Below are 57671 nucleotides of genomic sequence, written 5' to 3'. Positions count from 1 at the left end.
AGAAGGGCCCGGCCCCGGCCGGCGCCAAGAAGGACGCTCCGGCGGCCGAGTAAGCGCTTTGTCACGCAGCCGCGCGAGACTGCGCGGCTGCGTCTCTCACGCATCCGACCCAGTAGGAGCGGCGTACGCGGCGATCGCCGCCGCGCGTTCCTATTCGGCTACACGAATCACCTGAGGTAACCCCATGGCAGAAATCACCGCTTCCCTGGTCAAGGAACTCCGCGAGCGCACCGGCGCCGGCATGATGGAGTGCAAGAAGGCCCTGACCGAAAACAACGGCGACATCGACGCCGCCGCCGAGTGGCTGCGCAAGTCCGGTCTGGCCAAGGCCGACAAGAAGGCCGGCCGCATCGCCGCCGAAGGCCGCATCGCGGTCGCCCAGGACGGCGGCAAAGCCGTGCTGGTCGAGATCAACTCCGAGACCGACTTCGTCGCCAAGGACGCCAACTTCCTCGGCTTCACCGAGACCGTGGCCCAGGTCGCGCTGAGCTCGGGCGCCGCCGACGCGGAAGCGCTGAAGGCCGCCAAGGTCGCCTCGGGCGAGACCATCGAGGAAACCCGCGCCGCCGTCATCGCCAAGGTCGGCGAGAACGTGCAGGTGCGTCGCCTGGTCCGCATCGACAGCCCGAACAACGTCGCCGCCTACGTGCACGGCGGCCGTATCGGCGTGCTGATCGAGGTCAAGGGCGGCGACATGGACCTGGCCCGCGGCCTGGCGATGCATGTCGCGGCGATGAACCCGCCGCACATCAAGGCCAGCGACGTCCCGGCCGAGTTCGTGGCGAAGGAAAAGGAAATCGAACTGGCCAAGATGACCGACAAGGACAAGGCCAAGCCGGCCGACATCCTGGAGAAGATCATCGGCGGCAAGATCGCCAAGATCGTCAACGAAGTCACCCTGTACGGTCAGCCCTACGTGCTGGACACCAACCAGACCGTCGAGCAGGTCCTGAAGGCCGCCGGCGCCGAGGTCGTGACCTCGCAGCGTCTGGCCGTGGGCGAAGGCATCGAGAAGCAGACCGACGACTTCGCCGCCGAAGTGATGAAGCAGGCCGGTCTGGCGTAAGCCGCCGCTGTTTCGAGTCGAAGAAGGCCGCGGACCTCCGCGGCTTTCTTTTGGGCGTGGTGCGAGCAATCAGCGCGGAGTGAAGATGCAAGCGGACATCGAGCGGAAAATCCATCCCGACGACGGCATGTGGCAACCGGCGGAAAGCTGGTACTTCGCGGTCGGGCGCAGCGCCCTGCGCCTGGTCGATCTGGCCGCGCGGGCCTCGTGGCTGCCCAAGATCGGCAGCATTCTCGACCTGCCCTGCGGGCACGGCCGGGTCGCGCGCCACCTGCGCGCGGGTTTTCCCGACGCCGAGCTGTACTTCTGCGATATCGACCATTCCGGCGCCGACTTCTGCGCCGAGACCTTCGCCGGCACCGCCATCCACTCCAAGCCCGAGCTGACCGAGGTCGCCCTGCCCAAGGTGGACCTGATCTGGGTCGGCTCGCTGTTCACGCACGTCGACCTCGACCGCACGCGTCGCTGGCTGCGCTACCTGAGCGAGCACCTCAATCCCGACGGCGTGCTGGTGGCGACGTTCCATGGCGATTGGAGCCTGCGCATGCAGGAGATCTACCAGATGATCGACCCGCCGTCTTGGGAACGCATCGTCGCCGACTACCGGGCGACCGGTTACGGCTATGCGCCTTATCGAGACGTGGACATGGGCGATTACGGCATTTCCCTGTCGCGTCCGGAGGCGATCATCGCCGCGGTGCGCGATATTCCGGGCGTGCGCCTGGCCGGCTACATGGAGCGCGGCTGGGCCGACAATCAGGACGTCGCGATGATCGCGCGCGAGGATCGCGAGATTCCGTGGACGCCCGAGTTCCGGTCGCGGAAGTAAATCGCGCGGAGCAACGCCGCCGTTCGTTCGAAACCAAAAAAGGCCGCGGATTCCGCGGCCTTTTTGTCGCAGCGCCAGCGACGCCCTCATCCTTGCCGATCGCGCAAGCGCGAACGGGGAGACCGGGCCGCCGTGCTCAGCCCTGCTGCTGGAAGTACACCTCTTCATAAGGCTGCACCACCACCCAGCCGTTGCCGGAGAACTTGAGCTGGATGCTCTCGCCCGAACCGCGGCCGAGCAGCGTGCCCAGCGAGATGTCGGTGACGATATCGGGGCTGAGATTGCCGGACCAGGCCACGGTCGCGTTGGGGTCGGTGAAGACCGGCTGGTCCGGGGTCACCGCCAAGGTCAGCGGCTCGTAGTGCGAGGTGATCGCGACCACGCCGCTGCCGGACAGCTTCATGTTGAACAGGCCGCCGGACATCATGCCCGAGACCTTGCGCATCATCTTGATCTCCGAGGCGATGCCGTCCTCGTAGGCGAGGATGTCGTTGCCGTTGACGAAGATCGACTCGCCGGCCAGGCGCAGCAAGGTGATCTTCTTGCCGGCGTCGGCGATGTAGACCCGGCCCTGCCCTTCCATCTTCATCATCTGGGTGCCTTCGCCGCTGATCGCTTTCTTCAGCAGGTTGGTCAGGCCCTGTTCGAGCATGCCCTGGCGGATGAACTTCACGCCGCCGCGGTAGGCCACCATCGAGCCGGACTTGGCCCAGATGCGGCCGTTGAGTTTGACTTCCAGCAGATGCGAGCTCTCGAGTTCGAAGGTCTCCGGGCTGAGATCCTTCTGGCTGCTGGTTTCGACGAAATCCTTGAGGTTCTTGATGCTCATATGCGGTCCTGCGCCAATGGAAGCGGCAGCATAAGCGACCGCGCGCGCGTCGGCATGACAAAAAAAGGCCGCCTGCGAGGCGGCCAGAGGTGTTGGGAGAGATCCCGATCTTGCGGCCACGCGTCGGGCACCCGTGCCGCCCGGCGGTCCGTCGCCGCGGCACGGCGGCCGTGGCCGCCGTGCTCGCCACCGTCGTGCGACGGTCAGAACTGCAGGGAATAGCGCGCGTTGACCGCGTGATCGCGCGCTTCGTCGGCCCACTGGCCGCTGTAGGTGAACTCGAGCAGGCCGTTGGCGCCCAAGCGCGCGGCCAGCCCGGCTTCGAACACGGTCGCGTCCTCGGCCAAGGGCGCGCCGTGCACGTCGAAGGCCGCGCCGTTGCGCCAGGCCACCGTGGCCGACGGGGTTTCGGCGCCGCCGGCATGGCGCCGGCCGATGCCGCCGCGCAGGTTCAGCCAACTGCTGTCCTGCTGCGCGCCCTTGAGGCCGACGTTGAAGCGCAGGCCCAGGGTGGACAGGTCCAGACGCTGGTCGGCGCTGGCACCGCTGAGCGCGGCCACGCCGCCGCTTTCCTGGAAGCCGTCGCTGCCCACGCGCACGTGCGCGTACTGCGCGTAGGGTTCCCATTCCCAGGCGCCGGTGGCGATGCGGTACGCGCCCTCGACGAAGACCTGGCGGGTATCGCCGTCGTAATCGGCGCGGGTGCGGTCGGCGAAGCCCGGGAAGCTCACGTTGCGCTCGATCTCGATGTCGTGGCGCGCGTAGCTGGCGCCGGCGCGCAGGCCGAAACCGCCCCAGTTTTGGCCCAGGTACAGGCCCAGGTGGCGGGAGCGGACTTCGGCGCGCGAACTGCGCGCGTCGAGCTTGGCGTCGCTGCGACCGACGCCACCGAGCACGCCCAGGCGCCAGCCGTTGGCGAAGCGGTAGTCGTAGCCGAGCAGGCTGGCGTCGCCGTTGTAGCCGACTTCGCCGGCGTTGCCGTCGGCGTGCAGGGTGCCGCCGTTCTTGAGCAGCTGGATCCAGGCCGCCGACTCGGACTCGCCTTCGGCGGCCGCGTCGAACGCGCCGCTGCCGGCCTGGGCACGCGCCAAGGCGGCCTCGCGCACATGCCGGCTGCCGTCCACCAGCACCGAGCGCGTGCTCGCGTGCAGTTCGCCGCTGAGATCGTCGAGCGCATCCAAGGCCTGCGCCGGGAACAACTGGGTCAGCGGTTGCGGCAGGCCCTGGCCCATCGCCAGCGCATCGACCGCGCCCGCGGCCGAACGCTGGTTGTAGGTGTTGGCGGCGCTGGCCATGCTGGCGCCGCGCACCACGTCCACGGTCACCTTATTGGCGGCGTAGGCCAGGTCGAACTTGAGGAACGGCGAGAACGCGCTGTGGTCGATGGCGGCGAAACGGCCGTCCACGCCCAAGCTCGCCGAGAGGATGTCGTAGCGCTGGCCGAGCAGATAGGTGCCCGGCCCCTGGAACACGCGCACGGTGCCGCCCAGCAGGGTCGCGCGGCCGTTGACCAGCAGCAGGTCCGACGCCGACGGCGCCGCCAGTTCGACCTGGTAGGTCGATCCCACGGCCTGGGTGTAGTCGCCGTCGATGGTCAGGGTGCCGATCGAATTGCCTGGCGCGATCGTGCCTTCGACCCGGGTCGTGCCCAGGCGACCGGTGCCGCCGAGCATGCCGCCGGCGCCGATCACGGTGCTGCCGCCTTGCTGCGTGCCGTTGAACGCGACCTTGCCGCCGTTGACGGTGAGGTCGACGTTGTCGAGCACGCCGCTGCTGGCCACCAGGCCCCAGCCGCCGTCGAGCTTGAAGGCCAGATCGTGGAGACCGCCTTCGATGCGGGCCACGCCGGAGGCGACGTTCAAGTCGGTGCTATGCAGATCGCCGGTCAGCAGCAGATCGCCACCGGCGACGTCGACCGTGCCGGACAGCTTGTTGCCGCCGGCCAGTTCCAGACGGCCCTGCGCCACGGTGGCACCGGCGAAGCTGTTGTCGCCGCTCAGGCGCAGCCAGCCGGCGCCGGACTTGGTCAGGCGGCCGGGGCCGGAGATGTCGTTGCTCCAGTCGTCCCAGGCATCTCCCTCCCAGACCTTGGCGCCGCCCGCGCGCTGGTCCATGACCACGTCGGTGTCCACGCGCAGCTGGCCCGGGCCGTCGATCGCCTTCTTCAGATCGATCAGGCCCCAGCCGTAGAGCTCATCCACGCCGGCATCGCCCAGGTCGGTGGCGGTGGTCAGCAGCACGTCGCGGATCTGCGGATTGTCGAGGTAGGGATAGCGCTCCATCAGCAGCGCCAGCGCGCCGGTGACGTGCGGCGAGGCCATCGAGGTGCCGGTCTTGTAGCCGTACCCGTAGTCCGGATGGGCCGCGTCGATTTCCAAATTATAGGAACCGTCGGGATTCTGCTCGACGCGACCGTCGATCTGGCCCTCGATCACCGTCGACAGAATGTCGGTACCCGGCGCGGCCACGCACCAGTCCTTGCTCAGGCCGCAGATGCTGGAGCTGCCGTCGAGGTTGAGGTCCTCGCCGAGGTTGACCACGCTGAGCCAGTACTGCTCGATCTCCGGCGCGAAGCGCGGCAGGGTGGCGTAGGCGCCGGCGATGTTGCCGTAGTCGTTGCCCGCGGCCCAGACATTGATCATGCCGGTGCGCAACGCGGCGTCGGCGAACAGGCGGTAGTAGTCGTGGTAGGTGTCGTATTCGAGGTCCATGTCCTCGGGCGTGGTCGGCTCGATGCCGTTGCCCCAGCTGTGGTTGATCGCGCGCACGCCCTGCGCGGCCATCTGGTCGAACATGCTGTTGAGCGCGTCCTCGCCCGGGCCCTGGGTCAGCAACCGGCTCGGGTAACCGTCGCCGTCGGCATAGAACTCGTTGATGCGGTTGAAGAACAGCTTGGAGGTGGTCAGGCTGGCGCCGGTGGCCACGCCGTGGGAGCCGTTGCCGTCGCGGTTGGCGACCATGGTGCCGGCGACGTGGGTGCCGTGGCTGTTGTATTCCATGAACATACGCAAGCCTTCGCCGTCGAAGGAAAGATCCGGCGGGACCGTGTCGTTGATGTAGTAGGCATCGATCTGCGCGATCTCGCCGTCGGACAGGAAGCAGGCGTTGGGGCCGTTGATGGCGCTGCTGGCGACGCAGCCGGGATCGCTGATGCGGATGGCGCGGTGGTCGCGGCCGCCGAATTCGGAATCCGCAAGCGCGGCGCCGCTGTCGAACACGCCCAGACGGATGCCGCGTCCGGTGAGGCCGCGCGCGTACGCGTACTCGGCGCCGATCGCGCCCAGGCCCCAGTCGGCCTTGAACTCGTCGCTGCGCCAGCTGTCGGCGTCGCCGATGACGCCGCTTTCCTGATACGCGTCCTGCGCGAACGCGGGCGCGGCCGCGCCCAGCAGCAAGCCGCAAAGGATCGCCGCCGACAACGCCGAACGGGCGTGGCTGCGAGGGTGACGACGAGGTGTGCCTGTTGCGCTTGCACTGCTTTGCATGCTGCCGGTGCTCCTGTGGCGGCGCGATCGAATCGCGTGGGGGATGGGGAGGGGTGCGCTGCGACGCGAGCCGCTCCCCTGATCGACGGTGGATGCGGACCGTCGCCAACGCGACCCCTGATAGGAAATAACGCAAGCGCGCCGGGTCCCCCTACCCTGGCGCATCGCCGGCCCCGCGCCGTCTTCGCTGTATTCAACGCGAAATGCGCTAAAAAGATGCCAACACGCGTAGACGAAACACCTACCGTACGTCAGAAGCGGTAAGCCGCGCTCAGCAGGAAGTAGCGACCGCGCGGATCGTCGTAGGCGATGTCGTAACCGCCCTTGCTGACGTCGTAGTTGACCGGCGTGCGATCGCCGAGGTCGTGCACGTTGAGCGAGAAGCGCCAACGTTCGACGTTGTAGTCGAGGTTGAGATCGAGCGTGGTCGAGCCGGGATTGCGGCAGCGGCCGGCCAGCACGTAGAGCTTGTCGCAGTCCTGGCCGGGCTGCCCGATCCGCGACGAGCCCAGCGCGCGCGCGTTCACGGTAGTGCTCCAGTTGCCGTAGGCCCATTGCAGCCCGGCCAAGGCGGTGCGATCGGGCGCGCCGTAGCCGGCGTAGTCCAACACCGGATTCTCGGTATCCACGCGCCGCGACAGCTGATCGAGATAGTTGCCGGCCAAGCGCAGCGTAAAGCGTCCCCAGCGCTGGGTTTGCACGCGGTACTCGGCATCGAACTCCCATCCGCGCACGTGGGTTTCGCCGATGTTGTCGTAATAGTCCTGCACGCCGATCAGATCGCCTTCGTCGTCGCGCTTGGCCGCGCGCGTCGACATGAGGTCGCCGGCCAGGCCGTTCACCACCGTGATCTCGTTGCGGCGGCGGATGTCGAAATGATCCAGGGCCAGACTGAAGCGGGAATTCGGCGCCCACACCAGGCCCAAGGTGTAGCTGCGCGAGGTTTCCGGCTTGAGGTCGGTGTTCTCGAACGCGCTGCGCGAGACCACACATTGGGTTTCGCCGTTCGGGCCGACGATGGGGTTGTCGCAGGGTCCGAATCCCTGCGTGTTCTGCACCACCGCGGACTGATCCGCCACGTTGGGACGCCGCAGTTCGTACAACGAGGGCGCGCGATAACCGGTCGCCCAGGTGCCGCGGAAGGTCAGAGTATCCAGCGCGTTCCACTTCAGGCCCAGCTTGGGCGAAAGCTTGTGGCGGTAGCCCTCGCGGTAATCGGCGCGCAGTGCGAATTCGCCCTGCAGGTGCGAGGCCAGAGGCGCGCTGAGTTCGGCGTAGAGCGAGGCGGTGCCCTGGTTCTCGTCGACGCGCACCTTGGGCGGACTGAGCGCGACGTCGTGTTCGACCATGCGCGGGTCGGGCCGGTTGTCCAGCGAATCGCGGCCCAGCTCCAGGCCGGCGGCCACGCGCGTGGGACCGGCCGGCAGCGAGAACCAGGGGCCGTTGACGCCCACGGTGACCTGGTCGAGCTCTGCCTTGCCGCGCGCGATCAAGCGGGGCGAGAACGCGGCCATGGTCTCGGGACTGTTACGAGTGTTGAAGCGATAGCTGAGGTTGCCGACCAGCTCATAGAACGCGCTCAAGCTGACCAAGCCGTCGATGCGGTTGACCACCGAGTTCTCGTGGTGGGCGTAGGCCGCGCTCCACTCCCAATCGCCGCGGTAGCTCTTGATGCCCACGCTCAGGTCGACGGTTTGGGCCACGCTGCGGGTGCGGATCTGTCCGGCGTCGTAGAAGGCGTAGTACAGCGAGGTCATCTCGCCCGGATAGAACGCGTCCGGATGCTCCTCCGGCAAGCTCACGTTGGCGTAAAACGGCGCACCCAGCAGTTGCTGCGACACCTCGCCCACACGCAGATCGGCGTAGGCCTCGGTGTCGGCGCCGAAGGGCTGGCGCCAGTGGGCGTAGAACGAAGTGCGCTCGGACTCCGGCTGCAGGCTGATCTGCTTGGCGGTGTCGAGAATGCAGCGGCCCTGGCGGTCGCGGTACTGGCGCGGACAGGCCCACCAGAAATTATTGGTTTCGTAACCGATATAGCCCAGCGGTATTCGCCAATCGCCAAGGCCGTCGGCGCTGCGATCCATGGTCCGCCACGAGCGCTGCGCGCCGGACAGGCCGTCCTGCTGGAAGTAGTCGGCGCTGAGGAACAGGTTGCCGCCGCGCTTGAGGTCCACGCCGGAGCTGACCGAGATGCGCCGCTGCTTGGCGTCGTTGCGGTCGGACACGCCCAGGCGCGCGATCACTTCCGAGCCCTGCTGGTCCTTCTTCAGGATGATGTTGACCACGCCGGCCATGGCGTCGGCGCCGTAGATCGCCGAGGCGCCGCCGCGGATGATCTCGATGCGCTCGACGATGCTCAGCGGGATCCCGTCCAGATCGGTCAGGCCGCCCAGATCGGCCGAGATCAGGCCGTAGTTGGCGATGCGCTGGCCGTCGACCAGGAACAAGGTGGCGCGCGGGCCCAGGGCGTTGAGGCTGGTGGTGGCCGCGGCCGCGAACGGCTGCTGATAGGGTTGCCCGCCCTCGGCCGCCACCGCGACCGGGTGATGGCCGACCATGCCGGGCTGGAAGCGCAGCAGTTCGAACAGGGTCTGGTGGCCGCTGGCCTCGATTTCCTCGCGGCCGATCAGGGTCATCGGCGAGACCGGCACCGATTCCAGGTCGCTGCGCGGGATGTGACTGCCGGTGACGTGGACCGGGCCCAGGTTGGTGGGCTCTTCTATCCGCGGCGGCGGTGGCGGCAGCGGGCGCGGCGGCTTGGGTTTGGCCACGGCCGCCGGCGGCGGCGCCAACTGCAACAGGAAGGTGTCGTCGTTGACCCGGACCGCGCGCAGGCCGCTGCCCTGCAACAGGCGCTCCAGCGCCTGCGCCGGCGGCAGTTCGCCGCGCAGGCCGGCGCTGCGCTTGCGCGCGACCAGGGCCGGGGCGTACAGGATCTGGACCCGGCTCTGAGTGGCCAGGGACTGCAGGGCGTCGTCCAGCGCGCCGGGCTGGATCGCGAAACGAGTCGGCGCCGAAGGCGCGGCCGCAGCGGTCTGCGTGCCCTGCGCAGCGAGGCACAACAAGAACGCACTCGAGATGGCTAACGTGTGCCTAACTTTGGCCATTCATCCGGTGCGTCTATCCCCCTAACCGGCCACCATACGGAAGCCTGAGTAGGCCTGCAACGCGACGCCACTATTGGTTGCGAAAGCTCGGGGCCGATCCGATCCGGGCGTCACTGGCGCGCGGTCTGGAGCACGATCTCGTGCTCGCCCACGCGCCGCGCCTGCAGCGCCCAGCCGCGTTCCAGGGCCGCCAGCAGCGCCTCCTGGTCGTCGATGTGGAACACGCCGCTGACCTTGAGCGCGCCCAGCGCCGGCTGCTCCAGCCGCAGTTGGGTCTTGGAATAGCGGTTCATCTCGTCCAGCAGCTGGTCGAGACGGCGGTTCTTGAACACCAGGTCGCCGCGCGGCCAGGCCTGGGCCACGGCCAGGTCCAGCGGCCGCTTGGGCGCCAGCGTGCCGCCGCTCTCGATGCGGACCTGCTCGCCCGGGGCCAGGGTACTGGTGACGCGGGTGGCGCCGGCGCCGCCGACCGCCACTTCGACCTCGCCCTCGATCAGGCCGACGTCGACCGCGCCGCCGTCGCGACTGACCTGGAAGGTGGTGCCGATATCGCGGATGGTGCCGCCGCCGGCCTTGACCAGGAATGGACGCGGGCCGCGCCGGTTGCCGCTGTCGCGGCCGACCGCGAACTGGACCCGGCCTTGGGCGACCTCGACGGTGCGGCTGTCGCGGTCGAAACGCGTGGTTACCGCGCTGTGGGTGTCCAGCAGCAGGGTGGTGCCGTCGCTGAGGGCGATGGTGCGCTGCTCGCCGATCGCGGTGACGTAGCGGTCGGTCTGCACCGGCGGCGCGCGCTGGATCCACGCCGCCACGCCGATCGCCACCGCCAGGGTCGCGGCGATCGCCGCGCCCGGGGCCAGCCAGGGATGGAAGCGGCGGCGGGTCGCCGCGCTGTCGCGCCGCGCCGCGCGGGCGGCCGCGCGCAACAGGTCGTCGTCGCCCAACTGGGCCGACAGCAGATGGATCTGCTCGACCTCGCGGTAGTCGCGGGCGTTGGCCGGCGACTGCGCCAGCCAGCGCTCGAACGCTTCGCGGTCGTGGGTGTCGCTGTCGGGCGCGTTCAGGCGCGCCACCCAGGCCTCGGCCTGGTCCTGATCGTCGTATCGGTTGGAATTCGCGCTAGCCGTATTCATGCGCCACCTGTCGTGTCTGACAGATTTTCCCGCAGACGCAAGCGCAACAGCACCAGCGCACGGCCGATATGTTTCTCCACAGCCTTGACGGAGATCCCACAATGGCGCGCGATCTCGGTATAGCTCATGCCTTCGATGCGGTTGAGCAGGTAGACCTGCCGGCACTTGGTCGGCAGCCGCAGGATCGCCTCACGCACGCGCGCCAGCTCCTGTTGGTTGGCCACGCGCTGGTCGTGGGCGAGATCCGCCGACGGCAGGCCGTGGAAATGCTGGTCGAAACTCACGTGCGCGGACGCGTGCTGGCTCTGCTGGCGGCGGCCGCGGTCGTTGAGCTCGTTCATCGCGATCCGGTACATCAGCAGCTTGAGCTGCTCGGCCGGCTGGCCGCGGTAGCGCATCAGCCGGACCAGGCTTTCCTGGGCGATGTCCTTGGCGTCTTCCTCGCCGGTGCGCTTGCACAGGAAACGGATCAGCGCATCGCGGTGCTCGAGCACGAAACGCTCGAAGCCGTCGTCGGCGCGCGGGTAGGTCTCCGGACGGCCGGGCGCGGGGCGGTCCGGCGCGGGCGGATCCGGGAAGACGTCCATCTGGGCCTGGTGCACGGGGCGGGCCAAGGCCTAAACCACCGCCGTGGCGCGCCGGGGGCGCGGCCGACCGCGGCCTGTGGCGCCGGTCGCTGTGCTGGAAACCTGATCGTTCATCTGCACCTGGCCCCTGTTGCGGGTTGCTTGGTAGCGCCGGAGCGGCCGCGCGGGGCGGCGAACCGGCATGCGCTAGCTTTGTAACATGGAATCCGCTATGTCAAAGGCTGGCGCCAGGCTATGCGCAAGCCGGCGTAGCGCGACGCCGATCGCAATCCCGCAAGCTGGCCCGGCTCGTGGAACCCGCCCCACTCGGCTAGAATCGCTGGGTTTGCTCACCCGGAGGTCCCTATGTCCCAGCTCGCCTGTCGCCGTGTCCTGCTCAAGTTGTCCGGCGAGGCGCTGATGGGGGACGAGGACTACGGCATCGACCCCAAGGTGATCGGCCGGCTCGCGCGCGAGGTGGTCGAGGCCCAGCACGCCGGTGCCGAGGTCGCCCTGGTGATCGGCGGCGGCAACATCTTCCGCGGCGCCGGCCTGGCCGCCGGCGGCATGGACCGGGTCACCGGCGACCAGATGGGCATGCTGGCCACCGTCATCAACGCCCTGGCCATGCAGGACGCGCTGGAGAAGTTGGGCGCCAAGGCGCGGGTGATGAGCGCGATCAAGATCAACGACGTCTGCGAGGACTACATCCGCCGGCGCGCGATCCGCCACCTGGAAAAGGGCCGTCTGGTGATCTTCGCCGCCGGCACCGGCAACCCCTTCTTCACCACCGACTCGGGCGCCGCGCTGCGCGCGATCGAGATCGGCGCCGACCTGTTGCTGAAGGCGACCAAGGTCGACGGCGTGTACGACAAGGACCCCAAGAAGCACAGCGACGCGGTTCGCTACGACAAGCTCAGCTACGACCAGGTGATCGCGCGCGATCTGCAGGTGATGGACACCGCCGCGTTCGCCCTGTGCCGCGACAGCGACCTGCCGCTGCGCATCTTCGACATGAGCCAGCCGGGCGTGCTGCTGCGGATTTTGCGCGGCGAGAATATCGGTACGTTGGTGCAGGGGCGCGGGTAAAAGCAAATCCCCCTAACCCCCCTTTTGCAAAGGGGGGAACCTGCGACGAAGGGGGATATGAAGCTCCCCTCATCGGATGAGGAAGCGGGCTCACATGGCGCCGTCGGCGCTGCTGTAATAGTGTCCCCGCGCGCCGCGTGACACGATCGCGGCATGCACTCGCACAGCCACGATCACGCCGCGAACGGCACCCGCGCGTTCGCCTTCATCACCCTGATCAACCTCGCCTACACGGCGATCGAGGCCGGCTACGGCTTCGCCACCAATTCGCTGGCGCTGCTGTCCGACGCCCTGCACAACCTCGGCGACGTGCTCGGCCTGGGCCTGGCCTGGGGCGCGGCGGTGCTGGCCAAGCGCGCGCCCACCGACCGTCACACCTACGGCTGGCGCCGCGCCACCCTGCTCTCGCCGCTGGCCAACGCGCTGCTGCTGGTTGCGTTCTCCGGCGCCCTGGCCTGGGAAGCGATCCGCCGCTTCAGCGCGCCGCCCGAGATTCCGGCCCTGCCGGTGATGGTGGTGGCCGCGCTGGGCATCGCGGTCAACCTGGGCGCGGCCTGGTTCGTGCGCGACGGCCACGCCCAGGACCTCAACCGCCGCGGCGCCTTCCTGCATCTGGTCGCCGACGCCGCGGTGTCGCTGGCCGCGGTGCTGGCCGGCGCCGGCATGTGGTGGCTGGGCTGGGCCTGGCTGGATCCGGTGATCGCGCTGCTGATCGGCGTGGTGGTCGCGGCGGGCGCGTTCGGGCTGCTGCGCGAAAGCTTCAACGCGGCCATGGACGCGGTGCCGCGCGGCATCGACCAGGCCCAGGTCGCGGCGTTCCTGGCGCAGCAACCGGGGGTGACCGCGGTGCACCATCTGCATATCTGGTCGCTGGGCGCGGGCGAGATCGCGATGACCGCGCACCTGGTGCGCCCCGACGACGCCGACCACGACGCCTTCATCGACCGCCTCAACCACGAACTCGACCGGCGCTACGGCATCAACCACCCGACCCTGCAGGTCGAACACGGGCGCGCCTGCGAGCACGATCGCCACGACCGCGCGCCGCACGGCGAGCACTCGCACGAGCATTGAGGCCGGGCCCGCGCCGGGGCCCCTGGACCGCTGCGGGCCGCAAATGCGGCCCGGGCCTATATAATCCCGCGATTACCGTTCATAAGGACCGGAGCCGGCGATGCTCAACGACATCAAGAAAGACGCCCAGACCCGCATGGCCAAAAGCGTCGAAGCGTTTCGCCACGACCTGACCCGGGTCCGCACCGGCCGCGCCTCGACCGCGCTGGTGGACCATCTGAAGGTCAATTACTACGGCTCCGACATGCCGCTGTCGCAGGTCGCCAGCGTCGCCATCTCGGATGCGCGCACGCTGATGATCACGCCCTGGGAAAAGCAGATGGTCGGCCCGGTCGAGAAAGCGATCCTGGCCTCGGACCTGGGCCTGACCCCGAACACCGCCGGCACCGTGATCCGGATCAACCTGCCCGCCCTCACCGAGGAGCGCCGCAAGGAACTGAGCAAGCACGTGCACAGCGAAGGCGAGACCGCCAAGGTCGCGATCCGCAACATCCGCCGCGACGCCAACCACCAGGTCAAGGAGCTGCTGAAGGACAAGCAGATCACCGAGGACGAGGCCGGCCGCAGCGAAACCGATATCCAGAAGATCACCGACAGCGCGATCAAGGACGTCGACGAGGTGATCAAGGCCAAGGAACAGGAACTGATGGCGGTCTGAGCCCGTGCCGGCCGCGCAAGCCCGCCTGCGCGCGGCCGCGCCCCGGCCGGTATCGAACTTTCGCCGGCGCCGCCGGTCCGCTACTGACCTGCTCGGGCAGGCCCGGCACGCCGGGCCCGCGACGGCGCACCGCGCCACCGCCCCGAACCCGTTTACTTGAACCCGCTTCCAGGTCCCGCCGCCGGCTCCATGCCTTCCGATCCCGCCCACGCCGCGCCGCGCGTCCCGCGCCACCTCGCCGTCATCATGGACGGCAACGGCCGTTGGGCCGAGCGCCGCCGCCGTCCGCGCATCATCGGCCACCGCGCCGGCGCGCGCGCGGTCGACGTCTGCATCGATTTCTGCATCGCGCGCGGGATCCACGCCCTGACCCTGTTCGCCTTCTCCAGCGAAAACTGGGGCCGGCCCGAGGACGAGGTCGGGGCGCTGATGAAGCTGTTCCTCAACGCCCTGGAACGCGAGGTCGACGAGCTCGACCGGCGCGGCGTGCGGGTGCGCTTCATCGGCGAACGCGAGCGCTTCGCCGCGCCGATCCGCGAGCGCATGGCCGCGGCCGAGCGCCAGACGCTGAACAACGACGTCCTGCACCTGACCGTGGCCGCCAGCTACGGCGGACGCTGGGACATCGCCCAGGCCGCGCGTTCGCTGGCCCAGGACGTGGCCGCCGGCCGGCTGGCGCCGGAGGCCATCGACGAGGCCGCCCTGGGCGCGCGCATGGCCCTGGCCGACCTGCCGGCGCCGGACCTGTTCATCCGCACCGGCGGCGACACCCGGATCAGCAATTTCCTGCTCTGGCAGCTGGCTTACACCGAGTTGTGGTTCACCGATGCGTTGTGGCCGGAACTGGATGCGGCCACACTCCAGCGCGCCCTGGACGACTTCGCCGGCCGGGAACGCCGTTACGGCCTGACCGGCGCGCAGATCGCCGCGCGCACCCACGACACCGACGAGACCGCTGAATGACCCGAACCCGCCTGCTCGCCGCGTTGGTGATGGCCCCGATCGCGATCGCGGCGATCCTGCTGCTGCACACCCCCTGGGTGATGGCGCTGGCCGCGGTGCTGTTCCTGATCGGGTTGTGGGAATGGTTCGACCTGGCCGAAATCGAGGACACCCTGTCGCGCACCGTGCTGCTGGCGGCCAACCTGGCGCTGATGGTGGCGATCGTCTGGGCCTCGCGCTCGGGCGCGCCCGAAATCGCCGGCGTGCCCTCGATGGTGCTGTTCAAGATCGCCTCGCTGGTCGGCGTGATCTGGTGGCTGCTGGCCCTGCTTTGGCTGCAGCGTTATCAATTCGCGAGCAATCACGAGTCCTACGCGCGCGCGTTCAAGCTCGCCGCCGGCACCCTCAGCGTGATTCCGGCCTGGTGCGCGCTGGCCTGGATCCATGCCGGCCAGCCCAATGGCCACCGCTGGCTGCTGACCGCGCTGGCGATCGTGTGGGCCGCCGACAGCGGCGCCTATTTCGCCGGGCGCAAGTTCGGTCGCCTCAAACTGGCGCCGCGGGTCAGCCCCAACAAGACCATCGAAGGCGTGGTCGGCGGCGTGCTCGCCGGCGTCGCGGTCGGTATCGCCTTCGCCAGCTTCGCCGGCGCCCAGCCCTATCAGCTGCCGGCGGTGGCCCTGGTCGCGTTCGTGGCGGTGCTGTTCTCGGTGGTCGGCGACCTGTTCGAGAGCCTGCTCAAGCGCCATGCCGGGGTCAAGGATTCCGGTCATCTCATTCCCGGCCACGGCGGCATCCTCGACCGCGTCGACGGCGTGCTCGCGGCGCTGCCGGTCTTCGCGCTCGGCAAGGCCGTGCTGGACTTCTGAACATGCAGCACATCGCCGTACTCGGCGCGACCGGCTCCATCGGCACTTCGGCCCTGGACGTGATCGCGCGCCATCCCGAGCGCCTGCGCACCAGCGTGCTCGCCGCCGGCGCGCGCGTCGACGACTTACTGGCGCTGTGCGAGCGCCACCGACCCGCGCATGCGGTGATCGCCGACGCCGCGTGCTACGCCGCGCTGCGCGACGGCCTGCGCGCGCGCGGCCTGGACACCCAGGCGCATTGCGGCGACGAGGCCCTGGTCGCGCTGGTCTCCGGCGACGCCTGCGACACCGTGGTCGCGGCCATCGTCGGCGCGGCCGGCCTGGATTCCACCCTGGCCGCGGCGCGCGCCGGCAAGCGCCTGCTGCTGGCCAACAAGGAATCGCTGGTGCTGGCCGGCGAGCTGCTGATGCGCGCCGCGCACGAAGCCGGCGCCACCATCGTGCCGATCGACAGCGAGCACAACGCGATCTTCCAATGCCTGCCCGATGCGCACGCGCATGCGGGATTGGCGCGGATCCTGCTCACCGCCTCGGGCGGGCCGTTCCGCGGCCGCGACCGCGCATCCCTGGCCCAGGTCACCCCGGAACAGGCGGTCGCGCATCCGAAGTGGTCGATGGGCCCGAAGATCTCGGTCGACTCGGCCACGCTGATGAACAAGGGCCTGGAAGTGATCGAGGCCCACCACCTGTTCGGCGTGTCCGGCGAGCGCATCCAGGTGCTGGTGCATCCGCAAAGCCTGGTCCATTCGCTGGTCGAATTCGTCGACGGCTCGACCCTGGCCCAGCTCGGGCTGCCCGACATGCGCACCGCGCTGGCGGTGGGCTTCGGCTGGCCGGAGCGGATCGCCTCGGGCGTGTCCGGACTGGACCTGCTGGCACACGGGCGACTGGACTTCGAACCGCCGGACCTGGACGCCTTTCCCTGCCTGGGCCTGGCTTTCGCGGCCCTGAGCGCGGGCGGCACCGCCCCGGCAGTGTTGAACGCCGCCAACGAAGTGGCGGTTTCAGCGTTTCTTCAGCGGCGTATCGGTTTCCTAGCGATACCGGCGCTGGTCGAGGACACCCTCGCCGCGCTCCCCTCCACCCCGGCGACCTCGCTGGCGGCCCTGCGCGATGCCGATGCGCAGGCGCGCCGGTACGCCGCGCAAGCCATCGATGACAAGGCGTAGCGCATGGGCCTGACCCCAATAGTGGAACTCCCATGAGCGAATTCATCGGCTCGGTCTGGTGGCTGCTGGTCAGCCTGGGCGTGCTCGTGACCTTCCACGAGTTCGGCCATTACTGGGTCGCGCGCCGCAGCGGGGTCAAAGTGCTGCGCTTCTCGGTCGGCTTCGGCAAGCCGCTGTGGATGCGCCGCAACCGCCACGGCACCGAGTTCGCGATCGCCGCGATTCCGCTGGGCGGCTACGTCAAGATGCTCGACGAGCGCGAGGGCGACGTCGATCCGGCCGAGGTCGCGCAGGCCTTCAATCGGCAGAGCGTGTTCAAGCGCATCGCGATCGTGGCCGCCGGCCCGATCGCCAACCTGATCCTGTGCGTGGCGCTGTTCTGGCTGATGTTCGTGATCGGCCGCCCGGACTTCGCGCCCGCGGTCGGCAAGGTCGAGGGCCTGGCCGCGCAGTCGGGCCTGAGCCGCGGCGACATCATCGTCGCGGTCGGCGACCGCGCCACCCCCACCACCAGCGAAGCCGCGCTGGCCCTGCTGTCGGCGGCGCTGGACCGCAGCGACGTGCCGGTGCAGGTGCGCGGCGAGGACGGCCGCGAGGCCACCCGCACCCTGCGCCTGTCCAAGCTGCCGGCCGATATCGACGAACGCCAGTTGCTCAACCACACCGGCCTGATCTGGCGCCATCAGCTGACGCCGGCGGTGATCGGCCGCGTGCTGCCCGACCGCCCGGCCTGGGGCGTGCTCGCCGAAGGCGACCGCGTGACCGCGATCGACGGCGAGCCGGTCGCGTCCTGGGGCGACATCGGCGGCCTGGTCGATGCGCTGGGCAAGCGCGGCGGCGAGGCCATGGTCGAAGTGCAGCGCGGCGGCGACCGCCTGGCGTTCCCGCTGACCCCGTTGAAGGCCAAGAATCCCGAAACCGGCAAGCAGCAATGGCTGCTGGGCCTGGAAGTGGCCAAGGGCGAGCCCCAGCCCGATGCGGTGCTGCGCTACGGCCCGATCGACGCGATCCCCGCCGCGTTCCGCGAAATGGGCCGTCAGACCCAGGACATGGTGGCGATGATCGGACGTGCGTTCAGCGGCCGTCTATCGGTGCAGAACACCGTCGCCGGCCCGATCACCATCGCCCGAGCCGCCAACGACCATGCCCAGCACGGTCCGGCGTGGTACCTGCAGATGCTGGCCCTGCTGTCGCTGAGCCTGGGAATCCTGAACCTGCTGCCGATCCCGATCTTGGACGGCGGTCACCTGCTGTATTACCTTATCGAGCTGGTCAAGGGCAGCCCGGTCAGCGAGCGCGTTATGGCCGCCGGCCAGTATGTCGGCCTGGCGCTGATCGTCAGCCTGATGGGTTTGGCGTTCTACAACGACATCGTGAACAACCTGGTGCGCTGATGCCGGCCCTGCCTATCGACCCGATGCCTCGATCGCTCGAAGCCTCGAACCGGCGCCCCGTTACGGGCGTCAACGAACCCCAACCGGACGTAATGATGACGCGAACCCCTCCTCGCCGCATGCTCGCCCTCGCCCTCGCCTCGGCGCTGACCTCGGCCGCGGCAGCTCCAGCGTTGGCGCAGTCGGCCGACCCGTTCGCGCTACCCGGCGCGCCGGCCCCGGCCCCGGCACCGGCAGCGGGTTCGTTCACCGTCAGCGACATCCGTGTCGACGGCCTGCAACGCATCTCCGCCGGTACGGTGTTCACCTACCTGCCGATCGAGCGCGGCGACACCATGGACGGCGCCAAGGCCGGCGACGCGATCCGCGCGCTGTACAAGACCGGCTTCTTCGAGGACGTGCAGGTCGGCCGTCAGGGCACCATCGTCGTGGTCACCGTGACCGAGCGTCCGGCGATCAACAAGCTGACCCTGACCGGCAACAAGGACATCAAGAGCGAAGACCTGCTGCGCGGCCTGAAGGAAGCCGGCCTGGCCGAAGGCGACACCTTCGACCGCCTGGCGCTGGACAAGGTCACCCAGGAGCTCACCAAGCAGTACAACAACCGCGGCAAGTACAACGTCGAGATCACCCCGACGGTGGCGCGCCTGGACCGCAACCGCGTCGACCTGACCATCACGGTCAAGGAAGGCAAGGCCGCCAAGATCCGCCACATCAACCTGGTCGGCAACGAGAAGTTCGCCCAGGAAGACATCGTCGGCGGCTGGGAATCGCGCGAGCACAACTGGCTCAGCTGGTACCGCCGCGACGACCAGTACTCGCGCGAGAAGCTCTCGGGCGACCTCGAGAAGCTCAACAACTACTACCTCGATCGCGGCTACGTCGACTTCAACATCGAGTCGACCCAGGTCGCGATCAGCCCCGACCGCCAGGACATGTTCATCACCGCCGGCGTCAACGAGGGCGAGCAGTACAAGGTCACCAAGGTCGAGGTCACCGGCGATACCGTGCTGCCGAAGGACCAGATCGAGCGCCTGGTGATCGTCAAGCCCGATCAGATCTTCTCGCGCCGCCTGCTCGAGATCAGCTCCGACGCGATCGTCGCCACCCTGGGCAACGTCGGCTACGCGTTCGCGCAGGTCAACCCGATCCCGGACGTGGACCGCGAAGGCAAGACCGTCGCCATCAACATGCAGGTCGTGCCGGGCCCGCGCGTCAACGTGCGCCGGGTCGTGTTCAAGGGCAACACCCGCACCGCCGACGAAGTGATGCGCCGCGAAATGCGCCAGTTCGAAGGCAGCTGGTACTCGCAGGCCGCGATCGACCGCTCCAAGATCCGTCTGCAGGGCCTGGGCTACTTCGAGACCGTCGACGTCGAAACCCAGCCGGTGCAAGGCAGCAACGATCAGGTCGACGTGGTCTACAACGTCAAGGAAACCACCTCGGGCAGCTTCGTGTTCGGCCTGGGCTTCTCCCAGCTGACCGGCCTGACCACGCAGATCCAGCTGTCGCAGGCCAACTTCCTGGGCAGCGGCAACCGCGTGTCCGTGCAGGCCAGCCGCAACGACTACCTGCAGCGTTACGACTTCTCGTACACCAACCCGTACTTCACCGACGACGGCATGTCGCTGGGCTACAACCTGTGGTGGCGCGAGTTCGACAACTCCGACTACAACACCGCCCAGTACTCCACCACCAGCGGCGCGGCGCAGGTCGTGCTGGGGCTGCCGATCACCGAGACCGACACCGTCTCGGCGATGTTCGGCATCGACAGCAACGAGATCCTGACCAGCCGCGGCGGCACCGCCTTCAGTCTGGTCGACTACATCGACGCCCTCGGCACGCGCACCTTCCACGCCTGGCGCGCGGAGTTCGGCTGGTCGCGCAACTCGCTGGACAACCTGCTGACCCCGACCCGCGGCCTGCAGCAGCGCGTCTGGCTGGAAATGACCCTGCCCGGCTCGACCGTCGAGTACTACAAGCTCAACTACAACATCTCCAAGTTCTGGCCGATCTCGCGCCACTTCGTGCTCAACACCCGCGCCGAACTCGGCTACGGCGACAGCTACGGCGACGCGGTCACGCGCGTGATTCCGGACCCGGACGGCGCCGGTCCGCTGACCGGCCGCACGGTCACCGCCGACGGCCTGCCGTTCTTCGAGAACTTCTACGCCGGCGGCGTGCGCTCGGTGCGCGGCTTCACCGACAACACCCTGGGTCCGCGCGAAGGCCCGTCGCCGGGCAGCACCTTCACCCAGCCGATCGGCGGCTCGTTCAAGACCGTCGGCTCGCTGGAAATGTACTTCCCGACCCTGCTGGACACCCCGCAGGCGCGCGTGTCGGCCTTCATCGACGTCGGCAACGTCTACAAGAATTACGACGAATTCGACGCCGGCGACCTGCGCGCGTCCACCGGCATCTCGCTGATGTGGCGTTCGCCGATGGGCCCGATCTCGATCAGCTACGCCTTCCCGCTGCGCAAGGAGGACGCCGTGTTCAACGCCTCCGGACAGAAGATCAAGGAAGGCGACGAGCTCGAGCGCCTGCAGTTCACCTTCGGCGGCACGTTCTGACGGCGGCGGTCGCGCCGGGCGCTCCGTGTTGACGCCTGATTACACCGCCCGCGAATTGGCCGAGCGTTTCGCGCTCGGCCTGCGCGGCGACGGCGAGGCGCGCGTGCGCGGCGTCGGCACGCTGGCGCGCGCGCATGCCGATCAGCTCGCGTTCCTGGCCAATCCCAAGTACCGCGGCCAACTGGCCGACAGCGGCGCCGGCGTGGTGGTGATGCGCGAGGACGACGCCGACGGCTATGCCGGCACCGCCCTGATCGCGCGCGATCCCTACGTCGCCTTCGCCCATCTGGCCGCGCTGTTCGAACCGCGCCCGCTGCGCGAGGCCGGCATCCACCCTTCCGCCGCGATCGACCCCAGCGCGCAGATCGCCGACGACGCCCACATCGGCGCCTTCGTCAGCATCGGCGCGCGCAGCCGGGTCGAATCCGGCGCCAGCGTCGGTCCCGGCTGCGTGATCGGCGACGACTGCGTGGTCGGCGCCTACAGCGAACTGGTCGCGCGCGTCACCCTGGTCACCCGCGTGCGCCTGGGCCGGCGCGTGCTGGTGCATCCCGGCGCGGTGCTCGGCGCCGACGGCTTCGGCCTGGCCTTCGAGCGCCTGCCCGACAGCGAGCCGCACTGGATCAAGGTGCCGCAGCTGGGCGGCGTGTCGGTCGGCGACGACTGCGAGATCGGCGCCAACACCACCATCGACCGCGGCGCGATCGAGGACACCGTGCTCGAGGACGACGTCCGCCTCGACAACCAGATCCAGATCGGCCACAACGTCCATATCGGCGCCCACAGCGCCATGGCCGGCTGTTCGGCCGTGGCCGGCAGCGCCCGCATCGGCCGCTACTGCATGATCGGCGGCGCCGCCGGCGTGCTCGGCCACCTGGAGATCTGCGACCGGGTCACGGTCACCGCCATGAGCCTGGTGACCAGCTCGATTCGCGAGCCCGGCGAGTATTCCTCGGGCACCCCGTTGATGGACAATCGCAGCTGGCGTAAGAACGCCGCCCGCTTCAAGCAGCTCGACGCGCTCGCACGGCGGGTGGCGGCTGCCGACAAGGAACCGAAATGAGCCAACCCGTGCAACTCCCGATCGACGTGCCCGCGATCCAGCATTTGCTGCCGCACCGCTATCCCTTCCTGCTGGTCGACCGCGTGGTCGAGTTCGAGCCGCACAAGCGCGTGCTCGCCTACAAGAACGTGACCGCGAACGAGCCCTTCTTCAACGGCCACTTCCCCGGCCACCCGGTGATGCCGGGCGTGCTGGTGGTCGAAGCCCTGGCCCAGGCCGGCGGCATCCTGACCCAGCTGTCGACCCAATCCAGCGCCGATGGACGCCTGTTCTACCTGGTCAAGATCGACGGCGCCAAGTTCGTCAAGATGGTCGTCCCCGGCGACCGCCTGGAACTGGACGTGACCGTCAAGCGCATGATCCGCAACGTCGCCATCTACACCGGCATCGCCCGCGTCGACGGCGAGCAGGTGGCCTGCGCCGAGATCGTCTGCGCCGAGTCCAAGGCCTGAGCGTACGCATGAGCGATCTGATCCACTCCAGCGCGGTGATCGAGCCGGGCGCCAAGCTCGGCGCCGGCGTGCGCGTGGGCGCCTTCAGCTACATCGGCGACGAGGTCGAGATCGGCGACGGCACCGAAATCGGCCCGCATTGCGTGATCCGCGGCCCGACCCGGATCGGCCGCGACAACCGTTTCATCGGCCAGTGCGCGATCGGCGGCGAGCCGCAGGACAAGAAGTTCGCCGGCGAACGCACCGAGCTGGTGATCGGCGACCGCAACACCTTCCGCGAGTTCGTCACCGTCAACCGCGGCACCGGCAACGGCGGCGGCGCGACCCGCATCGGCGACGACAACTGGCTGCTGGCCTACGTCCACGTCGCCCACGACTGCGCGGTCGGCAATCAGTGCGTGTTCTCCAACAACGCGACCCTGGCCGGCCACGTCGAGGTCGGCGATCACGTGATCCTCAGCGGCTTCGCCGGCATCCATCAGTTCTGCCGCATCGGCGCGCACGCCTTCATCGGCATGGGCGCGTTCGTCAACGGCGACGTGCCGCCGTTCGTGATGGTCGCCCAGGACGGTTACGGCCGTCCGCGCGGCATCAACAGCGAAGGGCTCAAGCGTCGCGGTTTCGACGCCGAGCGCATCGCCGCGATCAAGCGCGCCTACCGCGCCCTCTACATGTCCGGCACCTCCCTGGAAGAAGCGCGCGGCAAGCTGATCGCGCTGGCCGGCGACAGCGACGACGTGCGCGCGCTGCTGGCCTTCATCGACGCCGGCGAGCGCCCGCTGCTGCGCTGAGCCGAGCGCGGTCCGGCGCGGTTGCCGGGTGGCGCCGGCCCGTGCAGCCCACCCTTCTCCGGTCCGGCACCGCTGCCATCGCGGTCGCGACCAACGCGGCGTGACCGCCTGCCGCTCGGAAGCGGACCGCCATCACCTGCTTTGGCGGGATGTGACCCACTAGGACGACGATGGCCGCCCGGCAGGGCACAATGCCGCCGACAGCTCAGCCCCCGAGCTGACGCCCGTGGCGCGCTGTGTGTTCGAGCGCGCGCCTTACGAGCACGTACTGGAGCGCCACTCGCCCGATGAACGCCACCGCCCCCGCCGCCGCCATCGACGACATCTTCCCGGCCCCGCCGCCGCCCCCGCTGCGCATCGCCCTGGTCGCGGGCGAGGCTTCGGGCGATCTGCTCGGCGCCGGCCTGATCGCCGAGCTCAAGCGCCGCCACCCGGGCGCGCTGTTCGTCGGCATCGGCGGCGAGCAGATGCAGGAAGCCGGCCTGGACGCGTGGTACGACGCCTCCGAACTGGCGGTGATGGGCCTGGTCGAAGTGCTCAAGCATCTGCCGCGCCTGCTGCGCCTGCGCGGCGAGTTGCGCAAGCGCGTGCTCGACTGGAAGCCGGACGTGTTCATCGGCATCGACGCGCCCGACTTCAATCTCGGCGTGGAGCGTTGGCTCAAGCAGCGCGGGGTGAAGACGGTGCACTACGTGAGCCCCTCGGTCTGGGCCTGGCGCGAGAAGCGCGCCGAGAAGATCGGGCAATCGGCCGATCGCGTGCTGTGCCTGTTTCCGATGGAGCCGGCGATCTACGCGCGCCACGGCGTCGACGCGCGTTTCGTGGGCCACCCGCTGGCCGACGAAATGCCGCTGCATCCCGATCGCGATGAGGCGCGCATGTGCCTGGGCCTGGACGACGAGGCGCCGGTGCTGGCCCTGCTGCCCGGCTCGCGGGTCGGCGAAGTCGAACGCCTGAGCGGCGATTTCCTCGCCGCCGCCGCGCGCCTGCGTGCGGCCGAACCGCGCCTGAGCATCGTCGCGCCGATGGCCAACGCGCAGGCGCGTGCCGCGTTCGAGCGCGTGCTGGCCGCGCATCCGGATGCGGCCGCGTTGCGCCCGGCGCTGCACGTCACCGACGGCGGCGCGCGCACGGTGATGACGGCCTGCGACGTGGTCCTGCTGGCGTCCGGCACCGCCACCCTGGAAGCGATGCTGGCCAAGCGCCCGATGGTGGTCGCCTACAAGATCGCGCCGCTGACCTACACCCTGGTCAAGACCTTCGGCCTGCTCAAGACCGACACCTATTCGCTGCCCAACGTGCTGGCCGGCGAACGCGTGGTGCCGGAGCTGATGCAGGCCGACTGCACGCCCGAGAAACTGGCCGCAGCCACGCTCGCGCTGCTGCGCGACGCCGGCCGCGCCAGCACGCTGCCGGCGCGCTTCGAACAGATCCACCTCAGCCTGCGCCGCGACGCCTCCGCGCGCGCCGCCGACGCGGTCGCCGACCTGCTGCCCAGCGGCCATGGCTAAGGCGAGCGGCCAACTCGCGCTGGACCTGAGCCTGGCCCGCGGCGCCCAACGCATCGCCGGCGTCGACGAGGCCGGGCGCGGCCCGCTCGCCGGCCCGGTGGTGGTGGCCGCGGTGGTGCTGGGCCCGGGCCGCACGCCGGTCAACGGACTGGACGATTCCAAGCAGCTCAGCGCCGAGCGCCGCGAAGCGCTGTACGCGCGCATCGTCGAACGCGCCGTGGCCTGGAGCGTGGTCTACGTCGAGGTCGAGGAAATCGACCGCATCAACATCTTCCAGGCCACCCTGGCCGGCATGCGGCGCGCGGTCGAGGCGGTCGCGCATGCGGCCGAACTGGCGCGCATCGACGGCAACGCCCTACCGCGCGGCCTGCCCTGCCCGGCGGAGGCCCTGATCGGCGGCGACGCGCGCGACCGCGCGATCATGGCCGCCTCGATCCTGGCCAAGGTCACGCGCGACCGCCACATGCGCGAGCTGCACGCGCAATGGCCGCAATACGGTTTCGACGAACACAAGGGCTACGGCACGCCCGCGCACCTGGCCGCATTGGCCGCGCACGGCCCCTGCCCGCAGCACCGCCGCAGCTTCGCGCCGGTGCGCGCGGCGCTGGCGTTACAGCCGTTGGCCGAAACGGTCGCGGCTGGCTGACGGAACGGCTGAGTCCGCCGAACCGCTGGCGACTGCCCGCGCGAGCTGAAAGCAAATCCCCCTCGATCCCCCTTTTCAAAGGGGGAAGACCGGCGCCGCGATTTCCAGCATCTGCGGGTGGCGCGCCGACCGCTCGTCGGCTGAACAGCCCATACCTGCCCTAGGTCACGGCGACTTTCCGCAGGCGCGATCACCCTAGGCAACCACGCATGCTGCCGCGGCATCCCTAAGGATGAGGGTCGACGCACTCCGGCCGTGCCCGACGCCCGCCCCCATGGCCGGAACCGGAGGTGCTCCATGCGCATGCCCCATCCGACCCCGACTTCGCAGCCCCTGCCGTTCGAGTCCGACCGCGCCCCGGTGCCGTCGCTGGAACCGGCCATGGCGGTCACGCCCGCGGCGATCGCCGCCTTCGACGCCCTGGTGCACGAACTCCACCCCGATGCCGCGCGCGTCGACGCCACCCGTCTGCAACGCCTGGCCGCCTGGTTGAGCGCGATGCCCAAGGAGGATGCGCGCGCCGTGGTCGATCAACGTCTGCAACGCCTGCAGGAATTGCGCGCGATGCTGGCCGACCCCGACTGGGACTGCGAGCCCGGCGTGCGTGCGCGCCTGGACAAATTGCTGGCCTATGTCGACGACGGCGACGACCTGATCCCGGACCGGATTCCGCTGCTGGGCCTGCTCGACGACGTGCTGCTGATCGAACTGGCCTGGCCCGCCTTCGCCGAGGAGGCCGAGGACTACCGCGACTTCTGCGCCTACCGCGAACTCCGCCATCCGCACGCCAACGGCGCCGAGCTGCGCGCGTCCTGGGTGCGCGAGCGCCTGGACGAGATCGCCCTGCTGCAACAGCGCGTGCGCGTCCACGAACACCACTACGCACCGGCCTTCCATGCCGCGCAGTCGCCGTTCCGGGTTACCTGAAGCGGGCGCGTTCGAGCCGGCCCGGGGCGCTCGAACGCACACGAAAGCGCGGCGATCGGCGCGCAACGGCGCCGATTCGCGCGCTCCCGCGCGGGCCAGGCGCGGTCGCCGCGATGTCAAGCCTTGTACGCGGCGGCCGGGCTGCTAACCTGCTGGCTGTCACGCCGGTTGTCGCATGTCCGCACGCTTCGTTCATCTCCACCTGCACAGCGAGTATTCGCTGGCCGACTCGACGATCCGCATCGACGAGTTGGTCAAACGCTGCGCGAGCCTGGGTCAGCCCGCGGTCGCCCTGACCGACCTCGACAACCTGTTCGCGACGGTCAAGTTCTACAAGGCCGCCGAGAGCGCGGGCCTGAAGCCCATCATCGGCGCCGACGTCGGCCTGGCCGACGGCAACGAAACGCCCTCGCGCATGACCCTGCTGTGCCGCGACCGCGGCGGCTACCTGACCCTGTCGCGCCTGCTCAGCCGCGCCTGGTTGGAAGGCCACCGCGTGGACGGCGTGGTGCTGCGCCCGGAATGGCTGCGCGAGGACAACGGCGGCCTGTTCGCTTTGGCCGGCCGCCACAGCCTGGGCGGGCGCCTGGCGATCGGCGGCCGCCACGAGTTGGCCGAAGCCTGGATCGCCGACTGGCAGAGCGTGCTCGACGACCGCCTGCACCTGGAGCTCACGCGCAGCCGCCGCGACGGCGAGGACGCGTTCAACGCCTTCGCCCTGCACGCCTCCAGCAAGCGCGGTCTGGCCGTGGTCGCCAGCAACGACGCGCGCTTCCTCGACCGCGACGGTTTCGAAGCCCACGAGGCGCGCGTGTGCATCGCCTCGGGCCGCGTGCTCGACGATCCCAAGCGCCCGCGCGACTACAGCGAAGAGCAGTACCTGAAATCGTCGGAGGAGATGGCCGAGCTGTTCGCCGACATCCCCGATGCGATCGACAACGCGGTGGCATTGGCGACGCGCTGCAACGTCGAACTCAAGCTGGGCGAGTACGCCCTGCCGGCGTTCCCGGTGCCCAGCGAGCACACCATCGAGAGCTGGCTGCGCAACTCCGCGCGCGAGGGCCTGGAAAAGCGCCTGGAGAAGGCCCCGCTGGCGGACGGCAAGAGCCGCCAGGATTACGACGACCGGCTCGAGATCGAGCTCGACGTCATCATCAAGATGGGCTTCCCCGGCTACTTCCTGATCGTCGCGGACTTCATCAACTGGGCCAAGGACCACGGCATCCCGGTCGGTCCGGGCCGCGGTTCGGGCGCCGGCTCGCTGGTGGCCTGGGCGCTGGGCATCACCGATCTGGACCCGCTGCCCTACGACCTGCTGTTCGAGCGATTCCTCAATCCCGAACGCGTGTCGATGCCCGACTTCGACATCGACTTCTGCATGGATCGGCGCGACGAGGTGATCGACTACGTCGCCGCCAAGTACGGCCGCGACCGCGTCAGCCAGATCATCACCTACGGCACCATGGCCGCCAAGGCGGTGGTGCGCGACTCCGGACGCGTGCTCGGCCATCCCTACGGCTTCGTCGACGGCATCGCCAAGCTGATCCCGAACACCCTGGGCATCAGCCTGGACGACGCGCTGGGCAACACCGACGCGGCCAAGCAGAACCCGATGCTGGCCTCGGCCGACCTGATCGACCGCTACCGCACCGAGGATGACGTACGCGACTTGCTCGACCTGGCGTTGAGCCTGGAAGACCTGACCCGCAACGCCGGCAAGCACGCCGGCGGCGTGGTGATCGCGCCCTCGCCGCTGAGCGACTTCTGCCCGCTGTTCGCCGAACACGACGGCGAAGGCCGCGGCCGCAACCCGGTCACCCAGTTCGACAAGGACGACGTCGAAGCCGTCGGCCTGGTCAAGTTCGACTTCCTCGGCCTGCGCACGCTCACGATCATCGATTGGGCGGTGAAGGCGATCAACCTGCGCCGCGCCGCGGCCGGCGAAGCGCCGTTGGACATCACGGCGCTGGAGCTGGACGACAAGCTCAGCTACGAGCTGTTCGCGCGCGGCGATACGGTCGCGGTGTTCCAGTTCGAATCGCGCGGCATGCGCGAGCTGCTCAAGCGCGCCAAGCCCGACACCTTCGAAGACATCATCGCGCTCGCCGCGCTGTTCCGTCCCGGCCCGCTAGGCTCGGGGATGGATCGCGAATGGGTCGATCGTAAGCACGGCAACACCGAAGTCAGTTATCCGCACGCCTCGCTGGAACCCGTGCTGTCGCCGACCTACGGCGTCATCGTGTACCAGGAACAGGTGATGCAGATCGCCCAGGTGCTGGCGGGCTACACGCTCGGTGGCGCCGACATGCTGCGCCGCGCGATGGGCAAGAAGAAGCCCGAGGAAATGGCGAAGGAGCGCGCCAAGTTCGAGGCCGGTTGCGCCGAACGCGGCATCCCGGCCAAGCAGGCCAGCCCGATCTTCGACTTGATGGAGAAGTTCGCCGAGTACGGCTTCAACAAGTCGCACTCGGCCGCCTACGCCCTGGTCGCGTATCAGACCGCCTGGCTGAAGGTGCACTACCCGGCCGAATTCATGGCCGCGGTGCTGTCCTCGGACATGGACAACACCGACAAGATCGTCGGCTTCCTCGACGAAGCGCGCACCATGGGCCTGGACGTGCTGCCGCCGGACGTGGACGCCTCGGCCTACATGTTCGAAGCCAAGGACGCGCGCACCATCCGCTACGGCCTGGGCGCGGTGAAGGGCGTCGGCCGCGGCGCCTGCGAGGCCATCGTCGATGCGCGCCGCGCCGGGCCCTTCGACGATCTGCTGGATTTCTGCAAACGCGTCGACAGCGGCAAGCTCAACCGGCGCGCGCTGGAGGCGATGACCCAGGCCGGCGCCCTGGATCGGCTGGGCAAGAACCGCGCGAGCCTGATGCTGCAGCTGCCGGAGGTGCTCAAGGCCACCGACCAGCTCGCGCGCGAGCGCGACGCCGGCCAGGTCTCGCTGTTCGGCGGCTTCGAGGCCGCCGCGCCGGCGCTGCACCTGGACCTGTCGGAAGCCGACGAGTGGCCGCTGGCGCAGTTGCTGGCCGGCGAACGCGAAACCCTGGGCCACTACCTCAGCGGCCATCCCTTCGACCCCTATCGCGACGAATTGCGCGGCCTGGTCGGCAACGATCTGGGCGAGCTCGACCGGATATGGGAGAACCGCCCCGAGAGCGCGCGCAGCGGCTGGCGCCCGGAACTGGAAGTGGTGGTGGCCGGCCAGGTCGTCGGCCTGCGCAAGAAGGGCGACAGCCAGATGTTCGTGCAGATCGAGGACGGCCGCGGCCGGCTCGAATGCGCCTTCTTCGCCGAGACCTACGGCGAGTTCGCCTCCCTGCTCGCGCGCGACCGCCTGCTGATCGTGCAGGGCGGCCTGCGCGAGGACGCCTTCAGCGGCGGCTTCGCCTTGCGCGCGCAGCGCTGCTGGGAGTACTCGCAGGTCTGCGCCAAGCACGCGCAGCGCCTGTCGATGCGCCTGGACCTGCGCGTGCCCGGCACCTGGCAACGCGTGGACGCGCTGCTGGCCAAGAACCGCCCCGGGCAGACGCCGATCCGCCTGGACCTGCTGCGCGCCGGCGCGGCCGGCATGCTCGATCTCAACGGCGGCCAGTCGGTGCGCGTGGACGCCGACCTGGTCGGCACGCTGCGCGCCCAGCCCGGCGTGCGCGCGGTCAAGCTGACCCTGGCCAAGCCCTGGGCTGGGGGCTAGAAGCGAGAAGTGAGCGTAGAGGAGTGAGGAGTGAGCAAGGGCGGTACCAGCTTTCGCTCACTCCTCACTCCTCTACGCTCACTCCTGCCCCTCCCCCCTACCCCTCGGTACGGTCCGCCCCCCTGGGCTAGACTGTGCCCCTTTCCGGCCCCGGCCCGAGCATGAATCCGAACTACCTCGACTTCGAGCAGCCCATCGCCGACCTGGAAGCCAAGATCCAGGAACTGCGCCACGCCAACAGCGGGCCGGCGGTCGACATCGATTCCGAGATCCACGCCCTGCAGGACAAGCTGCGCCTGCGTACCGCGCAGATCTTCCGCGACCTCAGCCCCTGGCAGATCTCGCAGCTGGCCCGCCATCCGGCGCGCCCCTACACCCTGGACTACATCCGGGTGATCTGCGACGAGTTCCAGGAACTGGCCGGCGACCGCGCCTTCGCCGACGACGCCGCCATCGTCGGCGGCCTGGGCCGCATCGACGGCCGTCCGGTGGTCATCATCGGCCACCAGAAGGGCCGCGACACCAAGAGCAAGATCCGCCGCAACTTCGGCATGCCGCGCCCCGAGGGCTACCGCAAGGCGCTGCGCCTGATGAAGATGGCCGAGCGCTTCAAGCTGCCGCTGCTGACCTTCATCGACACCGCCGGCGCCTGGCCGGGCATCGACGCCGAAGAGCGCGGCCAGTCCGAGGCGATCGCGCGCAACCTGCTGGAAATGGCCGAACTCAAGATCCCGGTGATCTGCACCGTGATCGGCGAAGGCGGCTCCGGCGGCGCGCTCGCGATCGGCGTCGGCGACCGCACCCTGATGCTGGAATACAGCACCTACTCGGTGATCACGCCCGAAGGCTGCGCCTCGATCCTGTGGAAGACCGCCGAGAAGGCCAAGGACGCCGCGGAGCAACTGGGCCTGACCGCCAAGCGCCTGTTCGAGCTGGGCCTGATCGACAAGATCGTGCGAGAGCCGATCGGCGGCGCCCACCGCAACCCCAAGCAGATGGCCACCCGCCTCAAGGCCGTGCTACTGAACGAGCTCGACGCCCTGGAACAGATCCCGGCCCCGGAACTGCTGCAGCGCCGCTACGAGCGCCTGCGCGGCTACGGGGCTTACGAGGCCGCGTAAGCGCGCGGCCTTCGCCATGGGCGGCTGGCTGAAAGGGATCGTAGGCGCGGCTTTGCTGCTGACCGGCTGCTTCGTTTGCTTTTTCTACGGCCTGTACTGGTACGGCGCCAGCGCGCTGCCGCAAGAACTGCCGCGCGCGCAGCGCAGCTATCCCGACGAAGTGCGCGCGATCTATTGGGCGTCGCTGGGCGGCGAAGGCCCAATGCGGGCTGAGCGCCTGGATCCGCTGAAGTTGATTTGGTTGGTATTCCGCGGTGTTCAGCACGACCGACGGCCCAACCTGGTATCTGAGTACGATCTATCGTCCTCGGTTTCACGTCAGATTGTCTTGGAACACACACCAGATCTGCGCGGCGCGCGTTGGCATCTTGCGGGCATCGCCGCCACCATTCGCGTGAGCAACGAACGGTCAGCCGAACAGATCGCGGACTTCGCCCTCGACCGAGCCTGGATGGGCCGCGACGCACGCGGACTGGGCGAGGCCTCACACGCGTATTTTGGCGTGCCTTTCGAGCAAACGACTCAGGCCGAACGCATCGCGTTGATCGCTTTGATGCGCGGACCGTCCTATTTCGATCCGAGCCGAAACCCAGAGCGTTTCCGCTCACGTTATGCGTATGTGGCACAGCAGTTCGGCGTGAGCGCGACGGATATCGATCTGCAGCGCGACCTCGTCCGGCTTAAACCAACAGCGACCGCGCGCTAGTCGCAGCACCGGAATGCGCCGCATTCCGTCCCAACTGGAAGCACTCTTTCGAATGACACCCGATCTCTACTGGGTAGGCGATATCTCGCCCCTACGCCTGGCCTTGGCGCCTCGACCGCGAGCGGGCGAATGGTTGGAGGACGAACTGACCGGCTGGAGACGCGCAGGCGTCGACACGGTCGTGTCCTTACTCGAATCCCATGAAGCACACGAACTAGGTCTCGCCGATGAGGCGCGCGCGTGCGAAGCCTGTGGCATCGACTATTTGTCGTTCCCGATCCCGGATCGCCAGACACCTGACTGCGTGGACAAGACCGGCCGCCTCGTCGCTGAACTCCTGACGCAATTACGATCCGGACGCTCGATCGTGCTCCATTGTCGTGCGGGAATCGGACGGACCGGCCTGATCGCTGCCTGCGTGCTTTGCGATATCGGCATCGACAGCGCAAAAGTCTTCGCCGTGCTCAGCGCGACGCGGAGGGTCCAGGTACCCGACACCCAGGAGCAGGAAGTCTGGGTAGCGCAATACGCGAATCGCCGACCTCGGCGATGACAAGCCGCTGCCCGCGCTACCAAGCCCGCAAATACTGATCCGGCCCATGCAGCTCCGCGCCCAGCTCCGCCGCCGCGCGGCGCGGGAAGTACGGGTCGCGCAGCAGTTCGCGCGCCAGCAGCACCACGTCCGCCTCGCCGCTGTCGACGATGCCTTCGGCTTGCGTCGCATCGGTGATCTGGCCGACCGCGCCGGTGGCGATGCCGCCTTCGCGGCGTATGCGCGCGGCGAATGGGACCTGGTAGCCGGGGCCGACGGGAATACGCACGTTGGGCATGAGTCCGCCGCTGGAGACGTCGATCAGGTCCACGCCCAGCGATTTGACGATGCGCGCCAGCTCGATGCTTTGCTCGATGTCCCAGCCGCCTTCGACCCAATCGGTGGCGGACACGCGCAGCCATAGCGGCAGGCGCTCCGGCCAGACCTCGCGCACCGCCGCCAGCACTTCGCGCAGCAGGCGCGTGCGGCTGTCGAAGTCGCCGCCGTAGCCGTCATCGCGGCGGTTGCTCAGCGGCGACAGGAATTCGTGCAGCAGATAGCCGTGCGCGGCATGCACTTCGATCAATTGGAACCCGGCCGCGAGCGCGCGATGCGCGGCCGCGGCGAAATCGTCGATCACGTTGGCCAGGCCGCAGCTGTCGAGCGCGCGCGGCGCGACATGGCCGTCGGCGAACGGCAGCGGCGACGGCGCCACCGGCGTCCAGCCGCCGTAGCCCGGCGCGATCGCGCGTCCGCCCAGCCACGGCGGCTCGACGCTGGCCTTGCGCCCGGCGTGCGCCAGCTGCATGCCGGGCACCGCGCCGTTGGCGCGTATGAAGCAGGCGATTTCAGACCAGGCCTCGCCTTGGCGATCGTTCCAGATGCCGGTGTCGCTGGGCGAAATGCGGCCTTCGGGCGAGATCGCGGTGGCCTCGGTCAGCACCACGCCCGCCCCGCCTACCGCGCGGCTGCCCAGGTGCACCAGGTGCCAGTTCTCGGGCATGCCGTCGATCGCCGAGTACTGGCACATCGGCGACACCGCGATGCGGTTGCGCAGGGTCACGGAGCGTTGCGGGTACGGGTCGAACAGGCGGGCCAACGGAGCGTCTCGATACGGGGTGAGGAAACAGTAAGCGCGCTCCGGCGCGGTAACAGCGCCATCGATGGGTTGCTCCGTCCCACCACCGTGGCACCATCGGCGGATGCCGTCTTCGCCCCCCACCCCGCTGCTCCAGGCCCTGCACGATCTGCCGGACGGGCCGCTGTGCGTGGGCTACAGCGGCGGCCTGGATTCCAGCGTGCTGCTGCACGCGCTGGCGGCCACGCCCGCCGCGCGCGCGCAGGGCCTGCGCGCCTGGCACGTGCACCATGGCCTGCATGCGCAGGCCGACGCCTGGGCCGCCCAATGCGCCGAAATCTGCGCGGCACTCAGCGTTCCGCTGACGGTGTCGCGGGTGAACGTGGCCCACGATCGCGGCGACGGGCCCGAGGCCGCGGCGAGGCGCGCGCGCCATGCCGCGTTCGAGGCCGGATTGCACGCGGGCGAGACCCTGGCGCTGGCCCACCACCGCGACGACCAGGCCGAGACCTTCCTGCTGCGCGCGCTGCGCGCCTCCGGCCCGGACGGGCTGGCGGCGATGCGGCGCTGGCGCGATTGCGGTGCCGGCCGGCTGTGGCGGCCCTTGCTGGCGCTGCCGCGCAACGCGCTGGAGGCCTATGCGCGCGAGCACGGACTGCGCTGGATCGAAGACCCCAGCAACGCCGACGACGCCTACGACCGCAATTTCCTGCGCCGGCGCGTGCTACCGCTGCTGCGCGAACGCTGGCCCCAGGCCGATGCCGCGTTGGCGGCCTCGGCCGGCTTGAACGCGCAGGCGGCGACGCTGCTGGAGCGCGAGGATGCGCTGGCCCTGGCCCAGGTGCGCAGCGCCGACCCGCAGGCGCTGTCGCGCGCGGGGCTGCGCGCACTGGCGCCCGCGCGCCGCGCACGCGTGCTGCGGCGCTGGATCGCCGACCTGCGCCTGCCGCCGCTGCCGGCCCAGGGCGTGGCCCGGATCGAGGCCGAGCTGCTGGACGCGCGCGACGACGCCGAGGCCCAATTCGTCTGGAGCGGCGCGGTGATCCGCGCCTGGCGCGACCTGCTGCATGCGCAGGCGCAAACGCCGGCGCTGGCGCAGGACTGGCGCACGCATTGGGATGGCCGCGCACCGCTGGCCCTGCCCGGTGGCGGCGAACTGCGGCTGGAAGGTGCAGCGGCCCTGGAGGCGCTCTGCGAGGCGCATGCGCGGGTCGGCGGCGAGCGCATCGTCCTGCCCGGTCGCTCGCACGGCCACAGCCTCAAGCAGGCCCTGCAGAGCCTGGGCGTGCCTCCCTGGGAGCGCCGACGCCTGCCGCTGTTGTCGCGCGACGGCGCGCTGCTGGCGGTCGGCGACCTGGCCTACTCCGCCGAGTTCGACGGCTGGCTGCGCGAACGCCGGGCGCGCCTGGTCTGGCGGCCCTGAGCGTGGCGCGCGACGCGCGCACGCGTTGACCCCGCGCAGCCCGCGCCGCACACTTGTCGCATGCCACGTAAAGCCGCCAACGAGCCCTCGCCCGTGACCGATTTCGAGCAATCGCTGGATGCGCTCGAACAGTTGGTCGAGAAGATGGAACACGGCGAGATGAGCCTGGAAGATTCGCTCGCCGCCTACGAACGCGGCGTGGGCCTGTACCGCCGCTGCCAGACCGCGCTGGAAGAGGCCGAGCTGCGCGTGCGCTTGCTCAGCGACCCGCAGGACCCGGCCAGCGCCGAACCCTATTCCGGCTCGCCCAACGCCTCCGATGCGTGATCCGCGCCTGGCCGTCTGGCGCGAACGCGCCGACGCCGCGCTGGTACGCGCGCTGCCCGACCCGAACGCCTCGCCGCAAGCGCTGCACGCGGCCATGCGCCATGCGGTGCTGCTGGGCGGCAAGCGTCTGCGCCCGCTGTTGGTCTACGCGGCCGGCGCGCTGTTCGATGCCGACGAGGCCGCGCTGGACGCGCCCGCGGCCGCGGTCGAACTGATCCATGCCTATTCGCTGGTCCACGACGATCTGCCCGCCATGGACGACGACGCCCTGCGCCGTGGCCAACCGACCGTGCACGTGGCCTACGACGAAGCCACCGCGATCCTGGCCGGCGACGCGCTGCAGTCGCTGGCCTTCAGCGTGCTGGCCGAGACCGCGGCTGGCGACGGCGTACGCGTGGCCCTGCTGCGCAGCCTGGCCGAGGCCGCCGGCGCTTCGGGCATGTGCGGCGGCCAGGCCCTGGACATAGCCGCCACCGGCACCGGCGCGGCGCTGGACCTGTCCGCACTGGAACGTCTGCACGCGCTCAAGACCGGCGCCCTGATCCGCGCCGCGGTGCGCATGGGCGCGCTCTGCGGTGGCGCCGATGCGGCGGCGCTGGACGCCCTGGACCGCTACGCGCAGGCCTTGGGCTTGGCTTTCCAGGTCCGCGACGACATTCTCGACGTCGAAGGCAGCAGTGCCACGCTGGGCAAGACCGCCGGCAAGGACGCCGCCCAGGACAAAGCGACCTTCCCCGCCCTGATCGGCCTGGACGGGTCGCGCGCGCGCCTGGACGCGCTGCTGGAAACCATGCGCGCCGCGCTGGCGCCCTTCGGCGCCAAAGCCGTGGCGCTGACCGAACTAGGCGAGTTCGCGGCGCGACGCGATCATTGACTCGCGCGAGCGACGCTCGCGCGACCGCAGGCTCCACACAGCAATGCGGTTTGCCCAAACATCCGCAGCGCCCGCTCGGAGCGCGTTTCGTAGGATGCGGTGAAAACCGCATCATCGCGATCACCCGGAGTCCCGCGACGATGCGGTTCGCCTAACGCTCACCGCATCCTACGGGCGAATAGCGTCGCAGTTTCGGCCGCGATCTAAAGTCACTGGATCTCCGCTTTCGCCGGGATGACGACAAAGCAGCGATGCGCGGCGGTTACGAGTGCGGTTGCAATGCCGTTGCCGTTGTTGCGGCATTGAAATCCAAAAGCAACGCACTCACTCGACCAACCGTAGACCCGAAGGGCGGCGCGCAGGACGCGCGCCGTTTTTCGAATGGACAGGGACGTCCGGGTTGGTCACGCTAGCCCTTCTCTTTGGTTACTTTCTCTTGGGCTAGCAAGAGAAAGTGACCCGCATGCGCAGCAGGCGGAAGCCTTTGACTTTCGTCAAGAAGAGACGAGAGCAAAGCCAAAGCAAATCCTCCCCAACCCTCCTTTTCCAAAGGAGGGAGCTAAGGGCAAGAGCTTGCTAGCGTTCAGCCGTGCACGAACCTGCGGTTCGTAAACGCACGGCTTCACCCTTTTCCAAAGGAGGGAGCTAGAAGCAAAGAGGAGGGAGCCAGAAGCGAAGCGTAGGAGTCGTCTGTAGAAGGGCGCCAAAGACACCAGACCCCCGCCTTCGCGGAGATAGCGAGCCCCCAAAACGCAACGGGCCCGGCAATGCCGGGCCCGTCGGGCACTACGTTTGCGCGATCGATTACTTGATCAGGCGCAGCGCGAACGGATAGCGATAACGCTCACCGTTGTTGGCCTTGATGCCGCCGATGATGAACAGCACGATCGAACCCAGCCAGACCAGCCAGATCAGGATCGACAGAACGCTACCCAGACCCAGCGTGACGATCGTGAGGATCGTGATGACCACGGTCAAGATCACATAGACGATCAGCAGCGTGATGTTGAAGTTCAACGCTTCCTTCGCCTGATCGATCAGGAACGACTTCTCCGGCTTGTCCTTGTTGATCAACCAGATGATCAGCGGGACCACGAAGCCAGCCACGATGGCCGACAGATGGGTGATCAGCGCCAGGGTGCGGTCTTCGGAGTTGCCGTCGGCCGATGATTCGTTGATATCGCTCATTCCTTGTTTCCCCTTTCCAGTTCCCGTTTGGATGGCATTGGCGACGACCGTACGGGTCGCCCCAGCCGGCCCACTCTCAGCCGCGTAGCCACCGCTGTCAAGGACGGCGGCGCACGGTCCGCAGGGCGCGACCTTCGTAGCAACGCAAGCGCCGCCCGGCAACGGCCAGGCGGCTGCGCTGGCGCAGCATGACCGGTCGGGATGACAAGCCGGCGTCGGCGTCGGGCTCAGCCCTCGCCGGCGTCGCCGGCGACGGTCATGCGCCCGACCAGGATCGAACCGGTGTGCAGGTGCGAACGCGGGTCGACGTCGCTGCCGACCGCCTCGATGGCCTGGAACATGCGCTTGAGATTGCCGGCGATGGTGATGCCGTCGACCGGATGCTGGATCTGGCCGTGCTCGACCCAGTAGCCGGCCGCGCCGCGCGAGTAATCGCCGGTCACCGTGTTCACGCCCTGCCCCATCAGTTCGGTCACCAGCAGGCCGCGACCCATGCCGCGCAGCATGGCTTCGAAATCGCCGGCGTTGGCGGCGACCTCCAGGTTGTGCACGCCGCCGGCGTTGGCGGTGCTCTGCAACCCGAGCTTGCGCGCCGAATAGCTGCCCAGGATGTAGCGCTGCAGTACGCCGTCGCTCACCAGCGCCGATTCGCGCGTGGCCACGCCCTCGGCGTCGAAGGCGCTGGAGCGGAAGCCGCGCTGCAGGAACGGCCGCTCGCGGATCGAGAACCACTCCGGAAACAGGCGGGTGCCGGCGGAATCCAACAGGAAACTCGCGCGCCGGTACAGCGCGCCGCCCGAAACCGCGCCGAGCAGGTGGCCGATCAGGGAACGCGCCGATTCGGCCGCGTACAACACCGGGTACTTGCCGGTCGCGATCTGCCGCGGCGCCAGGCGCGACACCGCGCGTTGCGCGGCATGGCGGCCGATCGCGGCGGTCGTTTCCAGGTCGTTCTCGGCCAGGGCGATGCTGTACCAGCCGTCGCGCTGCATGGCCTCGCCACGGCCGGCGATCAGGGCGCAACTCAGGCTGTGCTGGGTGCTGCCCTCGCGGCCGATGAAGCCGTGCGAATTGGCGTACACGCCCAGGCTGGCGCCGGTGCCGATCGAGGCGCCGTCGGAGTTCTCCACCCGCGCGTCGAACTCGCGGCCGGCGGCCTCGCAGGCCAGGGCCAGATCGACCGCGCGGTCGGCCTCCAGCATCCACGGATGCCAGCTGTCGAACGCGCGCCAGCCACCCTGGTCCTGGGCGGGGGCCATCAACTCGGCGTCGGCGAGACCCGCGGCGGGGTCGTCCTCGGTGTAGCGCGCGATCGCGCAGGCCTGCTCGACGGTGGCCTCCAGGCTGTCGTCGCGCAGGTCGGCGGTGCTGGCGCTGCCCTTGCGGCGGCCGAAATAGACCGTGATCGCGATACCGCGGTCGCGGGTGGCCTCGACGGTCTCGACCTCGCCCATGCGCACGTTCACGTTAAGGCCGGCCTCTTCCGAGCACGAGACCTCGGCCTGGCTGGCGCCGCGCGCGCGCGCGGCCTCGAGCAGGCGCTGGGACAAGCCGGACAGAGCGTCCAGGCGCGCCTCCGGATCGGTGATGACGTGGGCCGGAGCGGTCTGACGGAGGGCGACTGCGTTCAATGTCTTATCCTTAGCTGCCGTGACGCCGTGGCGTCGCGGGATTTCGATTCGGTTTGACGGTAGGAGAGGTGGTAGCGATGCGCGGCAGAGACGACGAAACCGGCGAATTTTTCAGCCCCAGCCGCAGCCAGAACCGGCGCGAGGCGCTGGAAGTGCTGTCCCTGGGCGAACAGTTGTCCAAGCTGACCGACGCCCAGCTGGCGCGGCTGCCGATCCCGGAGGGCCTGCTGCCGCATATCCGCGAATGCCGGCGCATCACCGCGCACATCGCCCACAAGCGCCAGCTGGCCTACCTGGCCAAGCAGATGCGGCGCGAGGACGACGCCACGCTGGAAGCGATCCGCGACGCGCTCGACGTCAACGGCGAGGCCGGCCGGCGCGAGGTCGCGGCCATGCACCGCGCCGAGTCCTGGCGCGACCGCCTGCTCGAAGGCGGCGACGCGGAACTGGCCGAACTGATCGACGAACACCCGCAAGCGGATCGCCAGCGCCTGCGCCAGCTCGTGCGCAACACCCTGGAAGAGCGCAAGCGCAACAAACCGCCGCACTCGTTCCGCGAGCTTTACCGCGAACTGCGCGCGGTGATGATGGGCGGCAACGATGCCGGCGGCGACGACGACGAGGCCGAATAAACCCCGTCTCGAACCAGGCGACACAGGCGCCGCCATGGCGATTTCCGAACAATTGCGCCGCATCGAAGCCTGGCGCGCCCGCTTCCTGGACACCGGAATCGAGGTCATCGAGGCCTTCGGGTTGTAATACCCAGCGGCGGACAAGAAAGCGCTCAAGCGGCTGGTGCAACAAGCGCAGGCGACGCACCGCCATTACGGCACGCCACGCCGATGGTTGCGTTACCTGCGCGCCCTGGACGATGCGCGCGGTATCCCATGGCGCGACTCACGACTGCGTGCCGCCCACCGTCAGCCCTTCGATCAGCAGCGACGGTTGCCCCACGCCCACCGGTACGCTCTGCCCGTCCTTGCCGCACACGCCCACGCCCTCGTCCAGGGCCAGGTCGTGGCCGATCATGCGCACCTTCTGCATGGTTTCCGGGCCGTTGCCGATCAGGGTCGCGCCCTTGACCGGCGCGGTGATCCTGCCGTCTTCGATCAGGTAGGCCTCGGTGGCCGAGAACACGTACTTGCCGCTGGTGATGTCGACCTGGCCGCCGCCGAAATTGACCGCGTACAGGCCCTTTTTGACCGAACGGATCATCTCTTCCGGGTCGTGCTGACCGGCGAGCATGTAGGTATTGGTCATGCGCGGCATCGGCAGATGGGCGAATGATTCGCGGCGGCCGTTGCCGGTCGGCGCCATGCCCATCAGGCGCGCGTTGAGGGTGTCCTGCATGTAACCGACCAGCACGCCGTCCTCGATCAGGGTCGTGCAGTTGGTCGGCGTGCCTTCGTCGTCGATGTTGAGCGAGCCGCGCCGACCCGGCAGGGTGCCGTCGTCGACGATGGTCACGCCGGGCGAGGCCACGCGCTGGCCCATGCGGCCGGCGTAGGTCGAGGTGCCCTTGCGGTTGAAGTCGCCTTCCAGGCCGTGGCCGACCGCTTCGTGCAGCAGCACGCCCGGCCAACCGCTGCCCAGCACCACCGGCATCACCCCGGCCGGCGCGTCGATCGCCTCCAGGTTCACCAGCGCCTGGCGCAGCGCTTCGCGCGCCAGCGCCTCGGGCTTGCCGCCGGCGAACAGCTCGGCGTAGCCGTAGCGTCCGCCGCCGCCGGCGTAGCCGCTTTCGCGGCGGCCGTTATGTTCGACCAACACTTGCACGTTCAAGCGCACCAGCGGACGCACGTCGGCAGCGAGCACGCCGTCGCTGCGCGCGACCAGAATGGTGTCGACGCCACCGGACAGGCTGACGGTGACCTGCTGCACTCGCGGGTCGGCGGCGCGCACCAGCTGATCCAGCCGACGCAACTGCTCGACCTTGTCTTCGTTGCCGATGCCGTCGATCGGATCCTCGGCCGGATACAGCGAACGGCTGCCGCCACGCACCAGCGCGCGCGCGCTGTGCGCGGCGCCGTCGCGGGCGATCGCGCGCGCGGATTTGGACGCCGCCAGCAAGGCGTCGCCGTTGATTTCGTCGGAATAGGCGAAGCCGGTCTTCTCGCCGCTGATCGCGCGCACGCCCACGCCCTGCTCGATCGAATGCGAACCGTCCTTGACGATGCCGTCCTCGACCGTCCAGCTCTCGCGGCGGCCGTGCTGGAAATACAGATCGCCGAAATCCACGCCCGGCCCGAGCAGGGTGCCGAAGGTGCGTTCCAGGCCGCTGGCGTCCAGACCGGCGGGCAGCAGCAGACGGGTTTCGGCGAGTTGCAGGGGCAGCGTCATGGGGGATCCGGGGGCGGCGAAAGGGACATGCTAACCAACCGACGCCGGCGTGGCCTGGGCGGCGGCCGGGCGGTTGGGGCTAGTAAGAAGATGGAGCCTGGGCGGCACGGCTTCAACCGTGGGTTTCTACCGCGGCGGGGCGTGTCGCTCCGCGCTTGCGGGCGGCTTTGCCACGCAAAGCGGCAATGGGCCGTGATCGTGCGTGGGCCGCCTAACCCGCGGGAGGCGCCTCGCGCCCGGCATTGCGGGTCTGCTCGCGGGTCATCACCTCGACCTTGGGCTCCTTCCAGGGGCCGGTCACCCGGTAGGTCTTGGCGCCGATCTGGCTCAGCGGCTTCTGCAGCACGGTGCCGGCGGCCGCGCCGATCGCCGCGCCGACCGGGCCGGCCGCGATCGCGCCCACCGCGGTCAGCAGGTTGCCGGTCTTGGGCCGGACCTCGATGGTCTGGTCGTAGCTCTGCGCGCGCAGGTTGGTGGAGCCGCGGATGTTCACGGTCGCGGCCGGGCCGTCCATGACCAGATCGTCGCTGCGCGCGCTGCCGGCGCCGATCGCGATATGCCCGCCGACCCGGTTGAAAGCGAAGCCCTTGGAGAACAGGTCGCGGAAATCCAGGCCCAACCGCCGCGGCAACTGGGCGATGCTGAGCAGGCCGATCACACGCCCGGTGCCGGGTTCGACCTCGAGCAAGCGCCCGTCGCGCACGTCCAAGCTCAGGCCGCCGTCCAGCGAGCCCAGCGCGAACGCGGCCGGGCTGCCGGGCCAACCGGCATCGAAACGGATCTTGGCCTTGCCGCCGGCGACCAGGCCGCCGAAGCCGAAGCCGGTGAGCAGCGCGCCGGTGTCGCCGCTGTCGATGTTCATGGTCAGGCGCGTGCGCGCGGCCGCGCCGCGGCCGTTCCAGTCGCCGCTGAGGTCGATGGCCTGCTTGTCGCCACGGGTCTGGATCTGCTCCAGGCGCATGCCGGTCGCGGTCGGACGGGTGCGCACGCGCGCGCTGCCCATGCGCGCATCGCCCAGGCGCAGGTCGGCGATGTCGATGGTCAGCGGCGGCACCTTGGCCGGATCGAAGCCGTTGTCCACGGCGCCGGCGGCCGGCGCCGGATTCGCCGGCGCCGCGGTCAGCGCGCTCATCGCGTTGGCGTTGCCGGAGGCCGACGCGGCCGGCGCACGCCAGTACACGCGCTCGAACTTGCCAGCCAGCGGCGCGGCCGGATCGGCCGGCGCCAGCACCGCCCCCTCCAGCGACGGGCCTTCGACGCGCACCGCGGTGGCGCCGCGCGGGGCCGGCGCCACCACCAGGCGCGTGTCGGCGAACACGCCGCCCAGCAGTTGCAGCTTCTGCGCAGTGACGTCGATGCGCTGCAAGGGCAGGCCCTCGCCTTCGCCCTGCTTGCCGCCTTCGGCGAACGCGAGCCATTCGATCGCGTCCAGGTTGCCGGTGCGGCCGCTCGCGATCAGGCCGTGCGCGGGCGGCGCTTCGTCCACGCGGGTGGCGCCCAGGGCGACGCGCACGCCGGTGCGGCCATCGACGGTGCGCGCGCGCAGCGCCATCACGTTGCCGAACCCGACCCGGATGTCGCCGCTGCCCACCGGCAAGGGCGTTTCCACCGTGGTCGCCAGGCTGCCCGCGGCCGGCTTGCGCAACGGCGCCGGCAGCTCCAGCGCGGTACCGACCAGGTTGGAATGCAATTGCAGCAGGGTCGGCGAGGCGACGCCGGCCTGCGCCATCGGAATGGCGATACCGATGGTCCAGTTGGAGCGCCCGTCCAGATAGGGCTTGAGCCAGCCCAGTTCCGGCGCGCGTTCGATCAGCGACTGCGCGCCGACGCTGGCATCGAGCCCGGCTTCGAAGACGTTGCCGCGATCGCGCACGTAGTCGCCCGCGCGCAGCGAGAGCTTGCCGGGCTGGCCTTCGTGACGCACCGACAGATCGTTGGCGCCGAAGCCGCCGCGTGCGTACTCGGCGCGGCCGCGCACTTCGTCGAAGGCGAGTTTCCAGCGCGCATCGGCAAGCTTGGCCCCGCCCAGATCGACCGAGCCCGAAATCGCGGTGACGCTGCCCGGCTTGAGCGGCAGCTTCATGTCGAACGCGACCTGGGCCGGGCCGCTGGCGCTGAGATTGGCGAAGGTGTCGGCGTGCTGCTTCTGTAGCGGACTCTGGCGCAGCAGGGTCAGCAATTGCGCGGCGTCGGACGCGGCCTGCGCCTGCACGTTAAGCGCGCCGTCCTTGTAGTGATCGATGCCGGCGTGGATTTTCTGGATGCCGACGCCGGCGAGCTTGCCGACGCCATCGACGCTGAAGCCGTCGGCGATGAACGCCACGTCCGCGTCCAGGCCTTCGGCCGCCGGCCATTCGGGCTGGAACTTGACCACCGCCTGGTGCAGTTTCGCGGTCGCCTCGAAACGGCCGTTGCGGTCGCGGAACGGCCAGTCGTCGAGATCGCCGGACACGATCGCGTGACCGTTGCGCACGCTGCCGCCGATCAGGGCCGAGTCCAGCCAGCGCACCAGGTTCGGCGACATGCTGTGGCGGACCCAGAAACCCTTGGCCACCGGCACCGCGGCTTCGTCCAGGTCGGCGGCGATGTCGATCCACGGCCGCGTGCCGTCGCCCTGCCACCACATGCCCCCGCGCGCGCGCGCGCCGAAACCCTCGCCCTTGATCGTCAGCGCGTGCGTGCCGATGCGCCAGCCCGCGCCTTCGCGCCAACCGGCGACCGTGCCGTCCAGGCTCACGGTGTGGGCCACGCCGAAACCCGACGGCCAGTCGAAGCGCATCGGCGAGGCCTGGTCCAGGCGCAGGCTGAAACCGTCGGCGTCGCCTTCGATATCGCCCGACAGACCGCTCAGGCCCGGCGCGGTGCCGACCGCGGCGAAGCCGAGGCCGTCGATGCGCGCGCTCGCGCGCAGCGGACCGTCGCGACGGCCGGACAGCGAGATGCGCTGCAGCGACAGCTGCGGCCGAGTCTGGTGCAACCAGCGGCGCAGGCCGGCGGGCACGCGGTCGCTGAGCGCGGCGGCCTGCAACAAGGGGCCGGCGTCGATGCGATCGGCGAGCAGGGCGTAACGCCGACCGCCGGCGATCGCCAGGCCGTCCAGCACCTGTTGTTTGGCGCCGCCGCCGATGCGCAGACGCGGCGCGTCGAAGCGCCAACCGCCCTCGTCCAGGCGCCAGCGCGCGCGTGTCTCGACGCTGTCGAAACGGATCCGCGGCACCGCGTCGTCGCCATCGCCCAGCGGCGCGCCGCGCAAGGCGAGCCGTTCCAGCGCGGCGTCGACGGTGACCATGGCGACGCGGTGGCCGCGCAGTTCGGCCCAGGCCTCGGCGCGGCCCTGCCCGCTCTCGGCGCCGATGCCGGCGACCTGCAGCAGCGCCGCCCAGGCGCTGAGATCGGCGCGGCGCGCGCCGGCATAGGCGCGGCCGTCGCCGCGCTTGCGGTCGAAATCCAGGGCCGCGTCCAAGGGCGACGCCGGCGCGCCGGCGACGCCGACGCTGGGCCAGGCGCGCAGGCCCGCGCGCACGCGGTCGCCGTCCACGCGCAGGCGCAGATTGATCTTGGGAATGCGCGCGTCCACGCCGAGCTTAGGCGCGATCACCGCCAGCTTGCCGTCGATCACCTGCAATTCTCCCAGGCCTTCCAGCGCGGCCAGCGGATCCTTGCTCGGCTGCTCCTGTCCAGGCAGGCCGCGCACCTTCCAGCGTCCGTCGTCGGCGCGCTCCAGGGTCAGGTCCAGGCCGTGCAGGCGCAGCTCCGAGAACGAATGGCCCGGCAGCAGGCCGGCGTAGATCGACACCAGCATTTCGGTATCGCCGACCACGAAGGCCTGCGCGCCCTCGCCGACCCGCAATCCGTCCAGACGCAGCAGCGGACCGCGCCGCGTCCATTGGGTCTCGACCCGATCGAACGCGACCGGCCGTCCGGCGCGCTGACTCAACCACGCCGCGATCTGGTCCGGATTGCGCTCCGCCATCGGCAGAATCTGACTGGCCACGCCCAGCAACACCGCCAGCAACACCAACAGCACCGCGCCCGTATAGGCCACGCTACGGCGGGCGAAACGCAAACGGCGGCGCAGCGGGGTGGGCATTAGCGTCGCGCTCCGCGCGCCGCCGGGATTCGGGATACGAGATTCGGGATTCGGCAAGACCAAGGCCGGAATCCGCTCAAACGAATCCCGAATCCCGAATCCCAAATCCCGGCTTTAAAGCAACACAACATCGAACTGCTCCTGCGCGTACTGGTCGTCCGGCTGGAACCGGATCGACTTGCCCAGGAATTCCTCGAGTTCGGCCACCGCCGCCGACTCTTCGTCGGTGATGCGCGCGACCACTTTCGGCGAGGCGATCACCAGCAGCCGCGGGGCGTCGAACTGACGGACCTGGCGCACGATGTCGCGGAAGATTTCGTAGGTCACCGTCTCCGGCGTCTTCAGCGTGCCGCGGCCGCCGCACTCGTGGCAGGGCTCGCTGAGCTGGCGCTCCAGACTTTCGGTGGTGCGCTTGCGCGTCATCTCGACCAGACCCAGCGGCGAGAATTCGTAGACCGTGGTCTTGGCGTGATCGCGCGCTAGCGACTTCTCGAGCTGGCGCAGCACCTGGCGCTTGTGCTCGGCATCGGTCATGTCGATGAAGTCGATGATGATGATGCCGCCGAGGTTGCGCAGGCGCAGCTGTCGGGCCACCGACTGCGCCGCTTCCAGATTGGTCCGGTAAACGGTCTCCTCCAGATTGCGTTGCCCCAGGAAGGAACCGGTGTTGATGTCGACCGTGGTCATGGCCTCGGTCTGGTCGATCACCAGGTAGCCGCCGGATTTCAGCGGCACCTGCTTGTCCAGGGCGCGCTGGATCTCGTCCTCGACCCCGTACAGGTCGAAGATCGGACGCGCGCCGGTGTAATGCTCGATCTTCTCGTCCAGGCCCGGCATGTACTGGGCCGCGAACACGCGCAGGCGCTCGCAGGTCTCGCGCGAATCGACCTTGACCTTCTCGACGTCGCGCCGCATCAGGTCGCGCACCGCGCGTAGCGGCAGGCTCAGGTCCTCGTACACGCGCTCGCCCACGCGCGAGCTGCGCGATTTCTCGGAGATCAGCGCCCAGGCCCGGCCCAGGTAGGCCACGTCCTCGGCCAGGGCCTCGGCGGGCTGGCTTTCGGCATTGGTGCGCACGATATAGCCATGGTTCTCGCCGGCCGGCGCCAGCGCGGTCACGTGCGCCTTCAGGCGTTGGCGCTCGGCCTCGTCCTCGATGCGCGCCGACACCCCGACCACGCGCGTGCGCGGCAGCAGCACCAGGTAGCGCGAGGGAATGCTGAGCTGGGTGGTCAGGCGCGCGCCCTTGCTGCCGATCGGGTCCTTGACCACCTGCACGATGATTTCCTGGCCCTCGCGCAGCAGCTCGGCGATCGGCCGGGTCGGAGTGGGCGGCAACGGGGCCTGGTCGCCCTCGCCTTCGCTGACCTGGGTGGGCTTGACGATGTCGGCCGCGTGCAGGAACGCGGCGCGCTCCAGGCCGATCTCGACGAAGGCCGCCTGCATGCCCGGCATCACCCGCTGGACCTTGCCCTTGTAAATATTGCCGACCACGCCGCGCCGCCAGCCGCGCTCGATGTGCAGCTCCTGCAACATGCCGTTTTCGACCACCGCGACTCGGGTTTCGCGCGGGGTGACGTTGACGAGTATTTCTTCGGTCATGGCGTGGAAGGCGCTCTGCGGGTCGTCAACGGTGGAGGGAAGGCAGCGCGGCGGCCGACGCGCGGGTCACGCATCGAGTCCGGCCTCGCGCAGCAGGCGCACGGTTTCGTGCAGGGGCAGGCCCATCACGCCGGAATAGCTGCCCGACAAACGGGTCACGAAGGCCTCGGCCCGGCCCTGGATGGCGTAGGCGCCAGCCTTGCCCCGCCATTCGTCGCTGGCGATGTAGGCGGCGATGCGCGCCTCGTCCAGGGCCTCGAATTCGACGTCCGACACCGATACGGTCTGCGACTCGCGCGCCGGCGAGACCAGCGACACCGCCGAGATCACCCGGTGGCTGCGCCCCGACAGCCGGCGCAGCATGGCCGCGGCATCGTCGCCGTCGCGCGGCTTGCCGAACACTTCGTCGTCCAGCACCACCTCGGTGTCGGCGCCCAGCACCAGCGCGCTCGGGTTGGCGACCACGGTCAGCAGACCGGCGCCGGCCTTCTCGCGCGCGACCCGGCGCACGTAGTCCTCGGCGGGCTCGCCGGGCTGGCGATGCTCCGGGATATCGAGGTCCAGCACCCCGAACGGCAGGCCCAGGCGGCTTAGCAATTCGTGGCGTCGTGGCGATTTGGAGGCGAGATAGAGCATCCTGCGAAGCATAACCCGCGCTGACTGAGCGCCGCCCCACGCGGGTTACAGCAACCCCGCCGTGGATCACGATTCGTTCACTGGATCGGCAACACCCTAGTTCCCATCTCAACAGGAGTTGAATATGTCGTCCTCGCCAAGCCGGCACCACGCCTCGCCGTCCCGTTTCGCCCTGCGCCCCCTGGTGCTGGCCGCCACCCTCGCCTTCGGAGCCGTCACCGCCATGTCCGCCACCGCCCAGACCGCCCCGGCCTATGTGGCCAGCGACGGCACGCTGCTCTCGGTTTCGGCCCAGTCCGAGGTCAAGCGCGTCCCCGACATCGCCGTGATCTCGACCGGTGTGGTCACCCAGGCCGCCGACGCCAACAGCGCCATGCGCGCCAACGCCGAGCAGATGGCCAAGGTCGTGGCCGCGATCAAGGCCGCCGGCATCGCCGACCGCGATATCCAGACCAGCGGCGTGAACCTCAACCCGCAGTACCGCTACGCCGAGAACCAGCCGCCGGTGATCACCGGTTACCAGGCCAGCAACACGGTCAATCTGACCGTGCGCGACATCGCCAAGCTCGGCAAGATCCTCGACGCCCTGGTCGCCACCGGCGCCAACCAGATCAACGGACCGACCTTCGACATCGACGACAAGGTCAAGGCCGTGGCCTACGACGAGGCCCGTCGCGGCGCGGTCGAAAAGGCGCAGGCGCGCGCCGAGATGTACGCCAAGACCCTGGGGCTGAAGGTGCGCCGCATCGTCAGCATCAGCGAGGGCGGCGGTTTTCAGCCGCCGGTGCCGATGATGGCCATGCGCATGGAGAAGGCCGGCGCCGCCGCCGACACCTCGATCTCGCCAGGCGAAAGCGCGTTGTCGGTCAATCTGGATGTGGTGTTCGAGCTGGGCAAGTGAGCGCCATGACCGCCCCCGACCCGCGCAAGCCCGCGCCCGGTTACCCGGAGCCGCAGCCGCGCAACCCGGACGACGCGCGCCAGCCGCACCCCAAGCGGCCGCCGAACCCGGACGAGGGCGGTCTGGACCGAGAACCGGTGACCGAGCCCGATCCGTCCAAGGATTGAGCAAGCCGCTTTGTCGTACCGAAGGCCCGCGCAAGCGGGCCTTCGGCTGTGTGGGGCTTGCAAAAAAAGGGGCGCCGCGCGTGCGTCCCCTCCGCGTCGTCCGCGTCTGGATAGGCGGGCACGACGGCGCCTCACGCGCGGGCCAGCGCCCCGCCCGGCCGGCCTCGTGGCCGCCCCGAAAAAAATTTCGTCGCGCTTAACCCCACCCGCAATTCCGGTCCGTTTCGATTCGTGCAGACCACTCCAGGAGAGCTTCCATGGCGCACGCGATCGAACACCCCGACCGTCAACTGGACCCCAGCCGCATCATCGGCACCGCGGGCGCGGTCGCCGTCAATGCAGTGCTGCTGATGCTGCTGCTTGTGCCGATGTCGGCGCCGCAGTTTTCCGAAGCTCCTGATGTGATCGTCCCCGACGTGATCTGGCGCGACAAGCCCAAGCCGATCGTTCCGCCGCCGACGGTGGTCGAACGCGAGATCCGCAAGGAGACCAAGCCCAACCCGACGATCGTGCCCAAGCCGATGGTGGAAACGCCGCCGCAGCCTGTGGTCGACCCGATCGAAAGCGACAGCGTCTATGTGCCTGAAGCCCCGCCGCAGCCGGAGGTGTTTGCGCGCAACGATATCGGCCGCGGCGAGGTCCTCACTGGCGTGACCTTGCAGGTGGTCAACAACCCGCCGCCGACCTATCCCGGCGAGGCGGTGCGCAATCAACTCACCGGCACGGTGATGCTGGAGATCCTGGTCGGCATCGACGGCAAGCCGATCGAGGTGACCGTGGTCAAGAGCAGCGGCCACCGCGTGCTCGACCAGGCCGCCAAGCGCGTGGTGCTGTCGCGCTGGACCTTCCAGCCGGCGATGGAAGGCGGCCAGCCGGTGCAGGCACGCGGCCGGGTGCCGATCGAATTTACCCTGGAACGTTAAGTCCTTTGGCGAGGGGCGGCCCGGGCCGGTATGGCCGGGCCGTTTTTTTTGCGCAGGCTGGGAGAAGCAAATCTCCCCCGGCCCCTCTTTGCAAAGAGGGGAGACCAGCAAAGGCAACACCCGCCACAGCGAAAACGCCGCAGTTATCCCCCCCTTTGAAAAAGGGGGGTTAGGGGGGATTTGCTTTTGCTCTGCCCTCCCAAAAAGCGAACAGCAAATCTCCCCCGGCCCCTCTTTACAAAGAGGGGAGACCAGCAGAGGCCAGACCCGTCACAGCGAAAACGCCGCTGTAATCCCCCCCTTTGAAAAAGGGGGGTTAGGGGGGATTTGCTTTTGCTCTGCCCTCCCAAAAAGCGAAAAGCAAATCTCCCCCGGCCCCTCTTTACAAAGAGGGGAGACAAGCAGAGGCCAGACCCGTCACAGCGAAAACGCCGCTGTAATCCCCCCTTTGAAAAAGGGGGGGTAGGGGGGATTTGCTTTTGCTCTGCCCTCCCAAAAAGCGAAAAGCAAATCTCCCCCGGCCCCTCTTTACTAAAGAGGGGAGACAAGCAAAGCGCGGCGACGAGCAGATAGGGGGGACGAGAAATGAGCGCGCAGCGCCAACAGCCAAGCCCACGCTCAAGCGCGGTGATACGGGTGATTAGCCAGCAGCGCCGCTGCGCGATACAACTGCTCGGCTGCGACCAATCGCACCAGCATATGCGGCAGCGTGAGCGGGCCCAGCGACCATTGCTCGTCCGCGCGCGCCAACACGTCCGGCGCGTGGCCTTCGGGGCCGCCGATCAGGAACGCGAGATCGCGCCCCTGTCCGCGCCAATGCTCCAGGCGCTGCGCCATCTGCTCCGAGGTCCACAGCCGCCCGCGCCCTTCCAACGCGACCACGCAGGCGTTCTTGGGCAAGGCCGCGATCACGCGCGCGCCTTCGTCGGCGGTCGCGCGCGCGGCGTCGCGCCCTTTGCCGCGCAGGCCGGGTTCGATTTCGACCAGTTCCAGCGGCAGCCAATGCGACAGCCGCTTCTGGTACTCGCCGAAACCCTCGGCGACCCAGCGCGGCGCGCGTTCGCCGACGGCGATCAGTTTCGCTTTCATCGCCACATGGTAGCGGTCCGCGACGCAGGCACGGACTAAAGGCCGTCTGCGTCGCATTCAGACGCGATGTCGCCGAGGTGTCATCGAACGGTTACCGCGCCGACCTAGCGTGCAGGCTCCCCCAGCCAGCAGGAGCCGCACCGTGGATGCTTTCGATCCCTCCCGCCGCCAGGTCCTCAAGGGCAGCGCCGCCGCGATGGCGATCGGCGCGATGGGCACGCTAGGCGCGCTGTACTCGCGCCAGGCGCTCGCCGCCCAAGACCCGACCCGACTTGCCCCCGTCCCCAGCCGCTACGGCCCGCTCGCCCCGGTGGCCGACCGCAGTACCGGCCTGCCGCTGCTGCAGCTGCCGCGCGGCTTTAGCTACCGCTCCTTCGGTTGGAGCGGCGATCGCATGGATGACGGCCAGCCCTGCCCCGACCGCCACGACGGCATGGCCGTGGTCGGCGTGCGTCCCGGCCGACGTCGTCCGCACGGTCTGGGCGCCGAGCGCTTCCGTCCGCACGGCCCCGAGTACGTGCTGATCCGCAATCACGAGCGCGGCGCGGCCAGTCCGATCCAGGCCCCGGGCATGTACGACACCGGCGACCTCGGCGGCGGCCAGCATGCCGGCGGCGGCACCACCACCCTGAGCTACCGCAACGGCGAATGGGGCAGCCTGGAACCCAGCCTGGGCGGCACCCTGGTCAACTGCGCGGGCGGTCCGACCCCGTGGGGCACCTGGCTGAGCTGCGAGGAGATCAAGAGCGACGCGGTCTCCAGCACCGGCCGCAAGCACGGCTACGTGTTCGAGGTGGATCCGCGCAGCGAGCGCACCAGCGGCCGGCCCCTGATCAGCCTGGGCCGTTTCAGCCACGAGGCGGTCGCGATCGATCCGCGCACCGGCATCGTTTATCTCACCGAGGACGACCGCAACAAGGCCGGCCTGTATCGCTTCCTTCCCAACGACCGCGCCGGCCGCTACGGCTCGCTGGAGCACGGCGGCCGCCTGCAGGCCGCGCGCGTGCGCGGGCGCCGCAACGCCGATCTCACCGTCGCCAGCATCGGCACCGAGTACGCGCTGGAGTGGGTCGATATCCCGGATCCGGATCTGGACTCGATCGCCGCTCCGGCCGGCTATCCCGACATCTCCGCCGGCGACACCTTGAGCGGCACCTTCGCCCAGGCCTGGAGCGAAGGCGCGCTGCGCATGAGCCGCGGCGAAGGCATCTGGTACAGCTACGGCAAGCTGTTCATCGTCGACACCAGCACCGGCGTCGACGCCCAGGGCCGCAAGGGCCGCGGCAACGGCGCGGTGTGGGTGCTGGACCTCGCCAGTCAACGCCTGCGCGCGCTGTTCGTGAGCGGCAACCAACTCGCCGCGCACAACCCCGACAACGTCAGCGTGAGCGCGCGCGGCGGCGTGATCCTGTGCGAGGACGGTGGCGAAAGCCCCGACGAATACGGCCCGGGCGCGCGCCTGATCGGCCTGACCCGCGCCGGCGAATCCTTCTATTTCGCCAAGAACAACGTCGCCCTGACCTCGCAACAGATCGCCGACGCCGGTAAGACGGTGCCCGAAGGCGACTACCGCGACACCGAGTTCTGCGGCGCCTGCTGGGATCCGTTCGCGCGCACCTTGTTCGTGAACATGCAGACGCCAGGAATCACGGTGGCGATCACGGGGCCTTGGGAGCGCGGGCCGTTGTAGGGCTGCGAAGCGAAAGCAAATCCCCCCTAGCTCCCACTTTTTCAAAGGGGGGAACAGACGCCCCAGATTGTCTTCCCCTTTGCAAAGAGGCGCGCGCTCCTGCTTGTCTTCCCCCTTTGAAAAAGGGGGATTGAGGGGGATTTGCTTTTGACCCACGACCCAAACGAAAACGGCGCCCGAGGGCGCCGTTTTCCGCAGCGAACAAGCGACGGCTTACAGCCGGTCTTCCTCGTCCGTCTCCAATTCGTCGTCGTAGCTGGGCGGCTGGTCGCCGACCGTCCACAGGCGCTCCAGCGCATAGAACTCGCGCACGCGCGGCAGCATCACGTGCACGACCACGTCGCCCAGGTCGACCAGCACCCATTCGGCCTCGCGCTCGCCTTCCACGCCCAAGGGCATGACGTCGAGGTTCTTGGCGAACTTGACCACTTCGTCGGCGATCGACTTGACGTGGCGGGTCGACGTGCCCGAGGCGACGACCATGTAGTCGGTGACGCTGCTCTTGCCGCGCACATCGATCTCGACGACGTCCTTGGCTTTGAGTTCCTCGACCGCGGCGCGCACCGTGCTCAATAGCGCGTCGGTGGACGGGGGCGGGGTCGGCATGCGGGTCTTGATGACGTGGGCTTGGCTGGTCAAGGAAAGGACTCTGGGGGCTCGAGGGGGTGCCGGGAGATTATAGCGGAGCGCCGACCGCAGCCTGTCCCGCGTACAGGCCATGGCGCTCGATATAGACCGCCACGGGCGCCGGCACCAGGTCCTGCCAGGGCTGGCCGGCGGCGATGCGCTGGCGTACCTGACTGGCCGATTCGGCGTGCAGGGGCTGGTTCAGGCGCAGCACCCGCCCGGCCGGGGCGCCACGCAGGGCGGCCGCATCGGCGGCCTCGCGCCCGCCGATCTGGGCCGCCAGTTCCGGGGCCAGGCCCTGTTCCAGCGAGCTGCCAGGGCGCTGCGCGACCACGAAATGGGCCAGATCGAACAGGGCCCGCCACTCGTGCCACTGCGGCAGGCCCAGGAAGCTGTCGGCGCCCACCAGCAGCGCGACCGGCGCGTCCGCGCCGATCTGCGCGCGCAGTTCGCGCAGGGTTTCGACGGTGTAGGAACGGCCGGCGCGCGCGAGTTCGCGCGTATCCACGACCAGGCCCGGCTCGCCGGCGACCGCGAGGTCGAGCATGCGCGCGCGCTGGGCCGCGTTGGCGCCCGGCGGGGCGCGATGCGGCGGATCGGCGGCGGGCATCAGCCGCACCGTGGCGTCCAAGGCGTCGCGCGCGGCGCGCGCGATCGCCAGATGGCCGTCGTGGACCGGGTCGAACGTGCCGCCGTAGAAGACCAGCAGGCTCACGGCGCCGCCGTCGCGGCGCGGCGGTCGCGCGGGCCGTGCCCGTTCACGCGCCGCCCGCGGTCAGCAGTCGCGCCGCGCGCGGTTCGGCCACGGCCAGCAGCAAGCGCTCCAGCGCGACCCAGGCATCGCCGGCCTCGCGGCCCTTGGCCATGCGGTCGACGCGGCCGGCCTGGGCGACGAACACGTCCCAGCGCCGCGCGTCGTGGCGCTGCAATGCGCGCCGGTACATCGGTTGTTTGGAATCCCACACGCGCTGGGCCTTGAACTCCGCCGACAGGTTGCCGCCGCGCGCGTTCACGCGCGCCAGCGCGGCGCCGCGTTGCAATTCGATCACCACCATGCCCAACAGCGCCGGCACCGCTTCGCCTTCGGCGCGCAGTCCGGCGAGCATGCGCGAGACCTGCGCGCCCTGCCCGTTCATGGCCGCATCGACCACCCGGAACACGTCGTAGCGCGCGGCGTCGGCGACCAGGGATTCCATACGCGCCAGGTCGATGCTCTCGCCGTCGGACAACAGGGCGAGCTTGTCGACTTCCTGGGCGGCCGCGAGCAGGTTGCCCTCGACGCGGTCGGCCAGGCTCTGCACCGCGTCGCGGTCGGCGCGCAGGCCGCGCGCGCGCAGGCGGCGCTCGATCCATTCGGGCAGCTCGTGCGGCTTGATCTGCCAGGCGATCGCGACCCGGCCGACGCGGCCGATCGCTTCGCTCCACTTGCCACCGTGCTGCTTGCTCCACTCCCCGCACGTCACCAGCAGGCACACGTCCTGGGGCGGGTCGGCGCAGAAACCGGAAACGACTTCGGCGCCGTCCTTGCCGGGCTTGCCGGTGGGCAGGCGCAGCTCGACCAGGCGCCGGCTGGCGAACAGGCTGGGCGCGCGGAAACTGGCCTCGAGCGCATTCCAGTCGGGTTCGCGCTGGTTGCCCTCGGCTTCGAACACTTCGCGCTCGGCGATGCCCTGCTGGCGCGCGGCGGCGCGCACGGCGTCGGCGGCTTCGAGCACGCGCAGCGGCTCGGGGCCGGCGATCAGGTAGGCGGGACGCAGCGGCTCGGACGCGACTTGGGCCGCCAGCTGTTCCGGCTTGAGCTCCATCGTCAGCGCGGCTTGGGCGGTGCCGGTTCGGTCTGGGCGGGAGGCTGCGGCGCGACCGATTCGGCCGCTTCCATCGCCGCCTGCGCGGCATCGGTGGCGATCGGCCGTTCGCGCGCGCTGGGCGCGGCGCCGGCGCCGCCATCAACTTTCTTCACCACCGCGTCGATGCGACGCAGCACCGAGGCGCTCATCTCGCGGCGCATTTCGCGCTGCAGGACTTCGCGCTCGCCTTCGGTGCCCAGCGAGTTGACCGGGTTGGAGACGTAATCGCGCGACAGTTCGACGGTCTGGCGCGGCACCAGGGCGGTGCCGTCGGCCTTGCGCAGTTCGAAGATCACCGCATAGCGCAGGCTGTATTCCTGGGTACGGCCGAGCTGGTCCAGCGCGACCGGGGTATCGCCCCAGCGCTCGGACAGCAGGTCCAGCACCGCCGCCGATTCGGTCTCCGGCGTGGCCGGGACCGCGCCGGCGCGGGTCAGCGCGGTGGCCAGCGATTCGGCCAACGGACTGTAGCGGTCCACCGACACCACGCGCACCGGACCCAGGTCCGGCGGCAATGTCAGCGCGCTGCGCAATTGGAAACCGCAAGCCGACAAGGCCAGCACGAGGGCAGCCGTAGCGGCGGCGATGAACGGACGACGGGTCATGCGCGAAGTCTGGACGAGCGGGCCGCGCGCATCAATAGCGGGGCGGACTTGGGCTGAACGAGGCTTCAGGGGTTGCGGGAAGCAAATCCCCCCTGGCCCCCCTTTTTCAAAGGGGGGAACAGCAAAGGCGGAACCACTGATTGCTCGCTGGCTTTGCCTCCCCCGTTGAATAGGGCGAAGGCGTGCGTTTACGAACCGCGGGTTGGTGCGCGACCGAACGCCAGCGGGCTATGCCCGCTGGCCGGAGGGGGATATGCGCGTGGACTCAGCTCGCGACGATGTTGACGATCTTGCCCGGCACCACGATCACCTTGCGCACGCTCAGGCCTTCCAGGTACTTGAGCACGTTCGGCTCGGCCAGGGCCAGGCGTTCGGCCTCTTCCTTGGCGACGTTGACCGCGACCTCGATGGTGCCGCGCAGCTTGCCGTTGACCTGCACCGCCAGGGTGACCGCGTCGCGCTGCAGCGCCGAACGATCGGCCTGCGGGAAGCTCAGGTCCTCCAGCAGGGTCTCGGCGTGGCCCAGGACCTGCCACAGGGCGTGGCTGGCGTGCGGGGTGATCGGGTTGAGCAGCAGCACCGCCGCGGCCAGCGCTTCCTGGCGCAGGGCGCGGCCGTTGGCGCTGGCATCGTCGAACTTGGACAGATGGTTCAGCAGTTCCATCACCGCGGCGATCGCGGTGTTGAAGCTGTGGCGGCGGCCGTAGTCGTCGCCGACCTTCTGGATGGTCTCGTGCAGCTGGCGGCGCAGGGTCTTCTGCGCGGGGTCCAGCGTGGCCAGATCCAGCGCCGGCGCGGGGCCGTCGGCGACGTGCTTGTGCACCATCGTCCACAGCCGGCGCAGGAAGCGCGCCATGCCTTCGACGCCGGCCTCGTTCCACTCCAGCGACTGCTCCGGCGGGGCGGCGAACATCGAGAACAGGCGCACCGTGTCGGCGCCGAACTTGCCGACCATCAGCTGCGGATCGACGCCGTTGTTCTTCGACTTCGACATCTTCTCGGTGCCGCCGATCTCGACGGGCTGGCCATCGGCCTTTAGCGTCGCACCGGTGATGCGGCCGCGCTCGTCGCGGATCACGTCCACGTCGGCCGGATTGAACCAGTCCTCCGAGCCCTTCGGGCCGCGGTAGAAGGTTTCCGCGATCACCATGCCCTGGGTCATCAGGTTGACCGCCGGCTCGTCGCTGTCGACCAGGCCCTGATCGCGCATGAGCTTGTGGTAGAAGCGGAAGTACATCAGGTGCAGGATCGCGTGCTCGATGCCGCCGATGTACTGGTCCACCGGGGTCCAGTACTTGGCGCGCTCGTCGACCTGCGCGGCCGCGCCCGGCGAGGTGTAGCGCGCGTAGTACCAGCTCGACTCCATGAAGGTGTCGAAGGTGTCGGTTTCGCGCTCGGCGTCGCCGCCGCAGCTCGGGCAAGTGGTCTTGCGCCACTGCGGGTCGGATTTGATCGGCGAGGCCACGCCGCTGAATTCCACGTCTTCGGGCAGCACCACCGGCAGTTGGTCCTCCGGCACCGGCACGTCGCCGCAGCGCGGGCACAGGATCACCGGGATCGGGCAACCCCAATAGCGCTGGCGGCTCACGCCCCAGTCGCGCAGACGGTAATTGACCCGGCGCACGACCCGGCCGTCGTCGCCGTAACGGGCGGCGATCGCGTCCAGGGCCTGCTGGAAATCCATGCCGTCGAAGCCGCCCGAGTTCACCAGCCAGCCGCGCTCGGTGTAGGCGCTTTCCTCGGCGATGCGGCGCTGGAAGTCCTCGACCACCTGCACCGCGGCGCCGGTGTCGTAGACGTCGACCGCGCCGGCCTCGCCCAGCGCGCTGCGCATCGGGTCGTCGTGGCGTGCGACGTGACGGCCGATCTCGTCCAGCGCGTCGCGCACTTCGTCGGGCACCACCACCATCTTGATCGGCAGCGCGTAGCGCAGGGCGAATTCGTGATCGCGCTGATCGTGGCCGGGCACGGCCATGACCGCGCCGGTGCCGTAGTTCATCAGCACGAAGTTGGCCACGTATACCGGCAGCTCCTCGCCGGTGACCGGATGCAGCGCGCGCAGGCCGGTGTCCATGCCGCGCTTTTCCTGGGTCTCCAACTCGGCCTCGGTGACGCCGCCGCGCTTGAGATCGGTCAGGAACGCGGCCAGGTCCGGATCGCTTTCGGCGGCACGCAGCGCCAGCGGATGCTCGCCGGCGATCGACACATAGGTCACGCCCATCAGGGTGTCGGGACGGGTGGTGAACACGGTCAGCGGCTCGACCGCGTGGCCGGCTTCGTCGCGCACGTCGAAGCGGATCTCCAGGCCCTCGCTGCGACCGATCCAGTTGCGCTGCATGGTCTTGACCGCATCCGGCCAGCCCGGCAGCGCGTCCAGGCCGTCCAGCAGCTCCTGAGCGTA

General features: G+C 69.4%; 47 protein-coding genes (2 of these 47 running past the window's edge). 29 read left to right on the top strand and 18 right to left on the bottom strand.

Going from position 1 to position 57671, the window contains the following annotated elements; translation table 11 throughout:
- The 3 genes from rpsB to ASE35_RS17875 form a co-directional block, all read left to right on the top strand.
- Window positions 1-53, top strand: the 3' portion of a protein-coding gene (rpsB, locus tag ASE35_RS17885; protein ID WP_056176081.1) for a 30S ribosomal protein S2. It extends 790 nt beyond the left edge of the window; the window shows 53 of its 843 coding nt (coding positions 791-843); the start codon falls outside the window, past its left edge; its stop codon occupies window positions 51-53.
- Between the two features lie 131 nt (window positions 54-184).
- Window positions 185-1066: a translation elongation factor Ts gene (gene tsf / locus ASE35_RS17880; protein WP_056176086.1), complete on the top strand. Its 882-nt coding sequence runs from the start codon at window positions 185-187 to the stop codon at window positions 1064-1066.
- 85 nt (window positions 1067-1151) lie between these two features.
- Window positions 1152-1895 carry a class I SAM-dependent methyltransferase gene (locus tag ASE35_RS17875; RefSeq protein ID WP_057164672.1) on the top strand — a complete coding sequence of 248 codons (744 nt, stop codon included), beginning with the start codon at window positions 1152-1154 and terminating at the stop codon, window positions 1893-1895.
- Between the two features lie 136 nt (window positions 1896-2031).
- Here the strand turns inward: ASE35_RS17875 and ASE35_RS17870 are convergent, their stop codons facing one another.
- The 5 genes from ASE35_RS17870 to ASE35_RS17850 form a co-directional block, all read right to left on the bottom strand.
- The gene (locus ASE35_RS17870) at window positions 2032-2724 is read right to left on the bottom strand and encodes an AIM24 family protein (RefSeq protein WP_056176092.1); all 693 of its coding nucleotides are present in this window, start codon (window positions 2722-2724) and stop codon (window positions 2032-2034) included.
- A 203-nt stretch (window positions 2725-2927) separates the two neighbouring features.
- Window positions 2928-6143 carry an autotransporter domain-containing protein gene (locus tag ASE35_RS17865; RefSeq protein WP_057164671.1) on the bottom strand — a complete coding sequence of 1072 codons (3216 nt, stop codon included), beginning with the start codon at window positions 6141-6143 and terminating at the stop codon, window positions 2928-2930.
- 317 nt (window positions 6144-6460) lie between these two features.
- The gene (locus tag ASE35_RS17860; protein WP_056176098.1) at window positions 6461-9274 is read right to left on the bottom strand and encodes a TonB-dependent receptor; all 2814 of its coding nucleotides are present in this window, start codon (window positions 9272-9274) and stop codon (window positions 6461-6463) included.
- Window positions 9275-9426: 152 nt separating this feature from the next.
- Window positions 9427-10449 carry a FecR domain-containing protein gene (locus tag ASE35_RS17855; RefSeq protein WP_057164669.1) on the bottom strand — a complete coding sequence of 341 codons (1023 nt, stop codon included), beginning with the start codon at window positions 10447-10449 and terminating at the stop codon, window positions 9427-9429.
- Window positions 10446-11063, bottom strand: a complete 618-nt coding sequence (locus tag ASE35_RS17850; RefSeq protein ID WP_235567162.1) for an RNA polymerase sigma factor — start codon at window positions 11061-11063, stop codon at window positions 10446-10448. The genes ASE35_RS17855 and ASE35_RS17850 overlap by 4 nt, the downstream gene beginning before the upstream one ends.
- Window positions 11064-11381: 318 nt before the next feature.
- Between ASE35_RS17850 and pyrH the strand changes: the two genes are divergently transcribed.
- The 18 genes from pyrH to ASE35_RS20840 all read left to right on the top strand — a co-directional run bounded on the left by pyrH (window position 11382) and on the right by ASE35_RS20840 (window position 32253).
- Window positions 11382-12104, top strand: coding sequence for a UMP kinase (gene pyrH / locus ASE35_RS17845; RefSeq protein WP_056176104.1), 723 nt, complete (start codon window positions 11382-11384; stop codon window positions 12102-12104).
- Window positions 12105-12257: 153 nt separating this feature from the next.
- On the top strand, window positions 12258-13178 hold the full coding sequence (locus ASE35_RS17840; protein ID WP_057159644.1) for a cation diffusion facilitator family transporter: 921 nt from the start codon (window positions 12258-12260) through the stop codon (window positions 13176-13178).
- Window positions 13179-13278: 100 nt separating this feature from the next.
- Window positions 13279-13836 (top strand): ribosome recycling factor, encoded by a 558-nt coding sequence (gene frr / locus ASE35_RS17835; RefSeq protein ID WP_056176110.1) that lies wholly within the window; start codon window positions 13279-13281, stop codon window positions 13834-13836.
- Between the two features lie 189 nt (window positions 13837-14025).
- Complete coding sequence (gene uppS, locus ASE35_RS17830) at window positions 14026-14799, top strand: polyprenyl diphosphate synthase (RefSeq protein ID WP_056176111.1); 774 nt, start codon at window positions 14026-14028, stop codon at window positions 14797-14799.
- On the top strand, window positions 14796-15647 hold the full coding sequence (locus ASE35_RS17825; RefSeq protein WP_056176114.1) for a phosphatidate cytidylyltransferase: 852 nt from the start codon (window positions 14796-14798) through the stop codon (window positions 15645-15647). The genes uppS and ASE35_RS17825 overlap by 4 nt, the downstream gene beginning before the upstream one ends.
- A gap of 2 nt (window positions 15648-15649) precedes the next feature.
- Window positions 15650-16816 carry a 1-deoxy-D-xylulose-5-phosphate reductoisomerase gene (locus tag ASE35_RS17820; RefSeq protein WP_057164668.1) on the top strand — a complete coding sequence of 389 codons (1167 nt, stop codon included), beginning with the start codon at window positions 15650-15652 and terminating at the stop codon, window positions 16814-16816.
- Between the two features lie 32 nt (window positions 16817-16848).
- A complete protein-coding gene (gene rseP / locus ASE35_RS17815) occupies window positions 16849-18210 on the top strand; it encodes an RIP metalloprotease RseP (protein ID WP_057164667.1) in 1362 nt (453 codons plus the stop codon).
- 95 nt (window positions 18211-18305) lie between these two features.
- Window positions 18306-20783 carry an outer membrane protein assembly factor BamA gene (bamA, locus tag ASE35_RS17810; RefSeq protein ID WP_056176744.1) on the top strand — a complete coding sequence of 826 codons (2478 nt, stop codon included), beginning with the start codon at window positions 18306-18308 and terminating at the stop codon, window positions 20781-20783.
- Between the two features lie 25 nt (window positions 20784-20808).
- The gene (gene lpxD / locus ASE35_RS17805; protein WP_057164666.1) at window positions 20809-21846 is read left to right on the top strand and encodes a UDP-3-O-(3-hydroxymyristoyl)glucosamine N-acyltransferase; all 1038 of its coding nucleotides are present in this window, start codon (window positions 20809-20811) and stop codon (window positions 21844-21846) included.
- Window positions 21843-22298 carry a 3-hydroxyacyl-ACP dehydratase FabZ gene (fabZ, locus tag ASE35_RS17800; RefSeq protein WP_056176128.1) on the top strand — a complete coding sequence of 152 codons (456 nt, stop codon included), beginning with the start codon at window positions 21843-21845 and terminating at the stop codon, window positions 22296-22298. Before lpxD ends, fabZ begins: the two co-directional genes overlap by 4 nt.
- 8 nt (window positions 22299-22306) lie before the next feature.
- Complete coding sequence (gene lpxA / locus ASE35_RS17795; protein WP_056176131.1) at window positions 22307-23089, top strand: acyl-ACP--UDP-N-acetylglucosamine O-acyltransferase; 783 nt, start codon at window positions 22307-22309, stop codon at window positions 23087-23089.
- Window positions 23090-23376: 287 nt separating this feature from the next.
- Window positions 23377-24600: a lipid-A-disaccharide synthase gene (gene lpxB / locus ASE35_RS17790; protein WP_082576338.1), complete on the top strand. Its 1224-nt coding sequence runs from the start codon at window positions 23377-23379 to the stop codon at window positions 24598-24600.
- Window positions 24593-25246: a ribonuclease HII gene (gene rnhB / locus ASE35_RS17785; RefSeq protein WP_082611351.1), complete on the top strand. Its 654-nt coding sequence runs from the start codon at window positions 24593-24595 to the stop codon at window positions 25244-25246. Before lpxB ends, rnhB begins: the two co-directional genes overlap by 8 nt.
- Window positions 25247-25543: 297 nt before the next feature.
- Complete coding sequence (locus ASE35_RS17780) at window positions 25544-26173, top strand: hypothetical protein (RefSeq protein WP_057164665.1); 630 nt, start codon at window positions 25544-25546, stop codon at window positions 26171-26173.
- A gap of 175 nt (window positions 26174-26348) precedes the next feature.
- On the top strand, window positions 26349-29873 hold the full coding sequence (dnaE, locus tag ASE35_RS17775) for a DNA polymerase III subunit alpha (RefSeq protein WP_056176138.1): 3525 nt from the start codon (window positions 26349-26351) through the stop codon (window positions 29871-29873).
- A 161-nt stretch (window positions 29874-30034) separates the two neighbouring features.
- Window positions 30035-30994: an acetyl-CoA carboxylase carboxyltransferase subunit alpha gene (locus tag ASE35_RS17770; RefSeq protein WP_056176141.1), complete on the top strand. Its 960-nt coding sequence runs from the start codon at window positions 30035-30037 to the stop codon at window positions 30992-30994.
- A 16-nt stretch (window positions 30995-31010) separates the two neighbouring features.
- A complete protein-coding gene (locus ASE35_RS17765) occupies window positions 31011-31700 on the top strand; it encodes a transglycosylase domain-containing protein (protein ID WP_057159654.1) in 690 nt (229 codons plus the stop codon).
- Between the two features lie 13 nt (window positions 31701-31713).
- A complete protein-coding gene (locus ASE35_RS20840) occupies window positions 31714-32253 on the top strand; it encodes a tyrosine-protein phosphatase (RefSeq protein WP_082611350.1) in 540 nt (179 codons plus the stop codon).
- 16 nt (window positions 32254-32269) lie between these two features.
- Here the strand turns inward: ASE35_RS20840 and ASE35_RS17760 are convergent, their stop codons facing one another.
- Window positions 32270-33331, bottom strand: a complete 1062-nt coding sequence (locus ASE35_RS17760) for an NADH:flavin oxidoreductase/NADH oxidase (protein ID WP_057164664.1) — start codon at window positions 33329-33331, stop codon at window positions 32270-32272.
- A 103-nt stretch (window positions 33332-33434) separates the two neighbouring features.
- Between ASE35_RS17760 and tilS the strand changes: the two genes are divergently transcribed.
- The 3 genes from tilS to ASE35_RS17745 are packed head-to-tail and all read left to right on the top strand — an operon-like array spanning window position 33435 to window position 35934.
- The gene (tilS, locus tag ASE35_RS17755; RefSeq protein ID WP_057164663.1) at window positions 33435-34733 is read left to right on the top strand and encodes a tRNA lysidine(34) synthetase TilS; all 1299 of its coding nucleotides are present in this window, start codon (window positions 33435-33437) and stop codon (window positions 34731-34733) included.
- A gap of 60 nt (window positions 34734-34793) precedes the next feature.
- On the top strand, window positions 34794-35060 hold the full coding sequence (locus ASE35_RS17750) for an exodeoxyribonuclease VII small subunit (protein WP_057164662.1): 267 nt from the start codon (window positions 34794-34796) through the stop codon (window positions 35058-35060).
- Window positions 35053-35934 (top strand): farnesyl diphosphate synthase, encoded by an 882-nt coding sequence (locus tag ASE35_RS17745; protein ID WP_057164661.1) that lies wholly within the window; start codon window positions 35053-35055, stop codon window positions 35932-35934. The genes ASE35_RS17750 and ASE35_RS17745 overlap by 8 nt, the downstream gene beginning before the upstream one ends.
- Before the next feature lie 804 nt (window positions 35935-36738).
- Here the strand turns inward: ASE35_RS17745 and ASE35_RS17740 are convergent.
- Complete coding sequence (locus tag ASE35_RS17740; protein ID WP_056176167.1) at window positions 36739-37122, bottom strand: DUF4870 domain-containing protein; 384 nt, start codon at window positions 37120-37122, stop codon at window positions 36739-36741.
- Between the two features lie 227 nt (window positions 37123-37349).
- Window positions 37350-38711 carry a metalloprotease PmbA gene (pmbA, locus tag ASE35_RS17735; protein ID WP_157489559.1) on the bottom strand — a complete coding sequence of 454 codons (1362 nt, stop codon included), beginning with the start codon at window positions 38709-38711 and terminating at the stop codon, window positions 37350-37352.
- 119 nt (window positions 38712-38830) lie between these two features.
- Between pmbA and yjgA the strand changes: the two genes are divergently transcribed.
- On the top strand, window positions 38831-39385 hold the full coding sequence (yjgA, locus tag ASE35_RS17730) for a ribosome biogenesis factor YjgA (protein ID WP_056176173.1): 555 nt from the start codon (window positions 38831-38833) through the stop codon (window positions 39383-39385).
- Window positions 39386-39650: 265 nt separating this feature from the next.
- Here the strand turns inward: yjgA and tldD are convergent, their stop codons facing one another.
- The 4 genes from tldD to ASE35_RS17710 all read right to left on the bottom strand — a co-directional run bounded on the left by tldD (window position 39651) and on the right by ASE35_RS17710 (window position 47421).
- Entirely contained in the window at window positions 39651-41093 is a 1443-nt protein-coding gene (gene tldD / locus ASE35_RS17725; RefSeq protein ID WP_057164659.1) for a metalloprotease TldD, read from the bottom strand.
- 211 nt (window positions 41094-41304) lie between these two features.
- The gene (locus ASE35_RS17720) at window positions 41305-45183 is read right to left on the bottom strand and encodes a YhdP family protein (protein WP_057164658.1); all 3879 of its coding nucleotides are present in this window, start codon (window positions 45181-45183) and stop codon (window positions 41305-41307) included.
- A gap of 114 nt (window positions 45184-45297) precedes the next feature.
- Window positions 45298-46785 carry a ribonuclease G gene (gene rng / locus ASE35_RS17715; protein ID WP_056176183.1) on the bottom strand — a complete coding sequence of 496 codons (1488 nt, stop codon included), beginning with the start codon at window positions 46783-46785 and terminating at the stop codon, window positions 45298-45300.
- Between the two features lie 66 nt (window positions 46786-46851).
- The gene (locus ASE35_RS17710; RefSeq protein ID WP_056176186.1) at window positions 46852-47421 is read right to left on the bottom strand and encodes a Maf family protein; all 570 of its coding nucleotides are present in this window, start codon (window positions 47419-47421) and stop codon (window positions 46852-46854) included.
- Window positions 47422-47545: 124 nt separating this feature from the next.
- Between ASE35_RS17710 and ASE35_RS17705 the strand changes: the two genes are divergently transcribed.
- From ASE35_RS17705 to ASE35_RS17700, 3 genes are all read left to right on the top strand, one after another.
- Entirely contained in the window at window positions 47546-48322 is a 777-nt protein-coding gene (locus ASE35_RS17705) for an SIMPL domain-containing protein (protein ID WP_057159879.1), read from the top strand.
- Window positions 48323-48327: 5 nt separating this feature from the next.
- Window positions 48328-48489, top strand: a complete 162-nt coding sequence (locus ASE35_RS21380; protein WP_157489549.1) for a hypothetical protein — start codon at window positions 48328-48330, stop codon at window positions 48487-48489.
- A 257-nt stretch (window positions 48490-48746) separates the two neighbouring features.
- Entirely contained in the window at window positions 48747-49412 is a 666-nt protein-coding gene (locus ASE35_RS17700) for an energy transducer TonB (RefSeq protein ID WP_056176192.1), read from the top strand.
- Window positions 49413-50030: 618 nt separating this feature from the next.
- Here ASE35_RS17700 and rlmH read toward each other — a convergent pair.
- Window positions 50031-50501 (bottom strand): 23S rRNA (pseudouridine(1915)-N(3))-methyltransferase RlmH, encoded by a 471-nt coding sequence (gene rlmH, locus ASE35_RS17695; RefSeq protein WP_056176196.1) that lies wholly within the window; start codon window positions 50499-50501, stop codon window positions 50031-50033.
- Between the two features lie 142 nt (window positions 50502-50643).
- Between rlmH and ASE35_RS17690 the strand changes: the two genes are divergently transcribed.
- A complete protein-coding gene (locus ASE35_RS17690) occupies window positions 50644-52191 on the top strand; it encodes an alkaline phosphatase PhoX (protein WP_157489548.1) in 1548 nt (515 codons plus the stop codon).
- Between the two features lie 213 nt (window positions 52192-52404).
- Here the strand turns inward: ASE35_RS17690 and rsfS are convergent, their stop codons facing one another.
- The 5 genes from rsfS to leuS form a co-directional block, all read right to left on the bottom strand.
- A complete protein-coding gene (rsfS, locus tag ASE35_RS17685) occupies window positions 52405-52830 on the bottom strand; it encodes a ribosome silencing factor (protein ID WP_056176203.1) in 426 nt (141 codons plus the stop codon).
- A 37-nt stretch (window positions 52831-52867) separates the two neighbouring features.
- Complete coding sequence (gene nadD / locus ASE35_RS17680) at window positions 52868-53533, bottom strand: nicotinate-nucleotide adenylyltransferase (protein WP_057159661.1); 666 nt, start codon at window positions 53531-53533, stop codon at window positions 52868-52870.
- A gap of 43 nt (window positions 53534-53576) precedes the next feature.
- A complete protein-coding gene (gene holA, locus ASE35_RS17675; RefSeq protein WP_057159662.1) occupies window positions 53577-54623 on the bottom strand; it encodes a DNA polymerase III subunit delta in 1047 nt (348 codons plus the stop codon).
- Window positions 54624-54625: 2 nt separating this feature from the next.
- Window positions 54626-55270, bottom strand: a complete 645-nt coding sequence (gene lptE / locus ASE35_RS17670; protein WP_082607107.1) for an LPS assembly lipoprotein LptE — start codon at window positions 55268-55270, stop codon at window positions 54626-54628.
- Between the two features lie 265 nt (window positions 55271-55535).
- Window positions 55536-57671, bottom strand: the 3' portion of a protein-coding gene (gene leuS, locus ASE35_RS17665; protein WP_057164657.1) for a leucine--tRNA ligase. 621 nt of this gene lie beyond the right edge of the window; the window shows 2136 of its 2757 coding nt (coding positions 622-2757); its start codon lies off the right edge, out of view; its stop codon occupies window positions 55536-55538.

The organism is Lysobacter sp. Root916 (genome assembly GCF_001429785.1).
Classification (GTDB): domain Bacteria; phylum Pseudomonadota; class Gammaproteobacteria; order Xanthomonadales; family Xanthomonadaceae; genus Lysobacter.
Note: the sequence above shows the minus strand (reverse complement) of the source record. Positions and strands in the feature narration are given on the sequence as shown.

Bases quoted from the DNA above. Each gene is read 5' to 3' on its own strand.
- ASE35_RS17770 (WP_056176141.1), top strand. From the start codon at position 30,035: ATGAATCCGAACTACCTCGACTTCGAGCAGCCCATCGCCGACCTGGAA.
- ASE35_RS17820 (WP_057164668.1), top strand. From the start codon at position 15,650: ATGCAGCACATCGCCGTACTCGGCGCGACCGGCTCCATCGGCACTTCG.
- fabZ (WP_056176128.1), top strand. From the start codon at position 21,843: ATGAGCCAACCCGTGCAACTCCCGATCGACGTGCCCGCGATCCAGCAT.
- lpxB (WP_082576338.1), top strand. From the start codon at position 23,377: ATGAACGCCACCGCCCCCGCCGCCGCCATCGACGACATCTTCCCGGCC.
- ASE35_RS20840 (WP_082611350.1), top strand. From the start codon at position 31,714: ATGCGCCGCATTCCGTCCCAACTGGAAGCACTCTTTCGAATGACACCC.
- rng (WP_056176183.1), bottom strand. From the start codon at position 46,785: ATGACCGAAGAAATACTCGTCAACGTCACCCCGCGCGAAACCCGAGTC.
- bamA (WP_056176744.1), top strand. From the start codon at position 18,306: ATGACGCGAACCCCTCCTCGCCGCATGCTCGCCCTCGCCCTCGCCTCG.
- rseP (WP_057164667.1), top strand. From the start codon at position 16,849: ATGAGCGAATTCATCGGCTCGGTCTGGTGGCTGCTGGTCAGCCTGGGC.
- ASE35_RS17740 (WP_056176167.1), bottom strand. From the start codon at position 37,122: ATGAGCGATATCAACGAATCATCGGCCGACGGCAACTCCGAAGACCGC.
- tilS (WP_057164663.1), top strand. From the start codon at position 33,435: ATGCCGTCTTCGCCCCCCACCCCGCTGCTCCAGGCCCTGCACGATCTG.
- ASE35_RS17750 (WP_057164662.1), top strand. From the start codon at position 34,794: ATGCCACGTAAAGCCGCCAACGAGCCCTCGCCCGTGACCGATTTCGAG.
- lptE (WP_082607107.1), bottom strand. From the start codon at position 55,270: ATGACCCGTCGTCCGTTCATCGCCGCCGCTACGGCTGCCCTCGTGCTG.
- ASE35_RS17840 (WP_057159644.1), top strand. From the start codon at position 12,258: ATGCACTCGCACAGCCACGATCACGCCGCGAACGGCACCCGCGCGTTC.
- rnhB (WP_082611351.1), top strand. From the start codon at position 24,593: ATGGCTAAGGCGAGCGGCCAACTCGCGCTGGACCTGAGCCTGGCCCGC.
- ASE35_RS17765 (WP_057159654.1), top strand. From the start codon at position 31,011: ATGGGCGGCTGGCTGAAAGGGATCGTAGGCGCGGCTTTGCTGCTGACC.
- ASE35_RS17875 (WP_057164672.1), top strand. From the start codon at position 1,152: ATGCAAGCGGACATCGAGCGGAAAATCCATCCCGACGACGGCATGTGG.
- ASE35_RS17710 (WP_056176186.1), bottom strand. From the start codon at position 47,421: ATGCTCTATCTCGCCTCCAAATCGCCACGACGCCACGAATTGCTAAGC.
- uppS (WP_056176111.1), top strand. From the start codon at position 14,026: ATGCCTTCCGATCCCGCCCACGCCGCGCCGCGCGTCCCGCGCCACCTC.
- dnaE (WP_056176138.1), top strand. From the start codon at position 26,349: ATGTCCGCACGCTTCGTTCATCTCCACCTGCACAGCGAGTATTCGCTG.
- ASE35_RS17780 (WP_057164665.1), top strand. From the start codon at position 25,544: ATGCGCATGCCCCATCCGACCCCGACTTCGCAGCCCCTGCCGTTCGAG.
- ASE35_RS17825 (WP_056176114.1), top strand. From the start codon at position 14,796: ATGACCCGAACCCGCCTGCTCGCCGCGTTGGTGATGGCCCCGATCGCG.
- pyrH (WP_056176104.1), top strand. From the start codon at position 11,382: ATGTCCCAGCTCGCCTGTCGCCGTGTCCTGCTCAAGTTGTCCGGCGAG.
- holA (WP_057159662.1), bottom strand. From the start codon at position 54,623: ATGGAGCTCAAGCCGGAACAGCTGGCGGCCCAAGTCGCGTCCGAGCCG.
- tldD (WP_057164659.1), bottom strand. From the start codon at position 41,093: ATGACGCTGCCCCTGCAACTCGCCGAAACCCGTCTGCTGCTGCCCGCC.
- ASE35_RS17720 (WP_057164658.1), bottom strand. From the start codon at position 45,183: ATGCCCACCCCGCTGCGCCGCCGTTTGCGTTTCGCCCGCCGTAGCGTG.
- ASE35_RS17705 (WP_057159879.1), top strand. From the start codon at position 47,546: ATGTCGTCCTCGCCAAGCCGGCACCACGCCTCGCCGTCCCGTTTCGCC.
- ASE35_RS21380 (WP_157489549.1), top strand. From the start codon at position 48,328: ATGACCGCCCCCGACCCGCGCAAGCCCGCGCCCGGTTACCCGGAGCCG.
- lpxA (WP_056176131.1), top strand. From the start codon at position 22,307: ATGAGCGATCTGATCCACTCCAGCGCGGTGATCGAGCCGGGCGCCAAG.
- ASE35_RS17855 (WP_057164669.1), bottom strand. From the start codon at position 10,449: ATGAATACGGCTAGCGCGAATTCCAACCGATACGACGATCAGGACCAG.
- yjgA (WP_056176173.1), top strand. From the start codon at position 38,831: ATGCGCGGCAGAGACGACGAAACCGGCGAATTTTTCAGCCCCAGCCGC.
- ASE35_RS17745 (WP_057164661.1), top strand. From the start codon at position 35,053: ATGCGTGATCCGCGCCTGGCCGTCTGGCGCGAACGCGCCGACGCCGCG.
- rlmH (WP_056176196.1), bottom strand. From the start codon at position 50,501: ATGAAAGCGAAACTGATCGCCGTCGGCGAACGCGCGCCGCGCTGGGTC.
- frr (WP_056176110.1), top strand. From the start codon at position 13,279: ATGCTCAACGACATCAAGAAAGACGCCCAGACCCGCATGGCCAAAAGC.
- ASE35_RS17700 (WP_056176192.1), top strand. From the start codon at position 48,747: ATGGCGCACGCGATCGAACACCCCGACCGTCAACTGGACCCCAGCCGC.
- tsf (WP_056176086.1), top strand. From the start codon at position 185: ATGGCAGAAATCACCGCTTCCCTGGTCAAGGAACTCCGCGAGCGCACC.
- ASE35_RS17870 (WP_056176092.1), bottom strand. From the start codon at position 2,724: ATGAGCATCAAGAACCTCAAGGATTTCGTCGAAACCAGCAGCCAGAAG.